The sequence below is a fragment of the Selenomonas sp. oral taxon 149 str. 67H29BP genome, from assembly GCF_000146365.1.
GTDB classification, from domain to species: Bacteria; Bacillota; Negativicutes; order Selenomonadales; family Selenomonadaceae; genus Centipeda; species Centipeda felix.
Window position 1 is genome coordinate 567210 of the sequence record NZ_GL397087.1, and the last position, 55980, is coordinate 623189.

Annotated in this window: 60 protein-coding genes, 2 other RNA genes, 1 pseudogene and 1 riboswitch (1 of these 64 cut by a window edge); of the genes and pseudogenes, 15 read left to right on the forward strand and 48 right to left on the reverse strand. The window is 55.8% G+C overall.

Going from position 1 to position 55980, the window contains the following annotated elements; translation table 11 throughout:
• The 3 genes from HMPREF9166_RS12675 to HMPREF9166_RS02810 all read right to left on the reverse strand — a co-directional run.
• Nucleotides 1-234: hypothetical protein (locus HMPREF9166_RS12675; RefSeq protein WP_009442535.1), on the reverse strand; the 234-nt coding region annotated here is incomplete at its 3' end.
• Nucleotides 224-550, reverse strand: a complete 327-nt coding sequence (locus HMPREF9166_RS02805; protein WP_009442536.1) for a LysM peptidoglycan-binding domain-containing protein — start codon at nucleotides 548-550, stop codon at nucleotides 224-226. The genes HMPREF9166_RS12675 and HMPREF9166_RS02805, both read right to left, overlap by 11 nt.
• Nucleotides 547-858 (reverse strand): helix-turn-helix domain-containing protein, encoded by a 312-nt coding sequence (locus HMPREF9166_RS02810; protein ID WP_009442537.1) that lies wholly within the window; start codon nucleotides 856-858, stop codon nucleotides 547-549. Before HMPREF9166_RS02810 ends, HMPREF9166_RS02805 begins: the two co-directional genes overlap by 4 nt.
• 133 nt (nucleotides 859-991) lie before the next feature.
• Between HMPREF9166_RS02810 and HMPREF9166_RS02815 the strand changes: the two genes are divergently transcribed.
• Nucleotides 992-1321, forward strand: coding sequence for a hypothetical protein (locus HMPREF9166_RS02815; protein WP_009442538.1), 330 nt, complete (start codon nucleotides 992-994; stop codon nucleotides 1319-1321).
• Here the strand turns inward: HMPREF9166_RS02815 and HMPREF9166_RS02820 are convergent.
• Genes HMPREF9166_RS02820 through HMPREF9166_RS02830 form a run of 3 tightly spaced genes read right to left on the reverse strand, consistent with a single transcriptional unit; the run spans nucleotide 1299 to nucleotide 2643 of the window.
• A complete protein-coding gene (locus HMPREF9166_RS02820; protein WP_039980883.1) occupies nucleotides 1299-1661 on the reverse strand; it encodes a hypothetical protein in 363 nt (120 codons plus the stop codon). The two genes, HMPREF9166_RS02815 and HMPREF9166_RS02820, sit on opposite strands and share 23 nt — an antisense overlap.
• Before the next feature lie 14 nt (nucleotides 1662-1675).
• Entirely contained in the window at nucleotides 1676-2428 is a 753-nt protein-coding gene (locus HMPREF9166_RS02825; protein WP_009442540.1) for a Bro-N domain-containing protein, read from the reverse strand.
• Entirely contained in the window at nucleotides 2425-2643 is a 219-nt protein-coding gene (locus tag HMPREF9166_RS02830; protein ID WP_009442541.1) for a hypothetical protein, read from the reverse strand. Before HMPREF9166_RS02830 ends, HMPREF9166_RS02825 begins: the two co-directional genes overlap by 4 nt.
• Nucleotides 2644-2745: 102 nt before the next feature.
• Here HMPREF9166_RS02830 and HMPREF9166_RS12450 point away from each other — a divergent pair, with 102 nt between their 5' ends.
• Nucleotides 2746-3618, forward strand: a complete 873-nt coding sequence (locus tag HMPREF9166_RS12450; protein ID WP_009442542.1) for a hypothetical protein — start codon at nucleotides 2746-2748, stop codon at nucleotides 3616-3618.
• A 163-nt stretch (nucleotides 3619-3781) separates the two neighbouring features.
• Here HMPREF9166_RS12450 and HMPREF9166_RS12680 read toward each other — a convergent pair whose 3' ends face one another.
• Together HMPREF9166_RS12680 and HMPREF9166_RS02840 are read right to left on the reverse strand one after the other, a co-directional pair.
• Nucleotides 3782-3925, reverse strand: a complete 144-nt coding sequence (locus tag HMPREF9166_RS12680) for a hypothetical protein (RefSeq protein WP_009442543.1) — start codon at nucleotides 3923-3925, stop codon at nucleotides 3782-3784.
• Between the two features lie 42 nt (nucleotides 3926-3967).
• A complete protein-coding gene (locus HMPREF9166_RS02840) occupies nucleotides 3968-4189 on the reverse strand; it encodes a helix-turn-helix transcriptional regulator (protein WP_039980886.1) in 222 nt (73 codons plus the stop codon).
• Nucleotides 4190-4293: 104 nt separating this feature from the next.
• Between HMPREF9166_RS02840 and HMPREF9166_RS02845 the strand changes: the two genes are divergently transcribed.
• The 3 genes from HMPREF9166_RS02845 to HMPREF9166_RS02855 are packed head-to-tail and all read left to right on the forward strand — an operon-like array spanning nucleotide 4294 to nucleotide 5750.
• Nucleotides 4294-4554: a helix-turn-helix domain-containing protein gene (locus HMPREF9166_RS02845; RefSeq protein WP_009442545.1), complete on the forward strand. Its 261-nt coding sequence runs from the start codon at nucleotides 4294-4296 to the stop codon at nucleotides 4552-4554.
• Entirely contained in the window at nucleotides 4538-5017 is a 480-nt protein-coding gene (locus HMPREF9166_RS11685) for a hypothetical protein (RefSeq protein ID WP_009442546.1), read from the forward strand. Before HMPREF9166_RS02845 ends, HMPREF9166_RS11685 begins: the two co-directional genes overlap by 17 nt.
• Entirely contained in the window at nucleotides 4998-5750 is a 753-nt protein-coding gene (locus HMPREF9166_RS02855) for a DUF1829 domain-containing protein (protein WP_009442547.1), read from the forward strand. Before HMPREF9166_RS11685 ends, HMPREF9166_RS02855 begins: the two co-directional genes overlap by 20 nt.
• A gap of 105 nt (nucleotides 5751-5855) precedes the next feature.
• On the opposite strand, the gene HMPREF9166_RS02860 is transcribed toward HMPREF9166_RS02855, so the two are convergent.
• The 3 genes from HMPREF9166_RS02860 to HMPREF9166_RS12685 all read right to left on the reverse strand — a co-directional run bounded on the left by HMPREF9166_RS02860 (nucleotide 5856) and on the right by HMPREF9166_RS12685 (nucleotide 6285).
• Nucleotides 5856-6050 carry a helix-turn-helix transcriptional regulator gene (locus tag HMPREF9166_RS02860; protein ID WP_009442548.1) on the reverse strand — a complete coding sequence of 65 codons (195 nt, stop codon included), beginning with the start codon at nucleotides 6048-6050 and terminating at the stop codon, nucleotides 5856-5858.
• Between the two features lie 13 nt (nucleotides 6051-6063).
• Nucleotides 6064-6127: hammerhead ribozyme type II (locus HMPREF9166_RS11855), an RNA gene on the reverse strand.
• A 2-nt stretch (nucleotides 6128-6129) separates the two neighbouring features.
• The gene (locus HMPREF9166_RS12685; protein ID WP_175279226.1) at nucleotides 6130-6285 is read right to left on the reverse strand and encodes a hypothetical protein; all 156 of its coding nucleotides are present in this window, start codon (nucleotides 6283-6285) and stop codon (nucleotides 6130-6132) included.
• Nucleotides 6286-6605: 320 nt separating this feature from the next.
• Between HMPREF9166_RS12685 and HMPREF9166_RS02865 the strand changes: the two genes are divergently transcribed.
• The 3 genes from HMPREF9166_RS02865 to HMPREF9166_RS02875 all read left to right on the forward strand — a co-directional run bounded on the left by HMPREF9166_RS02865 (nucleotide 6606) and on the right by HMPREF9166_RS02875 (nucleotide 8611).
• On the forward strand, nucleotides 6606-7058 hold the full coding sequence (locus tag HMPREF9166_RS02865) for a helix-turn-helix domain-containing protein (protein ID WP_039980888.1): 453 nt from the start codon (nucleotides 6606-6608) through the stop codon (nucleotides 7056-7058).
• 3 nt (nucleotides 7059-7061) lie between these two features.
• Nucleotides 7062-7514, forward strand: coding sequence for an ImmA/IrrE family metallo-endopeptidase (locus HMPREF9166_RS02870; protein ID WP_009442551.1), 453 nt, complete (start codon nucleotides 7062-7064; stop codon nucleotides 7512-7514).
• A gap of 425 nt (nucleotides 7515-7939) precedes the next feature.
• Nucleotides 7940-8611 (forward strand): Fic family protein, encoded by a 672-nt coding sequence (locus HMPREF9166_RS02875; protein ID WP_009442552.1) that lies wholly within the window; start codon nucleotides 7940-7942, stop codon nucleotides 8609-8611.
• Between the two features lie 56 nt (nucleotides 8612-8667).
• On the opposite strand, the gene HMPREF9166_RS12690 is transcribed toward HMPREF9166_RS02875, so the two are convergent.
• Nucleotides 8668-8814: a hypothetical protein gene (locus HMPREF9166_RS12690; protein WP_009442553.1), complete on the reverse strand. Its 147-nt coding sequence runs from the start codon at nucleotides 8812-8814 to the stop codon at nucleotides 8668-8670.
• A 190-nt stretch (nucleotides 8815-9004) separates the two neighbouring features.
• Between HMPREF9166_RS12690 and HMPREF9166_RS02880 the strand changes: the two genes are divergently transcribed.
• Entirely contained in the window at nucleotides 9005-10276 is a 1272-nt protein-coding gene (locus tag HMPREF9166_RS02880) for a site-specific integrase (RefSeq protein WP_009442554.1), read from the forward strand.
• Nucleotides 10277-10531: 255 nt separating this feature from the next.
• On the opposite strand, the gene HMPREF9166_RS02885 is transcribed toward HMPREF9166_RS02880, so the two are convergent.
• From HMPREF9166_RS02885 to HMPREF9166_RS12695, 22 genes are all read right to left on the reverse strand, one after another.
• Nucleotides 10532-11023: a hypothetical protein gene (locus HMPREF9166_RS02885; RefSeq protein ID WP_009442555.1), complete on the reverse strand. Its 492-nt coding sequence runs from the start codon at nucleotides 11021-11023 to the stop codon at nucleotides 10532-10534.
• Between the two features lie 237 nt (nucleotides 11024-11260).
• Entirely contained in the window at nucleotides 11261-13705 is a 2445-nt protein-coding gene (locus tag HMPREF9166_RS02890; protein WP_009442556.1) for a DNA internalization-related competence protein ComEC/Rec2, read from the reverse strand.
• Nucleotides 13702-14268 (reverse strand): helix-hairpin-helix domain-containing protein, encoded by a 567-nt coding sequence (locus tag HMPREF9166_RS02895; protein ID WP_009442557.1) that lies wholly within the window; start codon nucleotides 14266-14268, stop codon nucleotides 13702-13704. Before HMPREF9166_RS02895 ends, HMPREF9166_RS02890 begins: the two co-directional genes overlap by 4 nt.
• A gap of 26 nt (nucleotides 14269-14294) precedes the next feature.
• On the reverse strand, nucleotides 14295-15116 hold the full coding sequence (gene speD / locus HMPREF9166_RS02900; protein WP_009442558.1) for an adenosylmethionine decarboxylase: 822 nt from the start codon (nucleotides 15114-15116) through the stop codon (nucleotides 14295-14297).
• Nucleotides 15117-15118: 2 nt separating this feature from the next.
• Nucleotides 15119-16456, reverse strand: a complete 1338-nt coding sequence (locus tag HMPREF9166_RS02905; protein WP_039980892.1) for a replication-associated recombination protein A — start codon at nucleotides 16454-16456, stop codon at nucleotides 15119-15121.
• A gap of 170 nt (nucleotides 16457-16626) precedes the next feature.
• Nucleotides 16627-18024, reverse strand: a complete 1398-nt coding sequence (gene hslU / locus HMPREF9166_RS02910) for an ATP-dependent protease ATPase subunit HslU (protein ID WP_009442560.1) — start codon at nucleotides 18022-18024, stop codon at nucleotides 16627-16629.
• Nucleotides 18021-18560 carry an ATP-dependent protease subunit HslV gene (hslV, locus tag HMPREF9166_RS02915; RefSeq protein ID WP_009442561.1) on the reverse strand — a complete coding sequence of 180 codons (540 nt, stop codon included), beginning with the start codon at nucleotides 18558-18560 and terminating at the stop codon, nucleotides 18021-18023. The genes hslU and hslV overlap by 4 nt, the downstream gene beginning before the upstream one ends.
• Entirely contained in the window at nucleotides 18557-19879 is a 1323-nt protein-coding gene (gene trmFO, locus HMPREF9166_RS02920) for a methylenetetrahydrofolate--tRNA-(uracil(54)-C(5))-methyltransferase (FADH(2)-oxidizing) TrmFO (protein ID WP_009442562.1), read from the reverse strand. Before trmFO ends, hslV begins: the two co-directional genes overlap by 4 nt.
• Nucleotides 19876-22206 (reverse strand): type I DNA topoisomerase, encoded by a 2331-nt coding sequence (gene topA / locus HMPREF9166_RS02925; RefSeq protein WP_009442563.1) that lies wholly within the window; start codon nucleotides 22204-22206, stop codon nucleotides 19876-19878. The genes trmFO and topA overlap by 4 nt, the downstream gene beginning before the upstream one ends.
• Entirely contained in the window at nucleotides 22169-23260 is a 1092-nt protein-coding gene (gene dprA / locus HMPREF9166_RS02930) for a DNA-processing protein DprA (protein WP_009442564.1), read from the reverse strand. Before dprA ends, topA begins: the two co-directional genes overlap by 38 nt.
• A 192-nt stretch (nucleotides 23261-23452) precedes the next feature.
• The gene (locus HMPREF9166_RS02935) at nucleotides 23453-24115 is read right to left on the reverse strand and encodes a C40 family peptidase (protein ID WP_009442565.1); all 663 of its coding nucleotides are present in this window, start codon (nucleotides 24113-24115) and stop codon (nucleotides 23453-23455) included.
• Between the two features lie 36 nt (nucleotides 24116-24151).
• Nucleotides 24152-24510, reverse strand: an RNA gene (gene rnpB, locus HMPREF9166_RS11755) — RNase P RNA component class A.
• A gap of 147 nt (nucleotides 24511-24657) precedes the next feature.
• Nucleotides 24658-25590 carry a dihydroorotate dehydrogenase gene (locus HMPREF9166_RS02940; RefSeq protein WP_009442566.1) on the reverse strand — a complete coding sequence of 311 codons (933 nt, stop codon included), beginning with the start codon at nucleotides 25588-25590 and terminating at the stop codon, nucleotides 24658-24660.
• Nucleotides 25580-26365, reverse strand: coding sequence for a dihydroorotate dehydrogenase electron transfer subunit (locus HMPREF9166_RS02945; protein ID WP_009442567.1), 786 nt, complete (start codon nucleotides 26363-26365; stop codon nucleotides 25580-25582). The genes HMPREF9166_RS02940 and HMPREF9166_RS02945 overlap by 11 nt, the downstream gene beginning before the upstream one ends.
• Entirely contained in the window at nucleotides 26337-29564 is a 3228-nt protein-coding gene (gene carB / locus HMPREF9166_RS02950; protein ID WP_009442568.1) for a carbamoyl-phosphate synthase large subunit, read from the reverse strand. Before carB ends, HMPREF9166_RS02945 begins: the two co-directional genes overlap by 29 nt.
• 4 nt (nucleotides 29565-29568) lie before the next feature.
• A complete protein-coding gene (carA, locus tag HMPREF9166_RS02955) occupies nucleotides 29569-30642 on the reverse strand; it encodes a glutamine-hydrolyzing carbamoyl-phosphate synthase small subunit (protein WP_009442569.1) in 1074 nt (357 codons plus the stop codon).
• Entirely contained in the window at nucleotides 30639-31931 is a 1293-nt protein-coding gene (locus tag HMPREF9166_RS02960; protein WP_009442570.1) for a dihydroorotase, read from the reverse strand. Before HMPREF9166_RS02960 ends, carA begins: the two co-directional genes overlap by 4 nt.
• Complete coding sequence (locus HMPREF9166_RS02965; protein ID WP_009442571.1) at nucleotides 31932-32879, reverse strand: aspartate carbamoyltransferase catalytic subunit; 948 nt, start codon at nucleotides 32877-32879, stop codon at nucleotides 31932-31934.
• Between the two features lie 283 nt (nucleotides 32880-33162).
• Nucleotides 33163-34563, reverse strand: coding sequence for an MATE family efflux transporter (locus tag HMPREF9166_RS02970; RefSeq protein ID WP_009442572.1), 1401 nt, complete (start codon nucleotides 34561-34563; stop codon nucleotides 33163-33165).
• A 27-nt stretch (nucleotides 34564-34590) separates the two neighbouring features.
• Entirely contained in the window at nucleotides 34591-35883 is a 1293-nt protein-coding gene (locus HMPREF9166_RS02975) for a nitrogenase component 1 (RefSeq protein ID WP_009442573.1), read from the reverse strand.
• Nucleotides 35876-37183, reverse strand: coding sequence for a nitrogenase component 1 (locus tag HMPREF9166_RS02980; RefSeq protein WP_009442574.1), 1308 nt, complete (start codon nucleotides 37181-37183; stop codon nucleotides 35876-35878). Before HMPREF9166_RS02980 ends, HMPREF9166_RS02975 begins: the two co-directional genes overlap by 8 nt.
• Nucleotides 37173-37328, reverse strand: coding sequence for a hypothetical protein (locus HMPREF9166_RS12695; RefSeq protein WP_157040604.1), 156 nt, complete (start codon nucleotides 37326-37328; stop codon nucleotides 37173-37175). Before HMPREF9166_RS12695 ends, HMPREF9166_RS02980 begins: the two co-directional genes overlap by 11 nt.
• 187 nt (nucleotides 37329-37515) lie before the next feature.
• Between HMPREF9166_RS12695 and HMPREF9166_RS02985 the strand changes: the two genes are divergently transcribed.
• Nucleotides 37516-38451, forward strand: a complete 936-nt coding sequence (locus HMPREF9166_RS02985) for an aldo/keto reductase (protein WP_254655001.1) — start codon at nucleotides 37516-37518, stop codon at nucleotides 38449-38451.
• A gap of 111 nt (nucleotides 38452-38562) precedes the next feature.
• Nucleotides 38563-38713, reverse strand: a riboswitch (molybdenum cofactor riboswitch).
• A 146-nt stretch (nucleotides 38714-38859) separates the two neighbouring features.
• Here HMPREF9166_RS02985 and HMPREF9166_RS02990 read toward each other — a convergent pair.
• From HMPREF9166_RS02990 to trmD, 3 genes are read right to left on the reverse strand one after another with little or no spacing between them, the layout of a single operon-like run.
• Nucleotides 38860-39732: a shikimate dehydrogenase gene (locus HMPREF9166_RS02990; protein ID WP_009442577.1), complete on the reverse strand. Its 873-nt coding sequence runs from the start codon at nucleotides 39730-39732 to the stop codon at nucleotides 38860-38862.
• A 17-nt stretch (nucleotides 39733-39749) separates the two neighbouring features.
• Entirely contained in the window at nucleotides 39750-41207 is a 1458-nt protein-coding gene (locus HMPREF9166_RS02995; protein ID WP_009442578.1) for a nicotinate phosphoribosyltransferase, read from the reverse strand.
• 37 nt (nucleotides 41208-41244) lie between these two features.
• The gene (trmD, locus tag HMPREF9166_RS03000) at nucleotides 41245-42039 is read right to left on the reverse strand and encodes a tRNA (guanosine(37)-N1)-methyltransferase TrmD (protein WP_009442579.1); all 795 of its coding nucleotides are present in this window, start codon (nucleotides 42037-42039) and stop codon (nucleotides 41245-41247) included.
• 160 nt (nucleotides 42040-42199) lie between these two features.
• Here trmD and HMPREF9166_RS03005 point away from each other — a divergent pair, with 160 nt between their 5' ends.
• Nucleotides 42200-42973 carry a DUF4931 domain-containing protein gene (locus HMPREF9166_RS03005; protein WP_039981571.1) on the forward strand — a complete coding sequence of 258 codons (774 nt, stop codon included), beginning with the start codon at nucleotides 42200-42202 and terminating at the stop codon, nucleotides 42971-42973.
• Nucleotides 42961-43860 carry a transglycosylase domain-containing protein gene (locus tag HMPREF9166_RS03010; protein ID WP_009442581.1) on the forward strand — a complete coding sequence of 300 codons (900 nt, stop codon included), beginning with the start codon at nucleotides 42961-42963 and terminating at the stop codon, nucleotides 43858-43860. Before HMPREF9166_RS03005 ends, HMPREF9166_RS03010 begins: the two co-directional genes overlap by 13 nt.
• Nucleotides 43861-43905: 45 nt before the next feature.
• Here the strand turns inward: HMPREF9166_RS03010 and HMPREF9166_RS03015 are convergent, their stop codons facing one another.
• The 10 genes from HMPREF9166_RS03015 to HMPREF9166_RS03055 all read right to left on the reverse strand — a co-directional run bounded on the left by HMPREF9166_RS03015 (nucleotide 43906) and on the right by HMPREF9166_RS03055 (nucleotide 53930).
• On the reverse strand, nucleotides 43906-46515 hold the full coding sequence (locus HMPREF9166_RS03015; RefSeq protein ID WP_009442582.1) for a TIGR03960 family B12-binding radical SAM protein: 2610 nt from the start codon (nucleotides 46513-46515) through the stop codon (nucleotides 43906-43908).
• Between the two features lie 93 nt (nucleotides 46516-46608).
• Nucleotides 46609-46734, reverse strand: coding sequence for a secretion protein HlyD (locus tag HMPREF9166_RS12850; protein ID WP_071586092.1), 126 nt, complete (start codon nucleotides 46732-46734; stop codon nucleotides 46609-46611).
• A gap of 39 nt (nucleotides 46735-46773) precedes the next feature.
• Complete coding sequence (gene rodA / locus HMPREF9166_RS03020; RefSeq protein WP_009442583.1) at nucleotides 46774-47880, reverse strand: rod shape-determining protein RodA; 1107 nt, start codon at nucleotides 47878-47880, stop codon at nucleotides 46774-46776.
• Nucleotides 47877-48158, reverse strand: a complete 282-nt coding sequence (gene minE, locus HMPREF9166_RS03025; protein ID WP_009442584.1) for a cell division topological specificity factor MinE — start codon at nucleotides 48156-48158, stop codon at nucleotides 47877-47879. Before minE ends, rodA begins: the two co-directional genes overlap by 4 nt.
• 12 nt (nucleotides 48159-48170) lie before the next feature.
• Nucleotides 48171-48965: a septum site-determining protein MinD gene (gene minD, locus HMPREF9166_RS03030; protein WP_009442585.1), complete on the reverse strand. Its 795-nt coding sequence runs from the start codon at nucleotides 48963-48965 to the stop codon at nucleotides 48171-48173.
• A gap of 10 nt (nucleotides 48966-48975) precedes the next feature.
• Nucleotides 48976-49623, reverse strand: a complete 648-nt coding sequence (minC, locus tag HMPREF9166_RS03035; protein WP_039981575.1) for a septum site-determining protein MinC — start codon at nucleotides 49621-49623, stop codon at nucleotides 48976-48978.
• Nucleotides 49624-49632: 9 nt separating this feature from the next.
• Nucleotides 49633-51420, reverse strand: a complete 1788-nt coding sequence (gene mrdA, locus HMPREF9166_RS03040; protein ID WP_009442587.1) for a penicillin-binding protein 2 — start codon at nucleotides 51418-51420, stop codon at nucleotides 49633-49635.
• Nucleotides 51421-51466: 46 nt separating this feature from the next.
• The gene (gene mreD, locus HMPREF9166_RS03045; protein ID WP_009442588.1) at nucleotides 51467-51961 is read right to left on the reverse strand and encodes a rod shape-determining protein MreD; all 495 of its coding nucleotides are present in this window, start codon (nucleotides 51959-51961) and stop codon (nucleotides 51467-51469) included.
• Complete coding sequence (gene mreC / locus HMPREF9166_RS03050) at nucleotides 51958-52899, reverse strand: rod shape-determining protein MreC (RefSeq protein ID WP_009442589.1); 942 nt, start codon at nucleotides 52897-52899, stop codon at nucleotides 51958-51960. The genes mreD and mreC overlap by 4 nt, the downstream gene beginning before the upstream one ends.
• Nucleotides 52896-53930: a rod shape-determining protein gene (locus HMPREF9166_RS03055; RefSeq protein WP_039980900.1), complete on the reverse strand. Its 1035-nt coding sequence runs from the start codon at nucleotides 53928-53930 to the stop codon at nucleotides 52896-52898. The genes mreC and HMPREF9166_RS03055 overlap by 4 nt, the downstream gene beginning before the upstream one ends.
• A gap of 306 nt (nucleotides 53931-54236) precedes the next feature.
• On the opposite strand from HMPREF9166_RS03055, the gene HMPREF9166_RS03060 reads away from it, so the two are divergent.
• Complete coding sequence (locus tag HMPREF9166_RS03060) at nucleotides 54237-54695, forward strand: S-adenosylmethionine decarboxylase family protein (protein ID WP_009442591.1); 459 nt, start codon at nucleotides 54237-54239, stop codon at nucleotides 54693-54695.
• 257 nt (nucleotides 54696-54952) lie between these two features.
• Here HMPREF9166_RS03060 and HMPREF9166_RS03065 read toward each other — a convergent pair whose 3' ends face one another.
• Nucleotides 54953-55402: a Fur family transcriptional regulator gene (locus HMPREF9166_RS03065; protein ID WP_009442592.1), complete on the reverse strand. Its 450-nt coding sequence runs from the start codon at nucleotides 55400-55402 to the stop codon at nucleotides 54953-54955.
• A 192-nt stretch (nucleotides 55403-55594) separates the two neighbouring features.
• Between HMPREF9166_RS03065 and HMPREF9166_RS12855 the strand changes: the two are divergent.
• Nucleotides 55595-55717, forward strand: a pseudogene (locus HMPREF9166_RS12855) (secretion protein HlyD); the annotation flags it as partial.
• Between the two features lie 19 nt (nucleotides 55718-55736).
• A protein-coding gene (locus HMPREF9166_RS03070) for a Tex family protein (RefSeq protein WP_009442593.1) crosses the window boundary here: on the forward strand, nucleotides 55737-55980 show its start. It continues 1946 nt past the right edge of the window; only the first 244 of its 2190 coding nucleotides appear in the window; it begins with the start codon at nucleotides 55737-55739; its stop codon lies off the right edge, out of view.

Below are 55980 nucleotides of genomic sequence, written 5' to 3' on the forward strand. Positions count from 1 at the left end.
CACGGCGTTCTCTTTCTTGAGTTGATCTGCTTCTCTCCGCTTTTCGATGCGCTCCATATCAGCCTTGTCGATTCTATGCTGTGCAGTCGCATTTTCCTCAATCAGTTTCCGATATTCGTTCAGCGTGATCTGCACAGTGAGTTCTCCCGGACATACAAAATTGTTGTACTCGGGGTTGTACCCGCCAATTTCCCCCGAAAGAACCTGATTCTCTGTTGACTTCTCATTTTCCATGCTCTTCCTCCTTATCTCCCTTGACCCAATAGGTCAATGTCAACTTATCGCCGGGATAGATCATCCCGTGCCGTTCGAGCAACCAAGGATTCAGCTCCTCCATCCCCGACTTGTATTCGAGGATGTACCGGCGCGTGCCGGTATTTTTGCGGACATACGTCTCTGCGATATCCCAGAGCGTATCGCCCGACTTGACGATGTATACCTCCTCCACGAGGACGGCATTCCGTCCATCGGGCTGTTGACTGCAGGCTCCCGCGAGCAGGATTGCCGCCCCTGCGATGCAGCATCCCGCAATCAGTTTCTTACCGCTCATGCGACCGCCTCCTTTCTCTCGATCGGGACGGGATTCCGAGGATCCTCCAAGTCCATCCCGTCCATGGCAGCCATCCAGCGTTCCAATTCACGCCGGCGCACCTTCATCCCATTCAGCTTGATGCCCCGGATAATGCCGGACTGCACCAGCATATTCGCATAGTTCTTGCCGACGCCGAGCACTGCGGCAACTTCGACCACCGTCAGGAGTTCGTCTGGTGTTTGACACTCCCGCACGACTGCGACCGACCTGCTTGCGCGCTCAATCGCACTGGCGATGATGGACGCCATCGCTGCACTGTCCATCATTGCACCTCCGTTCTATTTGTTTAGCCTCACATCATTCTTGACCGTCCGGCGAATTACTTCTGCGGCATTCCTCCTCTCGGTTGTTGTCCTCCTCCTCGCCGTGGTATAATCACCATGGAAAGGAGGTGTTAATATGTCCGAGCCTAGAAAAGTACCCGGAGAGCCGACCAACGACCCGAACGACTTCTCAGAGCTCCCTCTGGAAATGCAGCAGCACGTGCTTCAGTGGATCGATCAGACCTTCGCCAAGACCAAGACGATCCGACGGCGTCTCACATCACTCTCAATTCGTAATATGTACAATCACGCTTTTGCTGACCGTGACACATATCTGACGAACGACGAGATGAAAGGTGCGCTGATTGCTGCTGGATTTCGTTTCTCCAAGAAGGAATTGGATCGCCCAAACAAAACCGATTACTACTACTTCAACCTGCAGCTTAGGAAAGAACCCAAGCAATAACCTCATCCTTCGTAAATGGCTTCTCGAAATACGCGCTGATTTCGGAACGCCCTTTTTCTGTGTAGTCCATACATACCTCGAGCAGGACGACGCCTTTGCGCGCATCCACGTCGGGTATGGCGTACGGGCCTGTCCACATCTCTGTCCCCTCGATTGTCCCCGCCTCCGTAACTTTCGCGTATCCGGCACGATGAAAGAGCGTACACAGCGTTGACTTGCCGTGCCCCTGCGGGCCGTAGAAATGAATACCCTTCCCTGTCGCAAGGGCTTCCTTCAAAAGCCCAATCTGAGCCTCTGTCAGGTAGCAGGACAGGAAGACTTTAAAACGTGACTTTTCCATGTGCTTGGCTCCTTTCACCGCAGTACCTCGACCACCGACTCATTCCAGCGAATCTGATACCCGCTGTGACCGTTGCGCTCATACGGCATTTCCTCGCCGTAATTCTTGCCCTTGTTCGTGATGCGCCACTCCTTGCCGATCTTCATCTGGAGACCCGCATTCTTGAGGAGCAAGTTGGTATCCTTTGCGCTGATGCCGAGCTTTGCACCGATCGCAGTAGGATTAAGAAAGCCCGTGTCATGCTCTGCCGGAGGAATGAGTTCCTTGACCTCGGGCATCTCTACACCGTACGCCCGCTCGATCATGCTCGTCGCCTTCGCGAGCGCGATGCCATCCTTGACGCCGAAGAGTTTCTGCAGTTCTGCCGCCGTGCTGCGGACATCCCGTACTGCTGTCCCGATCATGCGGGTGCGGTACTTCGGGTTCTTTTCGAGTTTCGGCACGGTGTAGCTGCCTGTCTTGCGGATTGCGGGGAGGACCTCGGACGTGACCCAGCGTTTGAATTTCTTCGCAGCAGGGAGCTTTGAGGCGACAATCAGCGCGTAAAGCCCTGACTCGTTGATAAGAAGCCCCTTTGTCCCGTTGACGGTGAACGATTCGTTCACCGTCCTGTCCTCGTCGTCCACATGGTCACGAATCGCTTTTTGCGGGTTCGTATATCCAAGAATCTCTGCAACATCCTTGCCAACGAAGTACGGCTCTTTGTCAATGAGTACCGTTCGGACAGTCCCGAAGGCGGTGCTCTCGAAAATTTGAAGTTTGTTCATTCATTTACTCCTTTCACAGGTACACGGATAATCGGCTTGATTGCTGACATCTCAAGTCCGTAGGCCTCCTCTTCGAGGCAGACCGCTTTGTTGATTGCGACATGACGCTCGATGCCAAAGATTTCACGGAGCGTGGCTGCGGTGATGCGGATGTCCTGTACGATCTCAGCGACGGTGCGGGCATGGCAGCGTGGGTATTTCTGGTTGTTGCTCATTGGTTTTCCTCCTTTCGAGATCTCTGTTTCCTATGCAGGAAAATTTATTTTCATGTAGAAATAAGCTCTAACAAAAAAGCAAGTTATCTAGGAGGTATTCTGATGAACGGCTCCGATCGTCTGATCATATCTTTAACAGGAGAGGAACTAACAAAAAGTGTAAATCTCCACATGCTAGGAACAACGCTTATCAACATACAGGCCTTATTTGATCGTTCATATTGTTACTACACAGGACGTTCAAGAATCAGCCCGATAGATCGGAGTAACTTCAACATTGTTGCCTATGATATAAAGCGTGGATCTATTATCTTTGACGCAGGATTGGATATTGTTGCAATTCAACAATCCCTTATCATCGGACAAGCACTTGATCCAAAACTTATCATTGAAGGAACGTTGTCGGGGTTCAAGTTACTCAAGACTTTTCTCTCCCAAATACTTGGGAAGAACAATACTCCAAAAGTTGAAATTAAAGATTCTCCAAACGCAATATGTATATTTCAAGAAGGAACCAATACGTTACAAGTCTCCGAAGATGCTTTAGCAATTGCGCAAAGAATGAGACCTCCCCTATACCGCTTATCCAAATCATTTCACTATGGAACAGACGGTGCAATTGAAATAACTGCTCCGAACCACTTAGATGAACCAATTCATCTTGATTACCCAACCTCACGTTTGTTTAAAAGTGACCGAGTCACCTCTGATATTCCGTTGCAAATCTCTGGAATCGTTTGCTCATATTCTGCGGATACCTATATCGGTCAATTTGAGGTAATGGATGGACTCCCCATCCCTCGTGGTCGTTATCCGTTCAAAATTGACAAGGATCATCAAACAGAAGCAAGCTATTTTATAGAGTCGCTCAACAGAATACCAATCAGCGTCACCGCTTTCGTCGAATACGAAGTTTCTCCAAATATGGATAGTAGGATAACCAGATTGTTTTTAGCACCTCGCCAAGCATCATGACAAAACACAGGAACAATGCACGAACATCCCGATAAAAGCTCACCTGCTCAGGGAATTGAATATTGACTGCCAGATAGATTGGTTGGCGATCACCCATAGCCCCCTGCTCGTGCAGGGGCTTTTCTTTTGCCATCCCCTCACCTCCTCTCGGTCGCTATACGGCTCACACCGTCTTGTCCTTCTGCTCGCGATACTCACTCAATAGAGCCACGATAAGCCCTGTGAGTGTCAGTCCGCGCCGCTTTGCTTCCTGCTCCAACCATCGCTTTAGTTCCGGTGGAACTCGTAAGAAAATTGATTCTCTCATGTAGCCCTCCTGCTAGCTTTATGCTATAATTTTGCTAGCAGGTTATGCTCTCACGGGGTTGCCGCCCCAGAGTGACCGAACATCCTTCACGCCGAGCGCATCTGCGATGCGGATTGCCGTCCGTATGCGGGGCTCGTTCTCGTCGTATTCGTAGTTTTGATAAACCCTCTCGTTTATCTGTGCCTCCTGTGCTACTTGCCGCTGCGTCTTGCCGGATGCAACTCTTGCCACAAGCAGATTCGTTTTCTTTTTCGTCTCTCTCACTTCACCCTCTCCCCTTTCTATATTTAACACGTTGTTTTCTTCGTGTTATGTTGTTATAGCAACACGTAGATTTCTTCGTGTCAATCTTTTTTGGAGGGATTGACATGGTTATTTTCAAAGATCATTTACGCGCCATCCGCAAAGAACGAAAACATACACAGAAGGAAGCAGCAGCGGCGGCAGGAGTTACAGAACGAAACTATCAAGATTGGGAATACGGAAAAACGAAACCAACATTCGACACCCTCATCGCCCTTGCGGACTACTTCGACGTATCGCTTGACTACCTCGTCGGCAGAAGCGATAATCCAACCATAAGCCGCCAATCCAATGAAAGGATAGAGAGAAATGAATCTCACCAATGATGAAGCAGAATTTCTCAGTAACCTTCAAAAGATGATGCGCGAGCAAACATTACGAGTGCCGTCACGAGGAGAAAAGGAGCGTTACCCCGCATCCGATCTTGAAAATCTGCGGGAATTTATCTTTGCGATGCAGGTTGCCCGCAGCAAGAATGAGGATCGACGGAACGCATCCTATCTTCTCCTCTACGAGAATACTCCGCTCCTGCGACTGGACACCGACGGTCAGAGGCTTCACACAAATGCTGACGGTACGACCATTCCTCCACATACGCCGCACATTCACATATATGATGAACATGAAAGAGATCACAACGCCTATTTGCTCCCAGATGCCTTCATCGACCCCCTCGATTTTTTCCAGACATTGCGTGACTTTTTGACCTATGCTAAAGTAATAGACGTAGATAAGTTACGCATTCCAAGGCAAGGAGGGTTGGATTTCAATGAGGACATTCACCGATAGCTATTTGAACTGGGTAAAGACAAACACTGTTGAAACCCACCTTTCAAATGGCTGGACAGAAATTGCAACGCCGTTCATGGATCGCCACAATGACGGATTGGTTATCTTCGCAAAGGAAGATCGGGGAGAAGTCACGTTGTCTGATGATGGATATATCATCAGAGACATGGAACTGTATGACATGTCCGTTGGCAGAAGGATGAAGGTAATTCAAAACTTCTTTCGCGGATATGGCGTCACGGTTACGGACGATAAAGAGCTTCAGATCAAGACAACGATGCAGTCATATCCTGTAAAACAACACTTACTGCTGCAAGCGATGATGTCCGCAAGCGATATGTTCGTCCCATCGACCCAAAAGAAGGGCATGATCTTTCTGGATGAGGTCGTTCACTTTTTTGAGAAGAACGATATTTTTTATACGCCCGACGCACAGTTCCAAGGAAAAAGCGGCTACATTCACAAGGTAGACTTCATCATCCCAAAAGGGAAAAAGAACCCTGAGCGCTTCGTCTACGCCATCAACGCCCCTAGAAAAAGCAATGTCACCGCTGTACTCTTTATGTGGGAGGATATTCAAAAAAATCGTGCCGTCAAAAACAAGATGTTTGCCATGCTCAATGATGAAAAGAACATTGCGGAGGATGCCATCGAAGCTTTCGCCAATTACGAGGCGACCCCCGTGCACTGGTCGAAACGGAATGACTACATCCCTGATCTAATGATCGCTTAGTCCCCTGCTCGTGCAGGGGCTTTTCTTTTGCCATCCCCTCACCTCCTCTCTGCTCCTCCTGCCCGTCATGCTGGACTTCCTCGCAACCGATGTTAAACTTAAAGTTTAGCTTGCGGGCAAAAAAATACAGTCTTTGTCAATCTTGTAGAGCTGGCACAATGCTGTGAAGTTGCCCACATCAATGACCGTTTTCCCGTTCTCCCAGTTGACAATAGTCTGTTTGTTTTTACGCAAGAGTTTTGCGACTTCTTCCTGTGTCAGATTGGCGTTTACACGGGCGGCTTTCAAGCTAATTTTCACTGGATCACATCCTTTCTGCCTGCCTCATCAGTACCGGGCGGCTATCCCCGGCAGACGCCCCGCAGGGCGTTTCGGCTGGTTACTGCTTCTTCTGCCAATGCTCTACATACAGCGCTACAAGGATTGCGATCGACTGTGCAATCTTTGTAATGCTGAATGCTGTGTCACTCTCAAAGAACACCTCCGAAAGCATCGTCACAGCCAGCAGAACGAGCAACACGGTTGAAGTTTTCATTGTATCTTCTTCGCGGATGATGTATAGTATTTCTAACGGGGGCGCTCTCACCACCCCCGTCAGACTAACGGCTTACCAGTTTAATGAGTTCGATCACCGCATTGATGACTGCAGCTGACGCAATCAAGAATTTGGTGACTTCCTTCAAAACGGTAAGTCGTTTCTTTTTCCTCATCCGCGTTCCCCCTTTCATTTGGTATGCCCTTATTATAAATCAACTGAAAGTTTATGTCAACACTTTTAGTTTATTTATTTTTATTCTCGTATTGTGCTATTTTACTTTTGGTTATATAATAATTCATATAAAAGAGGTGAAAGATATGCCAAATGAAAACACCATGAAAAAAACATTTACTGACAACCTGAACCGCTTGTTACAAGAACGTGGAATCACGCAGGCAGAATTAGCAGCTTATATGGAAGTCAGCAATACTACCATAAGCAATTGGGTAAAGGGATACAAAGTCCCTCGCATGGATAAAGTGGATAAGCTATGCTCTTTTTTCAAGATAAAACGTAGCGAGCTATTAGAGCAGCCCCCCGCCTCGGGCGATCTGCCCGATCTCACGCCAAAAGACGAGCGTGAGATTATGCACTTGATGGATGACATGAAGGAAAAGCTCATGCAGGAGGAGGGGCTGATGTTTGACGGACAGCCCGCAAGCCCCGAGAGCATCCAGTCCATCCTTGATGCGATGCAGATCGGGATGGAGATGGCGAAGAAACGCAACAAGGCAAAGTATACGCCGAAAAAGTACCGTCACGAGGACTGACCGATGAATGCAAGGGAATGTGCAATCAAACTCATGAGGCGGTGTAACTCAAACAATCCCTTTACGATTGCCCGGGCACTCAATATCATATTGATCTACTGCCACCTCGTCGATCTCAACGGGTTCTACCAGTATCATAAGCGCAATCATATCATCTATCTCTCCGAGGACTTGGATGAGGACGCCGCACGTTTTGTCCTCGCACACGAACTCGGGCACATGCAGATGCACCGAGACTTAAACACGGTTTTCATGGACACAAAGACATTCAACCCGCACAGCCGATTTGAACGTCAGGCGAACACCTTCGCTGTCGAGCTTCTTCTCCCTGACGATCTACTGCGAGAGTATCCTGATTGTACTATGTACCAACTCGCACGATCCGTCGGCGTGCCGGAGAATTTTGCGGAATTGAAGAGTGCGCAAAAAGCGTCCATAGACGATAGGAAGGGATGATATTTGGGAGATACAGAGATTGATAGCATCGACACTGTTTTGAGGACATTTTTGTTTACTAGCAACTAGGCCTTTCCGCTTGACGGATTCTCCCTGTTCGTGTATTATAATAATACACATGCCCTTCGCGGGTTCGGTCGTATGACCGCTAGGACACAGGGGAACCCAGTCAAGTTTGACTGGGTTCTTTCTTTTTCTACAAGCATCACCGCAAATTGACAAATTTGACAATTAACCGTTGTAGGGGTTATACTATGGACACGAAGCGGCATCAAGTCGCTAACCAGTTCATTTTCGTGGTCTTGAGCCACAGAGCCCCTGCATGAATCGTGCAGGGGTTTTTTATTTTCTCAATAAAAAACCGCCCACCGTGTTGGAGCACGATGAGCGGTGAAGCAAGTATTCTCTAAGAAAGGAGGTTCACAGTGACATATGACCCTGACTATCTCAGTGACCTCATGGTGCGGATGGCGCATCACTCCACTGCGATCGAAGGCAATACTCTGACGCAGGGCGAGACAAAGAGCGTTCTCGTTGACGGCTATATCCCGCGCGCGATGGATATGCGCGAGCTGAATGAGGTGCTGAACTACAAGGCATTCATGACATTTCTTGTCGAGCAGTCGGCCGCCGGCACACCGCTCTCCCTTTCTCTGATCCGCGAGGTGCACGCGATCCTCTGCAAGTATGCAATCGAAAGTGTCCCCGGTCAATTCAAGCAGCGCCCGAATATGATCATCGGTGCAGGCTTCACACCGACACCGCCCTACCTCGTTCCGTCGGCACTGACGGACTGGATCGACAACCTCGCTGCGCAGATGGATGCAGCTGCATCCGATTCGGATAAGGTGCTTGCCATCTGCCGCCAGCACATCGCATTCGAGCATATTCATCCGTTCCCGGACGGCAACGGACGGGTCGGTCGTGCGCTGATGGTATACAGTTGTTTCCTCTCCGGCATGACACCGATTGTGATTCCCGTGGAGCAGCGCAAGGAGTACATCAACTATCTCAATACGGAGGATTTGCAGGGATTCGCAACATTCGCCGAGGAACTGCAGGCGGAGGAACTCAGACGTATTGAAGCATTTTCGTAAAATAAAAGACCGCTCAGCGTTGCTTCTGAGCAGTCGAAGATAGCTTATTTGATATGCTAGTCCGTGTCCCACGCCGTATCATTCATCCAAGGGTCATCTTTCGGGAAGATACAATGCCCTTCCTCATCGTGCTGGCAGTTGTCATACGCTACTGCATACATCTCACGGCGATTCTTTTCAATAAATTTCTGAAAATCTCGCATTGTGTCCACCTCCTCTGATTGTCCTTATTATATCAGATTTACACGGATAATGATAGATAATTATAGATTAAGATAAAAACCGCCCGGAGCACCACCTCCGGACGGTCAAGTATAAATGTGAGGCTAATCACATCTACGCCAACACCTATTATATGGGATTAGCCTCCAATTTTCAAGGGAGGCTTTTATTATGTCGAAAAAATCGAATAACCCACTCGATCACGTCCGCGTAAAACAGCGCGGGTCGTCATGGGCGTACTACTTTGAGAAGGCAAAAGTTGACGGCAAACGCCGTCGCGGCGAAGGCGGCGGGTATGCCACGGAGCAGGATGCACGCATGGCCGGAGTTGAGGCATACAACGCCTACATCGGCGGCGGTGCAAAGAAGAACGATGCCAGCATCAGTTTTGCCGACTATCTCGATATTTGGTACGAACGCACGCGATTGTATGCACGAAATAACACATTGGAACTACGAGAGAAGAACATTCGCCTGCATATAAAACCCGCGCTTGGCGAATATCGTTTATCCTCCCTCTCCCCCGCCATCATTGATCGGTTCGTCCAGCAGAAGCGCAAGGACGGCTATGCCTATGAGACCGTCGCACGGATCCTCAGCAACATCTCCACGGCACTGGACTATGCGATCTATCCGATGGAACTGCTGCGGGAGAATCCTGCACGCCTTATCAAGGTGCCGGGCAAAGAGTTTGCCCCGCTCAGTCATCGGCAGCCGCGTCGGCGTATCGAGGATAATGAGCTGGCAATGATCTTTCAGAGGCATCCGTTCGGCTCGACGTTCCACATGCCGCTTGTCATGGGTCTCTATTTCGGCACGCGCATCGGTGAGGCGCTCTGTCTCTCATGGGATAACTGCGATATGCAGCGCATGACGCTTTCCATCACGCAGCAGATACAGCGGCTTGCCATGCGTGGAAAGGTCGGTCTGCATTATGTCTGCGATCTAAAGACCGAGAGCAGCCGTCGGACGCTTCCCTTCGATGCGCAGGTCATTCTCCCCCTCCTCCAACGTTGGAAACGTCAACAGGCGAAGAACGAACTCTATTATGGAGAGGATTATTTCTACAACTACATTGTCCCGGCGAAGGATTATCAGGGACGTGATATCCGAAAGATTGTCTCCCTTGAAAAGGGTTATCCTGCTCCAGGCCCGCGCATCGATATTATCTGTACGCAGCCGAATGGGAAATACATCAAGCCAACCACATTGGGCTACCAGTGCAAGCGCATCCGCGAGCTCGGTGTGCATGACTTCGATTTCCACTGCATGCGTCACACGAATCTCACCATGCTCGGCGAATCACAGGCAGCGCCCAATGACATCATGGCGCGTGCCGGCCACTCCGACTATGATACGACACTCCGCTACATCGAGAACCGTCCCGAGATGCAAGAGGTGCCCGTACAGATCATCTCCGACAAGGTGAAGAACGTGCTGTAAAACATATGTCTCCCATTTGTCTCCCTCGAAATTCGGGAGACAAACGGGAGACATTTTACTTGAATGGGAGACAGGAAAAATCGTAATCCATTGGAATATAAGGGATTGCTTCCCTATTTTTAGATTCGCCCCGGGTACCACTGGAGACTGGGAATGTCGATTACGTTACTGTTTTCCATCATTTTTTTCATCCTGTCCGCTTTGAACCATGCCACGCGAATGATATCATTCACTAAAAAACGAATTTATTTCTCTCTACTCCAATTCTTCTGCCTTCGTACGGATGGCGTAAAACTCCTGAAACACAACTGGTTCTTCCGTGATGGATTCTTTCATTGCAAGCAGTCTCCTTTTCCCAACGCGCCGATCCAGCACAGCGAATATGCGTACGAGCAAGTTTTCGCTCTTGAGGCTCGCTTCGATGCTTTGCCGCTCAAATGCCCTAAAGGCGCGATAGAATGAGCGTTGATCGAACACGCCCAACCGTAAGGCAGTGTCATCCATAAACGCAAATTCTTCTTTCATGCGTTTTTCGTAAGTTTCATCTTGTGGAAAACAATCTGCTTTCAGCCAATTATTGTAGTAACAGCCCTTGATGATTTCTTTTCCATTGTATCGTATAGCGGCACGTCCCTCGTGATCCGGGCTCCTGCTATACGATGTCGCATAATACTGAATATGCCCTCTGAGGCTCAGCGCCAGATAGTCCTTTTCGAGTTTTTTTCGGATTCCGCTCCAGCTTGCCATGTTTTCTTCTCCCAAGAAGCTGACACATCCATCCCGCTCATTTGGCTGGCAGGATGCCCTGTGACAGTGCGGATATTGTCTCTACGTGAATTCTGTCCTCAACTATAGTTTATTCTATCAGCCATTCTGTGAATGCGTCAAGTCTCACTCGGATGTCCTGCGGAAGTACGTTTCCAGTGCTGTGGTAATCCAAAGCAAAATCCCATGAGTGGGAGACAAAAGAGAAACCATAGGATGCTACTTTTCGTTCATTTCACGTATCAGTCGCCCCTCGGCAAAGGTTTCCACCGAGAGATGATGCCCGTCGGTATGAAAGACAATCGCGCCGTCCTCATCCGTTCGGAGCGTTTTTATGCCCATCCGATCATAGCGCTCCACCACGTCGGCATGCGGATGTCCGAAGCTGTTCCCTGCACCGACACAGTAGACGGCATACATGGGATGAACGGCACGGATAAATTCCTCTGAACTGGATGTATGCGAGCCATGATGTGGGATTTTTAGAACGGTTGCAGAGGCATCCGTGCCCGCACTGAGCATCTTCAGCTCATGTTCCCGAACGAGATCGCCCGTAAATAGGAAGGACGCATCACCGTAGCGGATACGGTAGACGTTCGACACCTCGTTGCCCGTCGCATTGTCCGATGGGTCACGTGCCGGTGCATAGATCACCTCCACGGTAACTCCGTCCAGAACAAAGGTCTCCCCCGCCTCCGCCCGGCTGAGTTTCGACAGCAGAGGATTTGCATCACCGAGGCGCATGCTCATGGCGTAGGCATGGCGTCCCTCATCCGCCGTATAGACGTGTTTTACCGGCAGACGGGAGAGAATCGCCCCCGCGCCTGCCGCATGGTCTTCGTGGGCATGCGAGAGAAAGATGTAGTCCACCTCGCGCACACCGTAGTGGAGAAGATAGGGAACATCGACGCGTGCGCCAACATCAAACGCACCGTCTCGCGTTCCGCCCGTATCAAAGAGCATCGCATGTCCGTGCGGCGTCACAACGAGGGCACAGTCCCCCTGCCCCACATCGATGAAGTGTACGGCCATCTCGCGCGGCATGATCATCCGCCACGCACACACACCGACAAGGAGGGCGAGACACAACACAGCGACAATATGGCGATATGCCAAGAGACGCGATAGGATCTTCCTGCGCATCTCGGATGGTGCACAGAGGATCAGGATCACCACATAATAGCAGACCGATGGGAAAAGCCCCATCGACGGCAGCCATACCTTGGACAGGGGAAGAGCTGCTAGGGCGCGTGTCAGCTCAAACGATATGCCGAGCAAGACGCTGTCAGCGGCAAAGAGAATGCCGCCGAGGAGCGGCAGGAGATAGGTGACAATACCGGCAAAGAGTCCCATGATGATGATGAGTTCAACGATGGGCACAACGATAAGATTGGCGAGGAGCGCGGAGATCGACACCTGATTGAAATACCATGCCAGTACGGGAAGCACCATGAGTTGCGCGGCAATCGTAATGGAAAAAGCCATAGAAACGAGGCGCGGCAGACGATGCACCTTTCCTGCGAGGACAGGGGCGAGGAAGAGAAGCCCTGCCGTCGCCAAAAAAGACAGCTGAAAACTGATGTGAAAGAGGAGCAGTGGCGACACCATAAGCATGAGCAGCCCTGTCAAAAGGAGCAGATACTTTGCGTCGCGCTCGCGCCCGAGCACCAGTCCGATAAAGGCGGCCCCGCCCATGATGCCGGAGCGTACGGCAGGCGGTACCATACCCGCCAACAGAACATAGAAAAAAATCGCAGAAAGTACAGCAGCGGCACTGAGCCCTCGCGGCAGACGCAGGATCACAGCAATCCACGCAATCACGGCGGCAATCAGACTAATATGAGAACCGGACACGGACAGAATGTGAACGATCCCCGTTGTTGTATACGCCTCTAGCAGGGCGGGGTCGATTCCCTCATAGCCGCCGAACAGCATCGCAAAGATTGCCGCCGCATCTGTATGCGGCATGACCGCACGCATGTGCTCAAGATAGTGCGTACGAATCTCTGCCGCGCGGCGCATCCACTGCTCCCATAGAGAGATATCATCACGGGACTCGATGGATACACTCCCCCGATGTGCCGACAGAGAGGCCGTGATCCCCTGCGTGCGGAGGAGGAGCGCCGTGTCTATCTGCCCAGGATTTTGATATCCATGGGGGCGGCGAATCTTCCCCTCTGCCGTGATCCTGTCTCCAATGCGCCCCACATGCGGTGACGTATCCTCCTCCCGTTCATAGAGGAGCAGCTGTCCGTTCGCCGTACGCTCTGCATTGCCTTGCCCCAGAGCGTATACCGCTGCAGTATAGCGAATCTGCCGCGACCCGTCCGTGCGCTCCGTGACGCGCGGCATCTCCGTGATGATCCCAGAGACAACAGTCTCCTCTCCTGCCGCACGAGATATATCCTGCGCCGGCAGCTCATACGCCCCCGCAAATCGAAACATCCCCGCAACGAAAAAAAGCCCCACAAACGCGATCCATGTTCGTTCATGCTGTTTCAGAACGAGGATAACGGAGGCTGAAAAAAAGATCAGGATGGCGGCGATAAGATAGATACGATGCACGGAAAGAGAGATACCGTAGCAGGCACCACAGACAATGCCGAGACAAAACACCGCCAGCAGCCCCATGAGGAAGCGCAGCGGGTGCTGTCCCGTTTTCATAGCGTCACACGATCTTTCAGTTTTTCAAATTTAGCCGCACCAATGCCGCGCACCTTCTTGATATCGTCGATGGACTGAAATGCGCCATTGCTCTCACGATACTCCACGATACGCGCAGACATGGCGGGACCGATGCCGGGCAGCTCCTGCAGCTCCTTCTCGGTCGCCGTGTTGAGATTGATCTTTCCGTCTGCCTGCCTGCCGGGAGATGCCGCCGCTCCCTTTTCTCCTGCATCGCGCAGGTGCATGGGCACACGTATCTGCATTCCGTCCTCAAGATGTGCCGCCATATTGATATGGTCAACGTCTGCGGTCTCGATCACACCGCCGGCAGCATTCACCGCATCGGCGACGCGTTTGTCCTCATCCAGCGTGACCAGCCCGGGCTTCTTTACCTCACCCGAGACATAGACGGTAACCTTGCGCAGGGGCTCGACGTGCTCGGTCGTCGCCGCGTCGAGCGCGATGGCATCCTGCTCTCGATAGTAGCCGTAGGTCGCACCGATCAGGACAGCACCAAGCAGCGCCAGGAGAATCAAAAGCGATTTTTTATAGAGCGGCATCCGATCATCTCCCAGCACACAAATACCTAGTACACGTTTCTCCCGCTGAAGATCTCGATCATCTCACGACGCAGACTCGTACTGATGAGGAGCCGTGTCTTGGGCGGGATCTCATCGACATCCGTATTGAAGAGGTAGTTTTGGAGCTGCGGCTCCTTGATCAGCATCCGCGTATGGAAAAGGCTTGCCTGATAGAGGTTGATGTCCACGGCATCATACTCATCCAGCGTCTCCTGTTTGATAAACTCCTGGATGGAGGTCATCTTGCTGTCCATAAACAGCTTGCGTCCCTGCAGATCGCGCGTAAAGCCGCGTACACGATAGTCCATCGTGATGATGTCCGAGTCGAACTGACTGATGAGATAGTCCAGCGTCTGCAGCGGTGTAATCTCTCCGCAGGTCGCGACGTCGATATCCACGCGAAAGGTTGCAATGCTCGTATCGGGATGAAACTCAGGATAGGTATGTACGGTGACGTGGCTCTTGTCTAGATGGGCAAGTATCGTCTCCCCCGTCAGTGCTGTTCCGTTGACGGGCTTCTTGCTTCCCGAGATGACCGCTGCCTCCTCGGCGATGAGCATCGTCACGCTCGCTCCCTGCGGCTCGTAGTCCTGCTTTGCAATATTCAGGATCCGCGCACCGATCATATCGGTCACCTGCGAAAGAATCTTCGTGAGACGGTCGGAGTTGTACTGCTCATCAATGTACTTGATGTAATCCCGCTGCTCACGCGCCGACTTCGCATAGCAAATATCATAAATATTGAAACTCAGCGCCTTCGTCAGGTTGTTAAACCCGTACAGTTTCAGCTTCCCATCCAACGCAGGAGCTCCTTCCTCGTCATACATATTTATCCATTATTTTTCTTGGGGGCATGCTCTGCCTTCCACGCCTTGATCCACTCCAGCCGCTCCCGAAAACGGCTCTCCATCCCCTGATCCGTCGGTTGATAGTACGCGCGTCCCGCCAACGCGTCCGGAAGGCACTGCATATTGGTGATATGCTCCTCTGCATCATGTGCATACTGATAGCCCTTGCCATAATCCAGATCCTTCATCAGCCGCGTCGGTGCATTCCGTATCACCAGCGGCACAGGCTCGGCGAGCATCGTGCGGGCATCGGCCGCCGCCGCGAGATATGCAGTCTCCATGGCGTTCGATTTTGGTGCGAGCGAAAGATAGACGACAGCCTGCGTCAGATGGACGTTGCACTCGGGATACCCGATGTAGTGACAGGCCTGATAGGCGGCGACGGCAAGCTCCAGCGCACGCGGGTCGGCAAGTCCGACATCCTCTGCGGCAAAACGCGTCACACGCCGTGCCACATAGAGCGGGTCCTCCCCCGCCTCCAGCATCCGCGCGAGCCAATAAACTGCCGCATCCGGGTCTGAGTTTCGCATGGACTTGTGAAGCGCCGAGATGAGATTATAGTGCTCCTCGCCGTTCTTATCATAGAGCAGGGATTTTCGCGTAATGCACTGTGCGAGATTCTCCTCCGTGATGTATAGCTCGCCATCCCGCTCATCCGCATTGAGGACGAGCATCTCGAGCGTCGAGAGCGCACTGCGTGCATCACCGTTGGCAAAGGCGGCGACGGCAGTGATCCCATCATCGGACAGATGGATGTGCATCTGCGACAGCTCTCTGTCCGTTGCAATCGCATGGCGGAGGAGGTGTTCGATGTCGGCCTCCGTCAGCCCCTGCAGGACAAAGACACGGCAGCGCGAGAGCAGAGCGTTGTTGATCTCAAAGGAGGGATTTTCCGTGGTCGCTCCGATGAGGACAATGCTTCCCTTCTCCACAAACGGCAGAAACGCATCCTGCTGTGCCTTGTTAAAGCGGTGAATCTCATCGACAAAGACAACGATGCGCTCCCCGTACATACGACGCCGATCCGCCTCCTGCATCACCGTACGGATCTCCTTGATCCCGCTCGTCACGGCAGAGAACGTGATGAACTCCGCCTTCGTACGCGCGGCGATGATCTGCGCCAACGTCGTCTTGCCGACGCCGGGCGGTCCCCAGAAAATCATCGAGGTGATGCGGTCACTCTCAATGAGGCGGCGCAGTATCTTCCCCTGCCCCAGGAGATGCTCCTGCCCGACAAAGTCGTCAAGCGTGCGTGGACGAACGCGCTCCGCGAGCGGCTGATACGCCGCCCGTGCAAAGAGCCCCCCCTGTTCGTCCATAGCCATACCTCCTGCACAAATTCTTTCACTCTGAATTATCTCATAAAATGCACACTTAGGCAATAGAAAAAACGGCCTGGACTCATCCAAACCGTTCTTATCGGAAGCACGGATAAAGTGAAGTCCGTCAATCGTGATGGCGTGGCTGAGTTTATCCGTGCTTCCTGTTGTCAGAGAATAAATCGCGATACGTCGTGGTCGCCGGCGATGTCCGCGAGACAACGGTCAACATACGCCGCGTCGATGACGACCTCCTTCTCCGTGAGATCGGGCGCGTCAAAGGAAAGCTCCTCCAAGAGTTTTTCAAGCAGCGTGTAGAGGCGTCGTGCGCCGATGTCCTCCGTCTGCTCATTGACGGTCTCCGCCAGCTGCGCAAGGCGGCTGACGGCATCATCTGCAAAGCGCAGAGAGACGCCCTCCACGCCGAGCAGCGCACTGTACTGCTTGATGAGTGCGTTGCGCGGCTCGGTGAGGATGCGCTCGAAGTCCTCCTTGACGAGCGACTTCAGCTCGACGCGAATTGGAAAACGCCCCTGCAGCTCGGGAATGAGGTCCGACGGCTTCGCCGTATGAAATGCCCCCGCCGCAATGAAGAGCACATGATCGGTCTTAACAGGGCCATACTTCGTAACGACCGTAGAGCCCTCCACAATCGGCAGGATGTCACGCTGAACGCCCTCACGCGAGATGTCGGCACCCGCACTGCGTCCATTACTCACGGCGACCTTATCAATCTCATCGAGGAAGACGATGCCGCTGTATTCGGCAGCGCGCACCGCCTCCTCGGCGACGACATCCATATCGACGAGTTTGTCCGCCTCCTCGGCCGCGAAGATCTTGCGTGCCTGTGCGACTGTCACCTTGCGCTTGTGACGGTTTTTCGGCACGAGTTTCCCGATCATGGACTGGAGGTTGTCGCTCATCCCCTCCAAGGAGGAGCCGGCAAACATATTGCCCATCGGGCGCGCGGATTCCTCCACCTCGACTTCGATGACATCATTTTCGAGCTCACCGGAGCGCAGCCGCTTGCGCATCCACTCACGTCCCGCCTGATACTTCGGCGGCTCTTCCTTTTTCTCCTCCGGCTCATCCTCCTGCGAGGAGAACAGGCTGCCGAGCGGATTTGTCGACTTCTTTGGCGGCGGAACAAAGACATCAATGAGACGCTCCTCTGCATTCTCCTTTGCCTTGTCCTCCACTTCCTCAATCTTCTGCTGACGCACCATCCGCACGGAGGTCTCAACGAGATCACGCACGATGGACTCCACGTCGCGTCCGACGTAGCCGACCTCGGTGAACTTGGTCGCCTCCACCTTCAGAAATGGCGCACGCACGAGGCGCGCCAGACGGCGGGCAATCTCCGTCTTGCCGACACCGGTCGAGCCGATCATGAGGATGTTTTTCGGAATGATGTCCTCGCGCATATCCGCATCGAGCTGACGGCTCCGCCAGCGGTTGCGCAGAGCGATCGCGACCGAGCGCTTCGCCTCATGCTGACCGACAATATACTTGTCGAGCTCGGCGACGATCTCGCGCGGTGTCTGTTCGTTGACTCCGATCTGACTCATGATTCCAGTACCTCCACTGTGATGTGATGATTCGTATAGACGCAGATATCCGCAGCGATCGAGAGAGACTCCTTTGCTATTGCGGGTGCATCCAGCGTCGAATGCGCCACGAGAGCACGTGCCGCCGCAAGGGCAAAGAACCCGCCTGAACCAATCGCCGTGCAGTCACCATCCGGCTCAATGACCTCGCCGTTGCCGGAGATCATGAGGATGCTGTCCTGATCCGCAACGAGGAGAAGTGCCTCCAGTTTGCGCAGTACCTTGTCCGTACGCCAGTCCTTCGCCAGCTCCACGGCAGCGCGTTGGAGATTGCCGCTGTACGACTCCAGCTTGACCTCGAACTTTTCAAAAAGAGTAAACGCGTCTGCGACCGAGCCCGCGAATCCCGCGAGGATTTTTCCATGATAGAGACGCCGCACCTTGCGCGCGTTCGCCTTCATGATCGCACGCTCGCCGAAGGTCACCTGACCGTCGCCCGCGATGGCAACCTTGCCATCCTTTTTGACCGCCACAATGGTTGTTGCATGAAATGTCACAGTGTCTCTCCTTCCAGAAAGTGCTCCAAGTCCTCCAATGCACGCTCTGCCAGCATCCTTTTTTTCTCCGGTTTACGCGTGCGGCGCGGCAAGTCCGCGAGCGGTGGGAGCAGCCCGAAGTTGATGTTCATGGGCTGAAAGTGTTCTGGATCACAGGTCGTGATATAGTGTGCGAGTGCGCCGTGGCAGGTACTGACGGGAAATACGACAGGTGATTCCCCCTGTACCAGCCGCGCGGCATTTTTCCCCGCGACAAGCCCCGATGCGGCGGACTCGACATAGCCCTCCACACCGGTCATCTGCCCCGCAAACAGCAGGCGGTCATCTCCCGTGTACTGGAACGTCGGACGCAGATGCCGTGGTGCACTGATAAAGCTGTTGCGGTGCATCACACCGTAGCGGAGGAACTCCGCCGCTGCCAGCCCCGGAATCATCTGAAAAACACGCCGTTGCTCCGGCCACTTGAGATGGGTCTGGAATCCGACGATGTTGTAGATCGATCCCGCTGCGTTGTCCTGTCGCAGCTGCACCACAGCGTATGGACGCTCCCCCGTCACGGGATGCTCAAGGCCGACGGGCTTCAGCGGACCGTAGAGGAGTGTATCGCGCCCGCGCGCTGCCATGACCTCGACCGGCATGCAGCCCTCGAAGAAAATTGCTTTTTCAAAATTATGTGTCTCTGCCGCCTCCGCCGTCGTCAGTGCCTGCCAGAAGGCATCGTATTCCGCTTCATTCATGGGGCAGTTGATGTAGGCGGGCTCGCCCTTCCCATAGCGCGAGGCGCGGTACGCCACATTCATATCAATGCTGGAGAAGCTGACGAGCGGTGCCGCTGCATCATAGAAGTACAGCCCATCATCGCCAAGCAGGCGACGTATCGCCTCCGCAAGCTGCCCATCGGTCAGTGGTCCGGAGGCGACGATGAGGACGCTGTCATCCGTGGAGGGCAGCTCCGTGATCTCCTCGTGATGCACATGGATCAGTGGATGCTGCACAATGCGCTCCGTCACATAGGCGCTGAACGCCTCGCGATCCACCGCCAGTGCGCCGCCGGCAGGAACAGCCGTATGATCTGCCGCCTGCATGATGATGGAGTTCATGCGGCGCATCTCCTCTTTGAGCACGCCGACGGCATTCATCAGCCCCGCCGCCCGCAGGGAGTTGCTGCAGACGAGTTCCGCAAAGGCATCCGTCTTATGTGCCGGCGAACGGCGCAGCGGACGCATCTCAAAAAGCTCCACGGCAATTCCTGCTTCAGCCGCCTGCCATGCTGCCTCGGCACCAGCAAGTCCGGCCCCGATGATGCGTACGCCGCTCACGAGCGTGTCCCCTTACGCGCACTTGTCTTTCGTTTCGTTGCCGACTCCTTTGCCGCAGCATCAGTCTCCTTCGTCTTTTCAAGGGCTTCCTGTGCACGCTTTTTCTGGCGCGCCAGTTCCTTTTCGATGGGGCTGCCGATACGCGAAGGGCATGCCCCGTTGCTGCAGTAGAGAATGGCGCGCCCCGTACGGTAGCGATGCTTCTGCATAAAGGCACCGCAGGTCTTGCAGGTCTCCTTCTGGGGCTCATCCCACGTTGTATAGTCACATTCGGGATAGCGGTCGCATCCGAAGAACGCGCGCCCGCGTCGACTCTTTCGCTCGACGATCCGCCCGCCGCACTTGGGACACGCGACACCCGTGTCGCGCAGGAGCGGCTTTGCGTTGCGGCACTCAGGGAAGCCGGGACACGCAAGGAACTTGCCAAAACGCCCCTGTTTGACGACCATCATGCGGCCACACTTATCGCAGGGGATATCGGTGACCTCCTCGGGGAGTTCCACCGTACCGATGGCATCCTCCGCCTTTTTCAGCGTCTGTTCAAACGGTTTGTAAAAGCTGCCGAGCAGCTCATTCTTGTCGAGCGTCCCATCAGCGACACCGTCGAGTTCTCCCTCCAGATTCGCCGTGAACTTGACATCGACAATGTTCTTGAAATACTCCTCGAGCATATCCGTGACGATAAAGCCCAGCTCCGTCGGACGGAACTGCTTTTCCCGCCGCTCCACGTAGCCGCGCTTCTGGATGGTCTCGATGATGGGCGCGTACGTGCTCGGACGCCCAATCCCCAGTTCCTCGAGGGTCTTGACGATCGACGCGTCGTTGTAGCGCGGCGGCGGCTCGGTAAAGTGCTGCTCGGGATTCAACGCCCCCAGCGTCAGAGGATCACCATCCACAAGGTCGGGCAGGAGCGTGTCCTTCTCCTTCTTTGCTGTTTCCGCCCCGACATAGACAGCGGTATAGCCCTTGAACTTCAGCTTTGATCCATGCGCGCGGAGGCGATAGTCCCCTGCTGCAATCTGTGCCGCGATGGTGTCGTAAACGGCGGCAGACATCTGACTGGCGGCGAACCGCTGCCAGATGAGCGTATAGAGACGGAGCTGATCGCGGTTCAGGTAGTTCTCCACCTCTGCGGGCGTACGCAGGATACTCGTCGGACGGATTGCCTCATGTGCGTCCTGCGCCTTCTTCCCCATCGCGTAGACATTGGGACGAGATGGAACATACTCCTTTCCGTACTCCTCACTGAGAAAACTGCGGGCCTCATCCACGGCGAGATTTGAAATGCGCGTCGAGTCGGTACGCATATAGGTGATAAGACCGGTCGCACCGTGACGCCCCAGAACGACGCCCTCATAGAGCTGCTGGGCGATCATCATCGTGCGTCCCGACGTAAATCCAAGCTTGCGCGCCGCATCCTGCTGCAGGGAACTGGTCGTAAAGGGCGGCGCAGCTTTCTTCCTGCGCTCACTGCGCTTGACCTCCTGCACGGAAAATTTCTGCTGTGCCAGATCATCCGTCAGTGCCTTCGTCTCTGCCTCGCTGTGCAGGGCGAGTTTCTTGCCGTGCGCATGGGTCACCTCGGCGATAAAGGCGTGCTTATCCTTTTTCAGCTTCGCCTCGACCGTCCAGTACTCCTCGGACTGAAAGGCCTCGATCTCGCGCTCACGATCGCAGACCAGGCGTACCGTGACCGACTGGACGCGTCCGGCAGAAAGCCCCTTGCGCACCTTGCGCCAGAGGAGCGGTGAGAGCTGATAGCCGACAATGCGGTCCAGCATGCGTCGTGCCTGCTGGGCATCGACCTGCGCCATGTGAATGGGACGCGGATGATGCACAGCCTCCTCAATCGCGGGCTTCGTAATCTCGTGAAAGACGATGCGGCAGTCCGTCGCAGGGTCAACGCCGAGAATGTGTGCCAAATGCCAAGCGATTGCTTCCCCCTCGCGGTCAGGATCGCTTGCCAGATAGATTTTATCGGCATCCTTTGCCTCTTTTTTGAGCGCACGGATCAGGTCCCCCTTGCCGCGCACATTGATGTATTTCGGCTCAAAGTTATGTTCCACATCAATGCCGAACTGACTTTTCGGCAGATCGCGCAGATGTCCCATCGACGCACGAACGGTATACTGTTTGCCAAGGTGCCGCTCGATGGTCTTTGCCTTTGCAGGAGACTCCACAATCACCAGAATTTTTTTCTGTGGTTTTTTCCCTGCCGTTTTCGCTGTCTTCGTTTTCTTCGCTGTGCCGGCTTTCGCCTTGCGGGCAGATGCTTGCGTCGCCAATCCGTCAGTTCCTTTCGGCACGCCGATAGGCGTGCATTTCATTCTCTATGATAACGCCCTTCAGCTGCATTTGCAGGAGAAGAAGCGGGAGGCTCGTTGTCGTGCTCACGGGCAGACTGTCGATGATTTCATCCATGGTCAGCGCATGATCGAAGGAGAGCACCTGATAGACGTGTGCCTCATCCGGCGTCAGCTGTGCACGCGCAGAGCGGCGCGGCTGTGCCACGAGGTGCATCTCCTCGAGAATTTCACGTGGAGATTCCACAAGACGCGCCCCTGCACGGATGAGGTTATGGCAGCCGCCGCTCTGCGGCGAATAGATGCTGCCGGGAATCGCATAGACTTCACGACCCTCGCTGAGTGCCATCTCAGCAGTGATCAGAGAGCCGCTGCGCCGTGCCGCCTCAACGACAAGCACCCCCTCCGCAAGTCCGCTGATGATACGGTTGCGTGCAGGGAAGAACATGGGCAGTGGCTGTGTCCCGGGGGCATACTCGGAAAGGACTGCTCCGTCCGCCGCGACGATCTCCGTCAACAGACGGCGGTTCTCGGGCGGATAGGCAATATCTACGCCACAGCCAAGAACCGCAACCGTTCGTCCGCCGCGCAGTGCACCGCGATGCGCGCGCGTGTCGATCCCACGCGCCGCACCGCTGACAACGGTGACTCCCGCCGCCGCGAGATGCTCCGCAAACTCGAGCGCGGCAGCCTCCCCATAGCCTGAGAATTTACGCGCACCGACGATGCCAATGCGCCGTGCATCGGGCAGAAGTGTGCCGCGATAGTAGAGCACGAGCGGTGGGTCAAAGATCTCGCGCAGAACGAGCGGATAACATTCATCCTCCATCGTCACCATCGACACATCAGCGCGTCGGCAGTCCTCCGCAATGCGTTCCGGCAGATTAGGATCCCCCTGTATGTGCCGCGCAAGTGCGTCGGCAGCGGCATCCGTGAGCACTCCTGTCGCACGCAGTTCCGCGGCAGTCATCGACCATATGTCCTTTGCCGCAGGACATACGCTTTGCAGCCGCTGCATACGAACGCTGCCCACCTGCGGACAGCGCAGAAGCGCCGCCAGATACCACCGATCTTCCACCTTCTACACGCTCCTCATCTTACCTAAATTTAGGAAAGAATGCAACTATCTTCTATATTATTATCGTGGAAACAGCTCATCGCCAAAGACATAGTAGACCATCAGAAAGATAAGCAGAAGTAAGAAAATATCCGCCATCCGAACCGCTCCTATCAAAAAAGAGGGGCTGAGCCCCTCTCAGATTCTGCATCATCACATCACGCGACGTGCACCGATATAGCATGCGCCCCAATAGCCGCCGTACAGGTTATCAATTGCGACTCCACGGCTCGACGAGGCATTGATGAAGTTGCCATCACCGAGGTAGATGCCGACGTGCGACGGACCATAGTCATACGTGGAGAAAAAGACGAGATCGCCGGGAACCATCTCTGCTGACGAGACTGGATAGCCGACCTCATACTGCGCATCTGCCGTACGCGGGAGATAGATCCCTGCATTGGCAAAGACGTAGCGGACAAAGCCGGAGCAGTCGAACCCTGCCGGTGTCGTTCCGCCGAACGAATACGGCACACCGAGGTACTGCATGGAGTCCGAAACAATGCGGCGCACGAAATAGTTCGAGCCGCGGCTAACCTGCGGCATCGCCTTTCCGAGAAGAGCCTCATAGGTTGACGGTCCCACAAGACCATCCACAGCAAGGCCGTGTGCTGCTTGGAACTCCTTGACTGCCTCCGCCGTTGCCGGGCCGAAATCACCATCAGCGGCAACATCATAACCATAATTAGAAAGCTGACCTTGAATCTCGGCAACATCCGTTCCCTGATCACCGATCTGGAATGACTCTGCGCTCGCGATTGATGCGGAGCAGAGAAGCATAGCGGATAACGCAAGAATCTTGATTTTCTTTCGCAAGCAAACACTTCCTTCCACAAGTGCACAATTACATTGGCTACGAGAAACCAATAAGCCGAGTTCTGTTCCGCCCCCAAAAAGGCGGTGACAATCATTTATCTGGGACACCTGTTGCCAGGCATCTCAAGCGACACTACCCGGAAGGCCGACGGGCCGCCGGAAATCCTTCCCTATTTGGTCTTGCTCCATGTGGGGTTTACCGAAGCCGGCCGGTCACCCGACCGCTGGTGCGCTCTTACCGCACCTTTCCACCCTTACCGACAATGTCGGCGGTTTAAATTTCTATGGCACTGTCCCTGAGGTCACCCTCGCTGGACGTTATCCAGCACACTGCCCTATGGAGCTCGGACTTTCCTCATCTGCTGAAACGCAGACGCGATTGTCTTGGTCTCTCATACCAACGGGGAGATTATACCACATCTGGGGGAGAGGTGTCAAAAACGCCCCAACGCCTTGTAGGACGCGGAAAGAAACGATTCCATAGGAACAAAGCGACGATTTTGGATCAAATTTCTCTAAAAATTATTGGAAAAATACATCGATTACCATGCTTTTCCGACAATTTCCTGTATATTCGATAGCTGTTTATCGTGCAGATACTGTCCAAGACCGTCACAGATTTTCATCGTAATCTCGGGATCAGCAAAGTTCGCCGTGCCGACAGCGACGGCAGACGCTCCCGCGAGAAAGAACTCCACCGCATCCTGCCACGAGGCAATCCCGCCCATACCGATCACGGGAACACGGACGGCATGAGCCACCTCCCACACCATACGGACGGCAACCGGCTTCACGGCAGGGCCTGAAAGCCCTCCCGTCCGATTGCCGAGAACAGGCTGCCAGCGGTGTATATCAATCTGCATCCCGATGAGCGTATTGATGAGCGATATGGCATCCGCCCCCGCATCTTCTACAGCGAGAGCCATCTCCGTGATGCTGGTCACGTTCGGAGACAGCTTGGCGATGACGGGATGCGTGCTCTCCGCGCAGACCGCACGCACGACCTCTGCCGCCGCACGCGGATCCGTGCCAAAGACAATCCCGCCCTCCCTGACGTTCGGACAGGAGATGTTGACTTCGAGCGCCGCGACACCCGTGACATTTAGCCGTGCGGCGAGTGCCGCATAGTCCTCCACGGAGCTGCCTGAGATATTGACAATGACGTTCATGCCATAGTCTGCGATGCGCGGCAGTGTTTCATGGAGGAATACGTCTGCCCCGGGGTTCTCGAGGCCGATGCAGTTGAGCATCCCCTGCGGCGTCTCCGCAATCCGTACCCCGTCATTTCCACGTCGCGGGAGGAGCGTCGTCCCCTTGACCATTACGCCACCGAGACGCGCGAGATCGACAAAGTCCGCGAACTCTTCGCCGAAGCCGAATGTCCCGGACGCCGCAAGCACAGGCGTCCGCATCGCAATGCCTGCGACATTGGTGCAGAGCAGCACGTCATACCGCGTCGCAGCGCTATGAGACATTTCCGTACACCTCCTCGGCAGAGAACACGGGGCCGTCCTTACAGACCTTGCGGCGTCCGCTGCGCGTATCCACGGCACAGGAAAGACACGCCCCGAGGCCGCACGCCATGCGGCGCTCCAACGACACCTCACAGGGCAGCCCAAAGGACGCCGCCATCTGAGCGACGCGCTCCATCATGATCGGCGGGCCGCAGACGGCGACAGCATCATAGTCCCCCTCCTGCAAAAGCTCCGGCAGAAGCGTTGTCACAAAGCCCTCCGTCCCGTATGAACCGTCATCCGTCGTCGCGTGAACGGCGCGAACATAGGGGCGGAAGAGCTCCTCCCAGAAGAGCTCTGCCTTCGTCCGCCCGCCCATCAACACAGAGGAGCTGCCATGCGCCGCCGCAAAAAAGAGAAGGGGCGCCAGCCCCATCCCTCCGCCGACAAGCAGTGGATGTCGATACGTAACATTAAAGCCATGCCCCAGAGGGCCGAGCACGGAGATCATCTCCCCCGCACCCGCCGCAGCGAGGAGCTCTGTCCCATGCCCGATAACGCGATAGATGAGGCGAATCTCTCCTTCCTCCGCAGAGGTCTCCGCGATGCCGAGCGGACGCCGCAGGAGTGCTCCGCCATGCGGAACAGCGACCTCAACGAACTGTCCCGGCCGTGCACTGCGGGCAATCGTCGGAGCAGAAAGCGTCAGATCATAGACCCCCGCCATCGGACTCCGCTGATGCAGAACGCGGGCATCCTCACATATCTTAGGCAAGATCATCCCCTCCGCCGACATAGTCCTGCAGTGCGAGTGCGTAGACGAGGCGCCGCTTCTGCATAAATTCGAGAACGCGGAGCACCTCCCAGGCCGTATCGAGTGAAGTGAGACACGCAATCCCATGCTCAACCGTGGCGCGGCGAATCTTGAAGCCGTCACGTGCCGAGTGCTTCCCCTGCGTCAGCGTGTTGATGACCATGCTGATGCGCCCGCTCTTGATCATCTCGATGATATCCGTGCTGCGCTCATGCACCTTGCCGACAACCTCGACGTCGATGCCGAGCGACGCAATAACCTTTGCTGTTCCCTCTGTCGCCGCGATCTCGAAGTCGAACTCAGAGAATGCCTTTGCGAGCTGCTTGAGCTCATCCTTATCCTTATCCGCCACCGTAAAGAGCAGGCAGCCCTTGGTCGGTACATTGAGCCCTGACCCGACAATCGCCTTGTAGAGCGCACGGGCATAGTGATAGTCGATGCCCATGACCTCACCCGTGGACTTCATCTCAGGGCCAAGCGAGATATCGACATCCGTCATCTTGGCAAAGGAGAACACAGGGGCTTTGACAGCGACGTAGGGACGCGGCGGAACAAGCCCCGAGTGGAAGCCAAGTTCCTTCAGCGTATGCCCCATCGCTACCTGTGTCGCAACGTGGACCATATTGACGTTCGTGATCTTCGAAAGGAATGGAACGGTACGACTCGAACGCGGATTCACCTCGATGATGAACACCTCGTCATGCGCCACGACGAATTGGATGTTGAGCAGCCCCTTGACGTGCAGAGCAACGGCGAGACGCTTCGTATAGTCGATGATCGTGTAGATCACGCGCGCAGACAGCGTCTGCGGCGGATAGACTGCGATACTGTCCCCCGAGTGAACGCCGGCGCGCTCGATGTGCTCCATGATGCCCGGAATCACGACATCCACACCGTCGGAGATGGCATCAACCTCGACCTCGGTGCCCTGCATATAGCGATCCACGAGCACGGGATGATCCGGCGTCACCTTGACGGCACGGCTCATATAGTCGCGCAGCTCATCCTCATTGTAGACGATCTCCATCGCACGGCCGCCGAGGACATAGGAGGGGCGAACCATGACGGGATAGCCGATGCGCGCAGCACCTGTGACAGCATCGTCGAGATTTGTCACGCTGATGCCTTCAGGACGTGAAATCTCCGTCTCTGTCAGCACCTCTTCAAATCGCTCACGATCCTCGGAGCGGTCAATATCGTCAACGGACGTGCCATAGACATGCAGGCCGGCGCGTTCAAGTTCAGCCGCGAGGTTGATGGCCGTCTGTCCGCCGAACTGGACAATGATGCCGTCCGGTTTCTCCTTGTCGGCAATGTTCAGCACATCCTCCACCGTCAGCGGCTCAAAATAGAGACGGTCGGAGATGTCAAAGTCCGTGCTAACCGTCTCCGGATTGTTGTTGATGATGATGGCTTCGATGCCCATTTCGCGCAGCGCCCATACAGAATGCACCGAGCAATAATCAAACTCCACGCCCTGACCGATGCGTATCGGCCCCGAGCCGAGCACAATCACCTTTTTCTTGTTCGATACGGCGACCTCGTCCTCCGTCCCGCGGAAAGTGGAGTAGTAGTACGGCGTCATCGCCTCGAACTCAGCGGCACAGGTATCCACCATCTTATAACACGGCAGAATATTGTTGCTGCGGCGCATCGTGCGGATCTCATCGCGCGTCTTATGGGTGATCTCGGCAATGGAAACATCGGCAAGACCGACCCACTTTGCAGCAGCGAGAAGTTCCGGTGTGAGCGGCTCCTCCGCGAGCTGACGCTCAACATCGGCGATATGCTTCAGCTTATGGATGAACCACTTGTCCACCTTTGTGATGCGCGAGATGTCGTCCACGGACAGCTTGCCGCGGCGCAGCACCTCCGCCATGACAAAGATGCGCTCATCGTTGATGAGGTCAAGCTGTTTTTCCAGACGTTCATCATCCCAGTCGGCAAAACGTTCCAGATAGAGACGGTTCACGCCGATCTCGAGGGAACGAGCCGCCTTGAGAATGGCGCCCTCAAAACTGCGGTCAATGGACATGACCTCGCCCGTCGCCTTCATCTGCGTGCCGAGCGTATGGTCCGCATAGACGAATTTGTCGAACGGCCAGCGCGGGAACTTCACCACGCAGTAGTCAATGGCAGGCTCAAAACACGCCTTCGTCTTCTTCGTTACCGAGTTGACGATCTCATCCAGCGTATAGCCGATGGCGATCTTCGACGACACCTTGGCAATCGGGTAGCCCGTTGCCTTCGACGCGAGTGCCGAGGAACGGCTGACGCGCGGGTTCACCTCGATGACGTAGTACTGATCGCTCTTCGTATCGAGCGCGTACTGTGCGTTGCAGCCGCCCTCAATGCCGAGCTCGCGGATGATCCGCAGACTGGCACTGCGCAGCATCTGATACTCGTGGTCGGTCAGGGTCTGCGCGGGTGCAACAACGATACTGTCTCCCGTATGGACACCGACAGGGTCAAAATTCTCCATACTGCAGACGGTAATGCAGTTGTCGTTCCCGTCACGGATGACTTCGAACTCGATCTCCTTCCATCCCGCGACACTGCGCTCGATGAGCACCTGCCCGATCATGGAGTAGTTCAGCCCCTTGATGACGATGGCGATGAGTTCTTCCTCATTCTCAGCAATGCCGCCGCCCGTACCTCCCATGGTATAGGCAGGGCGAACGATGACAGGGTAGCCGATCGTGTTGGCAAAATCCACAGCTGCGTGGACATCCTCGACAATCAGGCTCTCGGGGATCGGCTCCCCGAGTTTCTCCATCGTCTCCTTAAAGCGCTCGCGATCCTCCGCCTTCTCGATGGCATCAAGAGACGTACCGAGGAGCTCCACACCGTACTCCGCCAGGATCCCCTTCTCTGCAAGCTGAACGGCAAGGTTCAGCCCCGCCTGTCCGCCGAGCGTGGCGAGAAGACCATCCGGCTTCTCCTTGGCAATAATCTCCGTCAGGAACTCCACCGTCAGCGGCTCGATGTAAACACGGCCGGCGATATTGGTGTCCGTCATGATGGTGGCGGGATTGCTGTTGACGAGGACGACCTCCAGCCCGTCTTCCTTCAATGCACGGCAGGCCTGTGAGCCGGCATAGTCAAACTCTGCGGCTTGCCCGATAATGATGGGGCCGGAGCCGATCACCATGACTTTATTGAGATTTTCCTTACGCGGCATCCTCTCACTCCCCCTTCATCAGTGCCCAGAACTCATCAAAGAGATACATATTGTCGTCGGGTCCCGGCGCGGCCTCGGGATGATACTGCACCGAGAAGATTGGCAGCGACGTGTGCCGCAGTCCCTCGACGGTATCATCGTTGACATTCGTATGCGTAATGAAGAGCGGCGTCCCCTCAAGCGAGGCGGGGTCAACCGCATAGCCGTGATTCTGCGCCGAGATATGCACGCGGTTCATCCGCAGATTCTTGACGGGCTGATTGCCGCCGCGATGACCAAACTTCATCTTATAGGTCTTTGCGCCAAAGGCGAGCGCTAGCAGCTGATGCCCGAGGCAGATGCCGAAGATTGGCTTCTTTCCCGCCATCTTCTGAATCTCCGCGACGATCTCAGGCACATCCTGCGGGTCTCCCGGTCCGTTGGACAGAAAGATGCCGTCGGGATTCAACGCAAGCACCTCCTCGGCACTCGTATACGCAGGCAGTACCGTGATCTTCGCACCAAGGCGGTTGATATTTTCCAAGATGCTGCGCTTGACACCGAAGTCCAGCGCGGCAATATGCGGCGCGTCCTCCTGATCCGTCTCCATGACATAGACTTCGGGCGTTGTGACCATCGCCACGAGATCGCGCGGCAGCTCCTCCGCCTGCAGTGCAGCGATCTCATCCGGCTCCGTGCCGTCGGGGACGATCACTCCCTTCATCGAGCCCGCAGCGCGGATATGGCGCGTCACTGCTCGCGTGTCTACGTTATAAAGGCACGGAACCTTGCTCTGCGTAAGAAAGTCAATCAAGCTCTTCTCAGACTGCCAATTATTCGGTGCATCGCAGAGCTCACCGATGACAAAGCCGCGCACAAAGGGGCGGCGGGACTGCATAAATTTCTCTGCCGTACCATAGTTCCCAATCAGCGGGTAGGTCATCGTGAGAATCTGTCCGCAGAACGACGGGTCGGTCAGACTTTCCTGATACCCCGTCATGGTCGTCGTAAAGACAACCTCCCCCACCGTCTTTGCGCTGCCGTCCAGCAGCTCTCCCGCATAGGACGAACCGTCCTCCAAAATCAGTTTTCCTCTCATATTGTTATGACTCCGTCCTTCATCACAATATTCCCGTCCACGACCGTCAGCACAGCCTTTCCTCGAAGTTCCCGTCCGACAAACGGCGAGTGGCTTCCCCGCGTGTAGAACTTTTTCTCGTCCACCGTCCATACACAGTTCGGATCAATGACTGTCACATCCGCCGGTGCCCCCTCGCGCAGCGTCCCTGCATCGAGATGAAAGATGCGCGCAGGCGCATAGGTCATGCGCTCGATCAGCGTCTCGAGCGGGAGCCTCCCCGTGTGGACCAGCTCCGTCATGAGCACGCCGAGTGCCGTCTCAAGCCCAGGGAAGCCGCTCGGCGCATAGATGTACTCGCGATCCTTCTCCTCACGTGCGTGCGGGGAGTGATCCGTTACGACCATATCAATCGTCCCATCGAGCAGTCCTGCCAGCATGGCCGCGGTGTCTTTTTCCGTCCGCAGCGGCGGATTGACCTTCGTTGAGCTGTCCGTTGGATCGACGCAGTCCTCCGTCATCGTGAGATGATGCGGGGTGACCTCTGTCGTCACGTGCACACCGCGCGCCTTCGCCTCGCGTACCAGCTGAACGGCACGCGCCGAGCTGATGTGGGCGACGTGAACATGCGCACCCGCATACTCGGCGAGCATGATGTCGCGCGCGACGGCAATATCCTCGGCGACAATCGGACGCCCCTTGATGCCGAGCATCGCACTGCGATGCCCCTCATTCATGGCGCCCTCCTCTACGAGAGAGGTATCTTCCTCATGATTGATGATTGCCTTATCAAACGGCGCAAGATAGTCGTATGCACTGAGGAGAACCTTTGCCGACGGATCGAAGTGACCATCGTCTGAGAAGGCGACCGCTCCCGCCTCAACCATATCGCCGAGCTCCGCCAGCTCCTTGCCCTCCTGGTTCTTCGTCACGGCACCGATGATGCGGATGTGCATGACCGCCGTCTCTTCGGCGCGCTTCTGCAGACTCGTCACCAGTGCCGCCGTATCGACGACAGGGCGCGTGTTCGGCATCGTCGCAATCGTCGTATATCCCCCTGCCGCTGCGGCGCGCGAGCCGGAAGCAAAATCCTCCTTTGCCTCCTGACCGGGCTCGCGGAAATGCGTGTGCATATCGATCAGACCGGGCACAACGACCTTTCCCACAGCATCGTAAATCTCCGCGCCGTCGGCGGAAAGATTTGCGCCAACGGCGCGGATCACACCGTCCTCGACGAGGACATCGGCAACTTCATTTCGTTTGGAGGCGGGATCAATCACCCGTCCCCCTTTCAGCAGCAACGCACGCATTCAGGCCTTCCCTCCCATCAGTACCAGTGTAAAGAGCGCCATCCGTACGGCGACCCCGTTTTTAACCTCCTCCTGGATCCGCGACTGTACGCCGTAGGCGACGGACTCGGAGATCTCCCATCCCTTATTCATCGGGCCGGGATGCAGCACGAGAGCATCCTCCTTCGCCAGTGCGAGCCGCTCCTCACTGAGCCCGTAGATGCGCGCGTACTCACGCGTCGACGGGAACAGCCCGCCCTTCATGCGCTCGAGCTGTATGCGCAGCACCTCGACTACGTCAGCCCCCTCAAGAGCATCCTCCACGCGGTCATGGATCGTGACGCCCTCCTCCTCACACAGAAAGCGCGGCAGGAGGGTGCGCGGTCCCGCGATATGGACATCCATCCCCATCTTTCGCATGCCCTGAATGTCAGATCGCGCCACACGGCTGTGCAGAACATCACCGAGAATGGCAACCTTCAGCCCTGCGAGTTTCCCCTTGTTTTCCTCAATCGTATAGAGATTAAGCAGGCCCTGTGAGGGATGCTCATGCGCGCCGTCCCCCGCATTGATGATGACGGGAGAGACCGCCTTGGCGGCGTAGGCAGCTGCGCCCTCAGCTTTATGCCGCATGACAATGGCATCCACGCCCATCGCCTCGATCGTATAAAGCGTGTCGCGCAGGCTCTCCCCCTTCACGATGCTCGATGCGCTCGCCGTGATGTTCACCACATCGGCGCCCAGATACTTTCCCGCCAGTTCAAATGACGTCCGCGTCCGCGTGCTCGGCTCGTAAAAAAGCGTCACAATCGCCTTCCCGCGCAGTGCGGGCACCTTCTTGATGTCACGCCCGACGATATTCTTCATCTCGCGTGCCGTACTGAGAACCAGACGGATCTCCTCGGCGGAAAAATCCTCCAGACCGAGCACATCCCGTCCTTTGAGCGACAACTCCTGTCCCATGTGCATCCCCTTTCAACAAAAAAGCCTTCTCACGCCGAAAGAAAGGCATAAGAAAGCTTTGCATCCAAAATAAACTCGAATGACCGCGTCGAATATTTCATTGAAAACTCCCTTAAGGCCTCACAGGACCTCTTAAAAGGCAATATAGAGAAGAGTGCATCAGCACTCACTTTCTTTTTTATCATTATACGAGGTCATGACAAAAAAAGCAATGGAAAAATCGCAGGGGGCATTGTGTTCTTAGATTGTAAACGCAATCCCCAAAACACAGTAATCGCATACGATACTTTTATCTCTGTTCCAGCACTTCCCCCCGCTCCATGCGTGTCAGCTGCTGCCAATGCCGGTACATCGTTGACATAGCGAGGACGAAGGCGAGGATCTCGGCGATGGGGCCCGCGTACAGCGCGCCGTCCAGCCCAAAGATGCGCGGCAGGAGGATGAGCAGCGGCAGGAGGAAGAGACCCTGCCGCGAGAGGGAGAGTGTGAGCCCCGTTCGCACGCTGCCGATCGCCGTGAAATAGTTGACGGTGAGCGGCTGGGCGCCGCTGATGCAGACCATCATCAGATAGATGCGCAGATATTTTTCGGCAAAGTCAAAATAGAGCTCCGACCCGCCGCCGAAGATGGCGGTGATTTGGCGTGGAAAGAGCTGAAAGACCAAAAAAATCGCTATACTTAAAAGCAACGCAAAAACAAGCCCCTTGCGATAGGTCTCTTTGATGCGCCCGTAGTTCTCCGCCCCCATATTAAAGCTGAAGATCGGCTGACACCCCTGCGCCAGACCGACGGTAAAGGCGATCAGCACACTGTTGAGTTTCGTGACAATCCCCGCCACAGCGAGCGGAATATCCGCACCGTAGACGCTCGCCGCACCGTAGTGCGTGAGGATATTGTTGAGCGTAATGCCGACGGTCATCATGATGATCTGATTCAAAAAGTTCGACAGCCCCAGTTTGGCGATACGGAGCATCTCATGCCTCCGCATCCGCAGCATGGAGCGCACGATCAGAAACGCCTGAAAGCGGGAAAAATAACGAATACATACGAGGAATGAGACGATCTGCGCCATGACGGTAGCGAGCGCCGCCCCCTCCATTCCCCAGCCGAATCCGAGCATGAAGAGTGCATCCAGCAAAATGTTCAGAACGGCTCCGCTGACCATACACCGCATCGCATAGGACGGCGCGCCATCCGCGCGGATGAGCATACTGTTCGCCGTGAAAAAGAGGAGAAACGGCAGTCCGCATGCCGTAATTCCGAGGTAACGCTGTGCATACGGCAGAACGTTCTCCGTCGCTCCGCAGAGCAGGAGCACAGGTGTCTGGAAGATGAAAATAAGACCGCCGAGCAGGATACCGAGCACGGCGGACATGACGAGCCCCGTGCCGACGTAGCTGCGTGCAGCGTCCTGCGCCTTTTCCCCCATAAAGAGGTTGAAATTTGCCGCCGTCCCGATGCCCACGAGCTGCGCCAGTCCCGTGGAGAGAATCACGATGGGAAAGGCGGTATTCGTCGCGGCATTTCCCAAGATGCCGACCGTATGCCCGATGAAGATCTGATCCGTGATGTTGTAAATCGTATTGACGAGCATACTGACGATGGCGGGCAGGGCAAACTTTCGAATCAATCCGCCCACGGGCGCAATGGCAAGCGGATTCTCCTTTGGTGTCACAATGGATTCCGTCATAATGCTCTCCTGACTAGCGCGGTATCGTCATTGGTTCTTCCATGCGCGGACAGACAGTTCACGCCGCAGGACGCTCCCGTTCCAAAGCGCGTCCTCCATACAGCGTGCGCCGCGCAGCCCCATAAAGGGAAGATCGGAGAGCAGCAGACGATCCACAACAGGATAGGCGACGGGCAGATAGAGCATTCGGCGAGGGTCGGCGTACACGGACTCGCTGCTGCTGCCCATGAGCAGCCCGTGCTCCATCGCCGCAAGGAGTTCCTGCGCCCGCGCCGTATCCGTCTCCGCCAGCCGCTCATCAGCGATTGCTGCACCAGCCTCATCTGCTCGTAATACTGCTGCAACAGCAAGGTGGCGTACATCCGCCCACTCTGTACGCAGTGCCTGCGCCATCCCCCACGCCGTCGTACGCGGCGCACGAATGAGCACTGTATCAAAGCACAGCTCTCCCCACGTATTCTTGAGATCGTTAATCCGCAGGAAATCCCTGCGCTCCGCCGCATGGATCTCCGCCATCGCCGCCGCCATCTGCGGAGGCGGCAGTACGGCACAGATCTCCTCCAGCCATCGCCGCGTTCCTGCTCGTCCGTAGGGAGGCAGCGGAGCAATATAGGGCATACCGCAGCGTTCCTCGAGGTACTCTGCCGCCGCCAATCCGAGCTCGTCATGCACGACGATGTTCAGCTCCGCCTGAGCGAGAGAATCGACATCCTCGGGGCGCATGCCGCAGCCGAATACATGGCGGACTTCATAGCCGGCCCTCGTCAAGAGGCACACGAGTTCCCGTGCATCGTTCTCCCCGTTGTAGTAGGAGGAGGTCATGCCGATGAGGTTGACGCCCCGGCGCACGGATGGCTCCGTCGCCCGAAGCAGCACCTCAAGCGCCGCACAGGAAGCGCGCCGCCATCCGTCCGCAAAGCTCCCGATCAGTCCGCCGCTGTCAAGGGAAACAATGGGACAGGTCACCCCTGCGGCACGTACAATCGCGCCGACATCGTCACCGATTAGGCTCGCCGAACTGCCGCTGATGACAGCAAGCAGCGCAGGCGGATGCGCAATATACGGCTGAAGCGCCTCGCGCAGATACGCCTCTGCACCGAACACAATCGCATCGTTATCGAGCTGTGTGCATTGCATTCGATGCGAGATATCGCTCTGCGTCTGTTCGATATGCCGCTGTGTAAAGAGATAGCACCAGAGCGGCCCATTGACGATGACCGCACAGCCCTTCATACCGGCAAAGAACGCCGCCGCCCCCGTCAGCGCGCAGCTCTCCATCCACATGGACATATCGTCAAAACTGAGATTGCCCTCATCCATAGATCAGCCCTCCCCTCTCAATATGCCGATAGAGTACGTGCTCCATATCCTCAATCAGCTGGCGCTCCATCGCCCAGCCGACCGTGGGCAGCTTGCCGAGCAGAATCTGACGTAGCTGCACATCCACGAGTTCATGTGTCGTAAAGGCAAAATCCACTGCGTGCAGCAGCTCCTCGCTTGTGGGATCGTCTGCGTCGAGAATCGGCGCGTCGGTACATTGGTGCAGTCCGTCCTCTACCCCCGTCCGCTGTTCGGCAGTAAAAAGATCGAGGAGGATGATGCCCGCGAGACGCACTCCTGCCTTTTCGATCAGCCGCAGGAGGATCTCTGGCTGCAGCCAGTGCAGTTCCCGCCCGACGACGAGCACGGTGCGCCGCCCGTTGAGCATCTCCCGCGCACGGACGAGCACGCGATCAAATGCCTTTTTCTCGCGCTCTATGACCTTCTCTGCCGCTGCCGTACGCCCACAGCATGCCGCGATGGCGCGCAGCCAATGCGCAGTCTCCTCCGCACTACCCGCAAACGCATCGGCAAAGTACGGCGTGCCAAAACGCGCATGGATCTCCTGTGCAAAGGAAATCAGCATTTCCTGTTTCTCATCCGACATCGCACTCCCGAGCACAACGAGCAGCTCTGCCTCCGGCACCGCCTGCATCTCATCGAGCGGCATGTAGGTTGGGAACTGCCCCGCAAGATGCAGCCCGATCCCTTCGAGCAGCCGCTTCAGCTCCTGCACGTAGGCACTGTAGAGCCCGCCGTAGTCACCGAGGAACACGACCGTCCCCCTGCGCGTCTCCTTGGGCGGCTGCATAAAGCGTTCCACCAGCACACGGCCAACGGACAGGTAGCCATCGAAGGACACATCATCCAAAAAGCCGCCCGTCGGAATGGCGATGATGGGCAGACCGAGCTCCGCCTCCATCCCCTCCGCCGCTGCACGCGTATCATCTCCGATGATGCCGCTCACGCACGATCCGCCGATAAAGACCGCACGCGGATGATATTTCTCTGCAGCATAACGCACGCACGCGCGCAGGCGCTCCACCGCACCGAACACCGCATCGTTCTCGCCGATTCCGCTCGTGAGAAGCGGCACGGGCGACGGCGGCGCATACGTCTCCGCCCCGACCATGCGATGAAACGTCCCGACATCCTTTTCGCGCACGACATGAGCACAGGAACGCGGACTGTGAAAGATCACCAACGCGCCGCGCGCGTACGACAGCGCCCACCAGACGGCAGGCATACTGCAGCTGCACTGGGCACGCCGCACACCGGCGCGCTTTACCTCAATCCCCATACTGCTCCACCCTGTCCTCCAGCTCCTCGACGACGCTGAATGGTTCGTTCCGATCAATGTCCTCCGCCAGCTTTCGATCACCCTGCGCCTGTATGGAATCAGGAGCATAGGCGATAAGCATCTGCCGGAACGCAATTTGTTTCAAACTCATCTCTCCTTACTGTCTTTTCATATAGAATACCACAACGGCACGAAAAATTCTGTGCGTTTTGCGCCATCCGCCCATGGATATAATGCTCCATCGTTTTGCCGAACACCGACAACTTATGGTATACTATCGATAGAACAACACAGAGAAAGAATGCAGCACAATGGGAATGGGAGGACTCACAATGACAAAACTGCCAAAGATCGCACTCGGCACATGGGCATGGGGCAACGACGGCACGTTCGGCACGGCATACACGGAGGATCAGCTGCGCCCCGTCTTTGATTCCGCTATGCAGCATGGGCTGACCCTCTGGGACACGGCTTATGCATACGGGATCGGCACAGCGGAGAAGACACTCGGCGCATTTCTCAAAGGGCATGCACGCGACTCCTTCCTCCTCTCGGATAAGCTCACACCGCAGTGCATGGATGAGTCATTCGCCAATCCTGTCGCGGATATGTGGGCCGTGCAGAAAAAGCTGCTCGGTACAGACAGCATCGACATCTACTGGGTGCACAACGCAGCCGAGGCACCACAGTGGATCGAGCGCCTTGCCGCATTCTTCGAGAACGTGGAACATGCGCCCATCATCGGCGTATCGAACCACAACATAGGACAGATCGAGGAGGCCGATACAGTCCTTCAACATCATGGACTGAAACTCGGCGCGGTACAGAACCACTTCAGCCTGATCAATCGCTCCTCCGAGGAGTCCGGCATCCTTGACTACTGCCACAAAAAGGACATCCCCTTTTTCTCCTACATGGTGCTCGAACAGGGCGCGCTCACAGGGCACTACAGCACGCTGTATCCGATGCCGGCGGACGCGGCGCGCGCAGCAGTCTACAACCCGATCATGGACAAGATCGACACACTGAACCTCTCGCTCAAACTGCTCGCAGACAAGTACAAGGCGAACATCGCCCAGATCTCCATCGCATGGGCGATCGGCAAGGGTACGGTTCCCATCATCGGCGTGACCAAGGAACATCACGTTACCGATGCACTGCGCGCGACGGAGATCACACTCACCGCCGAGGAGATCACCCTCCTCGAGAGCACGGCGGACAAGCTCGACTTTGACATCATCCGCGACTGGGAAAAAGGGATGGTATAGATCAGTACAAATGCAAAAAGACTGCGGTACGAGGTATATCCCCGTACCGCAGCTTTTCTTTTATACAACAAAAAATCCCCGGAAATCCGAGAATTTGCACACAAAAAGAGCAGCCATTCTGCCGTTTTTCCTTTGCAGTGCAGAGTATCTCTGCGGGCAGGGAGCGGCGTTTCCGCCTGCTCCCCCGTAACTGCATGCCACAGTCAGACCGCCGTACCATAGCGTATGCCACAGGTACGGCGGTTTGAAAAACATAGCGCGTAAATTGCTTACTTAGTATAGTATGAGAATTGCATTAAATCAAGAGAATGTTGAAATACCGCTGACATCCGACCGCATGCCGACTCGTACCGTCAGCGGCAGTGACCGAAAAAGCTGCAAACAGTCCTCTGCAACGACAGAAGAGCTTCATGCACCTTCCCTCCGTGCAAGTTCCTCGCGCAGAACGCGCTGCATGAGGTCGGTGTTCGGTCGGACGCCCGTCCAGAGATAGAATGCCTCCGCGCCCTGCATGACGAGCATGGTCTCACCGTTGATCGTCGTGCAGCCATGCGCCGCCGCCGCACGGAGAAATGCAGTCTCGGCGGGGGTATAGATGAGATCGTAGACGGCGGCAGACGGGCTGATTGCCGCAGGATCCACAGGCGGCATTGCATCCGTCTGCGGGCTCATGCCGATCGGCGTGGTCTGCACGACAATGTCTGCCGTACAAAGCACATCCCGAAAGTGCGGATCGTCAAAGCAGTACACGGCAAGTGTGCCGTCTGCCGCAAAGTCGGTGCAGAGCGCCTTGCCTTTTGCGAGATTCCGCACACCGATGCACACAGAGGATACGCCGCTGCGCAGGAGTCCCCAGAGGGCGGCACGTGCTGCACCGCCCGCGCCGATGAGGACAGTGCGTTTTCCCGCAAGCCCAATCCCACACGCGGCAAAGCCTGCCATAAAGCCTGTTACATCCGTATTGTGCCCTGTCATTGTCCCGTCTGATGCAATCACGACGGTATTGACCGCCCGAATCCGCTGTGCATCCTCGCTCAGCACATCGAGGAGCGGCATAATCTCTGTCTTGAACGGAATCGTAACGTTGAACCCTGCCACACCCGCGTCGCGCAGTCCGCATACCGCCGAGGCAAGTGCCACGCGGTGCACGGGAAACGCCGTATAAACATAGTCCAGGCCTGCCTCATGCAGTGCCGCATTCTGTATGATCGGCGACAGACTGTGTGCAATCGGCGCACCGATCACACCCAGTATTTTTGTTTTCCCCGTAATCACGTGCATCCCTCTTATCTTTCCCGTCAGCTGTGCTTCCCGCGCACCTCTTCGAGCAGTCCCATCTTCAGTTCGTAATAGTCCGGCGTCATATCGAGATAGTGGCGGTGCGGATTCTCAAACCGCTGCTCCTCCGGCCAGATCTCCTCGGCGAGCTGACGGCGCACGTATTCGCGAATCTCCTCCAAGGTCGGCAGCTCCTCGACCCGCTCCCCATCCCTGACATAGAGACGGCGCAGGTTCACCGCCGAACCGCCCTCGAAGAAGCGGTTTTTCCATGGCTTACGCGGATCAACATAGCGGAACGGCTGCGTGAGGTCGACCTGTTCGCCCTGCACCGCAATCATGTCCGCAACCGCCTTGCCGTGACGGTCATAGATGCGGTAGAGATCCTTCAGTCCCGGATTCGTCAGTTTCTCGACATTCTCCGACATCTTGATGCGCGGCTGAAAGATGCCGTTCTCCTCCACAGCGACGAGCTTATACACGGCGCCGAAGACAGGATCGGACTTGGCCGTGATGAGCCGTTCGCCGACACCAAAACTGTCCACGCGTGCGCCCTGCAGAAGGAGGGATGAGATGGTGAACTCATCGAGGCTGTTCGAGAGGATGATCTTGCAGTCCTCAAGCCCCGCCTTATCGAGCATTTGTCGAATGCGCTTCGAGAGATAGGCGAGGTCGCCCGAGTCCACACGCACGCCTGCGAGACGATGTCCCTGCGGCGCGAGAACCTCACGGGCGATACGGATGGCGTTTGGGATACCCGAGTGAAGCACATCGTAGGTGTCGACGAGGAGGACGGTGGCCTGTGGGTAGATCTCTGCATATTGTTTGAACGCCGTGTACTCATCTTCGAAGAACATGACCCAGCTGTGCGCCATAGTGCCCGAGATGGGAATATTAAACTGCTGCCCTGCCGAGACCGTCGCCGTCATGTCGATGCCGCCGATGTACGCCGCGCGTGCCCCATAGGTTGCCGCGTCCATATTATGCGCGCGCCGCGCACCGAAGTCCGCAACTTTGCGCCCCTCGGCGGCACGCACGATGCGCGACGCCTTTGTCGCGACGAGGGACTGATGGTTGATCTGCGCGAGGATCGCCGTCTCCACAAGCTGTGCGTCGATGATCGGTGCAACAATCGTCAGGAGCGGCTCATTCGGATAGATGATCGTTCCCTCAGGCATGGCGTAGATGTCGCCGCGAAAACGGAAACCGCGCAAGAAGTCCAGGAATTCCTCGGAGAAGAGGTTCTGTTTGCGGAAATAGGCAATGTCCGCATCGGAGAAGGAGAGATTCTCCACGAACTCGATGACGTGCTGAAGCCCCGCAAAGATGGCGTAGCCCCCCTTGTCGGGGACGGAGCGGAAAAAGAGATCGAACGCCACGCGAACATCGCGGTTCGGCTGATGAAAATATCCATAGGACATGGTCATTTCGTAGAAATCCATCATCATGGATAGATTTCGTTTATCAAACTGTGTCACAATGCGTTCCCCCTATCGGGCATAGAAACAAGACAGATCAAATTGAATCCATTATAGCATTTTCTGGAGATTCACGCAAAAATTCTTTATTTTCTTTTGTTTTCTTCTGCTGCTCTAAAAAATCACGATCTGCCTGTGACAGCGTGACGCGTGCGAGGAGCTCAGGGCGATGCCGCAGTGTCGTGAGAAGTGCCTGTTCGCGCCGCCAGCGGGCGATCTCTGCATGATTGCCCGAGAGAAGGACGTCGGGTACAGCCTTGCCCTCGAAGTCACGTGGGCGTGTGTACTGCGGATAGCCGAGCAGCCCATCAAAGAAGGAGTCTGTTGCGGCGGATGCGGCATCACCGAGCACGCCCGGCAGCATCCGCGCTGTGGCGTCTACGGTCAGCATGGCGGGAATCTCCCCGCCCGTCAGGACAAAATCGCCAACGGAGATCAGACGATCTGCGAGGTCATAGATCCGCGCATCAAAGCCCTCGTAGTGCCCGCAGATGAGCACCAGCTGCTCATAGGATGCGAGTTCCTTTGTCGTCCGCTGGGTGAACACCTCGCCTGCAGGGTCAAAGATGATCGTGCAGCGGTGCTCCGCATAGGCAGCGGTCTTCCCATATAGGTCGCGCACGGCGGCGTACAGGGGCTCGGGCTTCAGCACCATGCCTGCCCCGCCGCCGCACGGTGTATCGTCCACATGATGATGCTTATCCGTCGCGTAGTCGCGAAAATTTGTATAGTGGATGTCGATGAGCCCACGCTGTACTGCGCGGCCGATGATGCTGCTGCCGAACACGCCCGCAAACATCGCGGGAAAGAGCGTCACAAGGTCAATTCTCATAGCTGCTTCATCCTACTTTCTGCATATCCTCCCCATTATAGCATGAAGACGTAGGCAAATTGTGCCGTCTCTGCAAAATATTTGATAAATATATTCAGAAAACCTCCACTTTGATATATAATATAGGGGTAAGACAATGGCAGTGATTCGGAGCAATACCATGGAAATCAATCTTGCACATTTCAATGTCAGCATCGGACGGCAAAAGCCCGAGAATATTCTCCACAGTGATGTCCCCTGCCCGTTCTGCGACACGTCAAAGTTGACGGGGATCATCGAGAGAGACGGCGACATCATCCTGCTCAAAAATAAATACAACGTCATCGAGGAAGCCGACCAATTTGTCCTCATCGAGGGGGCAGACTGCCACGCCGATATTCCCGATTATTCCAAGGAACATATCCGTCGCCTCATCGATTTCGGCATGCGGCATTGGCAGCGTATGCGCATAAGCGGCACATACGATATGGTACTCTTTTTTAAGAACTACGGGCCATATTCGGGCGGTACCATCCGCCATCCGCACATGCAGCTCGTCGGTTTTCCTCATTTTCGCCCGGAGCTCGCCTTCTCCCGCGAGGAGTTTGAGGGACTGACGATTGACGAAACGGACGGCGTGACATTCACGCTATCCACGCATCCACGCGTCGGCTTTCGCGAGCTCAATATTATCCCGCGGGATGCGCGCGCGACCAATGTGATCGCCGACTACATCCAGATTGCCGTGGATTTTATCCGACGACGCAACAACAGCTATAATATCTTCTTTTATCACGACGGTGCGGATGTCTTTATCAAGATTCTGCCACGCTTTGCCACCTCCCCCGTCTTTATCGGCTACAACATCCGTCTGCTCCCGTCGAATCTAAAGGAGATGCGGGATGAGATCCGAACAATATATTTTGAAAGTGACGATACCGAATGCAGGACATGAACGACACGATTGAGGAAATGCCGCGCCGCAGGAAAACGCGGCGCAGAAGCAGCGCGCGAAAGAAGCCATCGCGCAGAAAAAAACCGCCCCTTTCCATCGGGCGTTTTTTCATGATACTGATTCCTATACTGCTTCTCGTCTGCGCGGGGACGTTCTTCTTCGCTCCACATACATGGCAGGAGCTCGGTGCGCTGCTGCCCGAGGCGGAACATCAAAAGCCTGCGAATCAGCTGCATGAGATCCGCGAGCCGGATGCGGCTGATCGGATTCTGCGCGTGCTCTTTGTACGACGCGCCATCGATGCGCGTCTTGACCGTGCGGACTACGTCCCCATCGGACACATTGCCCCCGATCTGCAGCACGCCATCGTCGCCGTAGAGGATCGCCGTTTCTATGAGCATCATGGATTCGATATGACGGGGGTGGCACGCGCGACCCTCGTCAACATCCAACACGGGCGCATCGAAGAGGGGGCGAGCACGATCACACAGCAGCTGGTGAAGAACCTTTTCTTCGGCAGCGAGCAGACCTTTGCGCGTAAAGCCGAGGAGCTTCTGCTTGCCCTCGACATCGAGATCGCCTGCTCAAAGGAGGAGATCCTCGAGATGTATCTAAATGTCGTCTACTACGGCGGCGGATTTTACGGCGTACAGGCGGCATCTGACGGGTACTTTGGAAAATCTCCCGCGGCACTCGATCTGCCCGAGGCATCCATGCTCGCAGGCGTTCCGAATGCACCGTCCGAGGTCTCGCCGTTCGTGAACTTCATCGCAGCGAAGAAGCGACAGGCCATCGTGCTGGACACAATGCAGGCACAGGGAATGATTGACGTGCGGACGGCGGAGGATGCGAAGATGCAGGCTCTTATCCTGCGCCCGCGCCATTAGGAGGTATAGGGAAGTGGAAGTACGGATAAACTCAGCACTGACGTCTTAGCGGTCGATGAGCGCTGCTCCCTCCGCAAAGAGTCCCGTGCGCGTCACGTATGCCTTGGCAGGATCGATGGGCAGAGCAAAGTCCCGCGCCATCACGCTGAGCACCTCGATGGGCTTTACACTTCCCGCAGGAGTGACAAGAAGATTCATCCAGAGAATGAGGCATCCATTTTCGTACTGAAACGAAATGGGTGCCTTTATGTATTCCTTCGTCTCAATGCTGCGGCGCTTCTTCGGGGTCACACGCTCCCATACGGCGTGCGCGGCACTGTTGTAGCGGCGTACGCTCTCACGTACGGGTGCGATCTCTCCTTCGTAGGGGATCTTGAGCCGATAGCGGGCCTCATCCACGTCCGCCATCAGGGCGCGGTGTTTCCCCTCCTGAAGGCGCAGGCGGATGATCTCCGCCCCGCGCGGGAGCTGAGCACGCAGCCGCTGCATGACCTCATGGGGCGGCAGTTCCTCGGTCATCTCAAAGTCCACATACTCCGCATCGCTCGCTGCGCCCAACGAGAGCGCCGAGGCAAAGGCGACCTTCATGTGTGGGTTAAAGCCCTCTGAGTATGCCATGGGAAGCCCTGCGCGCTTGCACGCGCGGACAAAGAGGTTTGCATAGTCGAGATGGGAGACGTAGCGCAGCTCCTCCCCCTTCGTGATGAGTCCGCGATAGCGTACGGTCGTGCGTTCCTGCGGCGTACTCTCCTGCAGTGCAGGATCGGCAGTCACACCCGTTTCCCCATGCTTTTCCTGCCGTTCTTCCTCGCCGGCATAGTCGATCACATCGACGCCGAGCGTCGGACAAATCCCGCAGCCCGTACAGTGCGTGCGGCGGCAATCCTCCGTAAGAGACGCTGTGAGTGCCTTCTGCCACTCCGTTTTCAGATAGCGTTCGAGCACGCCGGGCGAGGTGTGCGCCCACGGCAGCGGTTCACCGATCGTGCGCGTGCGGCGGCTGTAATACGTCCAGTCGATGCCGCAGTCCGCAAATGCGGCGAAATAGTGTGCATCGTCGAAAAGATCCGACCAGCCGTCAAACTTTGCCCCACGTTTCCATGCAGCGTACAGCGCTGGCGCAAGGCGTCGGTCGCCGCGCGCAAAAATCCCCTCGATCACGGAGAGCCGTGCGTCGTGATAGTGGAACGTAATGGCACGATCCGCGATATGCTCCTTCAGGAGTTGCTGACGGCGCTGAAACTCCTCCATCGAGAGCTGCCCGAACCACTGAAATGGTGTGTACGGTTTCGGCACGAAACAGGAGACGGAGACGGTGACCTTGCACCCACGCCGTCCGCGAATCTCCGTATAGAGATCGACGACCTTCTTCGCGAGGCGGGCGATTCCGATGATGTCCTCATCCGTCTCCGTCGGCAGTCCCATCATAAAGTAGAGCTTCACCTGCTTCCACCCGTGGCGGAATGCCGCCCCACACGCCGTGAGCAGATCCTCCTCCGTCACCCCTTTATTGATGACATCGCGCAGACGCTGCGTCCCCGCCTCAGGCGCGAAGGTCAGTCCGGACTTGCGCACGCGCTGTACCTTCTGGGCAAGCTCCACGGAAAAGCTGTCAATGCGCAGGGACGGAAGGGAGACGCTGACCTTCTCGTCCCGATAGTCACCGATGAGATCATCCACCAGACAGCCAAGCCCCGAATAGTCCGCCGAGGAGAGTGAGGTTAGGCTCATCTCATCATAGCCACTGGAGGAAATCATCCCATGCGCCATCTTGCGCAGACGCTTCTCCGTGCGCTCACGCGCGGGGCGATAGGCGATGCCTGCCTGACAGAAGCGACAGCCGCGTGAACACCCACGAAAGAGCTCAAGCATGGCACGGTTGTGCACGATGTCCATGTAGGGGACGATGGGATGTTCTGCCGAGACCGCATCGTTCATATCCTTCACGACGCGCTTGTAGATTACGGGGCGCGCATCGGGGTGAAGCGCATCCATGCGCACGAAATCCCCTCGTGCATCGTAGACGGGTGCATAGAACGACGGCACATAGATGCCGTCCACACGGAGCAGCTGGGTCAAGAACCCACGCCGTCCGCTCGGTCTGCCCGCTGCATGCCACCGGATAAAGGTTTCGCAGATCTCGGGCAGTACCTCTTCCCCCTCGCCAATGACGAAGAAGTCGAAGAAGTCGGCAATCGGCTCGACGTTGTAAACGCATGGACCGCCGCCGACGATGAACGGCATGTCCTCACCGCGCTCCTCTGCATACAGTGGAATACCCGCCAGATCGAGCATATTCAGCACATTCGAGTAGATCATCTCGTATTGGAGAGAGAAGCCGATGAAGTCAAAGGCACGAACCGCATGGCGAGATTCCAGTGAAAAGAGAGGCATCCCGCGTGCACGCATCTCCTCCTCCATATCGATCCACGGAGCGTAGACACGTTCTGCCGCAAGATCCGCACGGCGATTTAGAATCTCGTAGAGGATGGCGAGTCCGAGATTGCTCATGCCGACCTCGTAGACGTCGGGCAGAGCCAAGGCAAATTTGCAGCGAACGCTGTCCCAGTCCTTGTGGACGGCGTTCCATTCGCCCCCCGTATAGCGCGCAGGCTTCAGCACCGACTGGAGCATGCTGTGATCGAGATGTACCATTTCCTATCCCCCACATTGTGTCGTTCACAAGAAAAGGGGGCTGCGCTGCACGAAGGCAGACAGCCCCGAAGTGTCTACAGAGTCAATAACTCCTTAAGGAAGCACTGATAAATTCGGCACTACCATCTTAACGCATCTTTTTCGCCCGCTTTTCGTTAGCAAATCCTCCACATAGCCTTTGCTATGCGTCCGGTTTGCTGCCTCAATCGGACAAAAAATCTACGTCAATCTGGCAGACCTCATTTTATCAGCGATTCCTTAAAAGAGTAGCTTTTGTCGCCGCAGCTGGATGTTCAGCAGGATGGCAATCGCCATGATGTTGGTCGTCAATGAGCTGACACCGTAGCTCATGAGCGGCAGCGGTATGCCCGTGACGGGCATAATGCCCATCGTCATGCCCACGTTGACGAGGACATGGAAGGCGATCATCGATGTGATGCCGACCGCGAGCAGCCGTCCGAAGGTATCGCTCGCATTCTGCGCGATCCGTATCCCGCGCCAGAGGACGATGAGATAGAGGAGGAGCAGAACCGTGCAGCCAACGAAGCCGAGTTCCTCGCCCACAACGGAGAAGATAAAGTCCGTATGGTTCTCGGGCAGGAAATTCAGCTGACTCTGTGTGCCGCCGAAAAGCCCCTTTCCAAAGAGCATGCCCGAGCCAATCGCAATCTTCGATTGGATGATGTGATAGCCCGCGCCGAGCGGATCGACGTTCGGATCCATGAACACCATGATGCGCATTTTCTGGTAGTCCTTGAGAAAATGCCAGAGCACGGGCATCGCCGCAAGTCCCGCGGCAAAGATGCCAAAGAAAAGGCGCAGTCGTATCCCCGCCGCAAAGACCATGCCGAAAAAGATCGCCAGAAAGACGAGCGACGTACCGAGATCCGGCTGCTTCAGAACGAGAAGGAACGGAACGCCGACATACGCTGCCACGGGGACGAGGTCCACGATGGAGTCAATCTTATCGCGTTTTTCGATCATGGCGGCAAGCGCGATGATCATGATGAGTTTGGAGAACTCCGACGGCTGTATGCTGATCGGACCGAGCGCAATCCATCGCTGCGCACCGAGTGCCGTCTGTCCGACGAGCATGACGAGGATGAGCAGCACGAGATTGAACACGTAGAAGTGATTCCCATAGCGCTGCAAGATCTTATAGTCAAAGTTCATCAAGAACGCTGCGAGGGCAATATCGACGATGATCGAGATACCCTGCCGCTGAACGAACCAGTAGCGTTCCTCACTCAGCGTATTGACATGGGTCGCACTGCCGATGATGACGAGACTCATGACGACAATCGCCGCAGCCGCGAGAATCAGCGTGACATCCGTACGGCGCAGAAGCCGTTTTGAGAGGATCATCTCCGATGCCTATGCGTGCCGCCATGCTGTACGCTGACAACGGGGATGTTGACAACGAGTGCCATGGCATCATTCTCGTTCTCAAGCGCGAACTCCATCTCGCGCGTGTCGATATACATATACTTTGAAATGACCTGCACGATCTCTGCCCTCATGCTGTCCATGATCTCAGGCGAGACATTTGCGCGGTCATTGATGATCACCAGCTGCAGACGACGGCGTGCCACATCGCCTGAGCTCTCTTTCTTTCCAAGAAGTTTTCTCAGTGCTTCAATCACGCCAACGCCTCCTTACTTCTTCCCAAAGAGTTTTCCCTTGATTGTTTCCCAAAGACTCTCTTTCGCCAACTCACGGAAGGGAACATCCTCGCCGCAGAGCCGTGCAACGACATCGAGGTACGCCTGCCCCGCCGGAGAGTCCTTCATCGTAACACATGGCTCGCCACGGTTCGTGCTCGTCACGACCATCTCATCATCGGGAATCTGCCCGATGCACGTGACCGAGAGGATCTCGTCGATGTCGTCCATATCGAGCATATCGCCCTTTTCGATCATCTTCGGACGGATGCGATTGACGACGAGGCGGATATCCTCCTTGTCCGCGCGTCCGAGCTCGCCGATGATCTTGTCCGCATCACGCACCGCCGAGATCTCCGGCATGGTAACGACGATCGCCGTATCGGCGGCGGCAATCGCCGTCTTGAATCCCTGCTCGATCCCTGCGGGGCAGTCGATGATGATGACATCGTAGGAACGACGCAAATCCTCACAGAGCGCCGCGAGCTCCTCGGGATTCACGGCACTCTTGTCCTTGACCTGCGAGGTCGGCAGCAGGTAGAGTGAATCGTATTTTTTGTGGCGGACAAGTGCCTTTTTGTACGGCACATGCCCCGATGTCACATCGACGAGATCGTACATGATACGATTCTCGAGTCCGAGCAGGAGATCCAGATTGCGCAGCCCCGTGTCGGTATCAATGAGCACGACACTCTTGCCGCGCATGGCAAATCCGACGCCGATGTTCGCTGTCGTCGTCGTTTTTCCGACGCCTCCCTTACCCGATGTCACCACATAGATTTCACTCATACCTTAGAACCTACCTCTCTATTGGTTCAATGACGATTTGACCGTCTTTTACATAGGCGCGCTCTGCCTTGCCGCTGTCTTCGGGCTCATCCGGGGAGCGCGCCACATAGTTTGCGATGCGAATCTGGGTCGGCATCAGCCGATCCGCGATGATGAATGCCGTCGAGTCCCCTGCTGCTCCGGCATGGATCACGCCGCGGCATGTGCCGCGCACATCAATGCTCCCCCCCGCCGTGATCTGCGCCCCGGGGTTGACGTTGCCAAAAACGATGACTGAGCCCTCGGTCTCAATCGCCTGACCGCCGCGCAGCGTCTTATCGACAACGACCATCTGCTGCAGCTCTGGCTCGCCCTTCCCTTTGGCGGACGGCTGCGGGGCAGATGTCTGCGGTGATGCGACAGGCGCGGACTCTGCCGCAGGCTTTGCCAGCCGGCAGATCAGCCCGTGCGTCCGAAAGAGCTCCTGCACATTGGCGAGTTCTCCCTGCGAGAAGCGATCACGCGGAACACGAACGAGCGTGCCGCGCAGAAAGAACCCAGCCCCCGAGTCCAGTTTCTTCCCCAGTTCCTCCATGATCTCCGAAAAGGGCATGGCGGCGGGAAAGGCAAGCGACAGGCCGCCGTTCTCCCCTTTGATCTTGATCTTTTCCTCACTCATTTCCATCCCTCACTTGCTCCCTGCGGGCTGCTCACGATCCAGACCAAAGGCGGCTTCCATAATCCTGCGCCCGATCGGCACAGCTGACATAGAGCCAAAACCACCCTGCTCCACAATCACGGCAACCACAATATTCGGATTCGCAAACGGCCCGTACGCCACGAACCAGCCGTGGTCGCGCCCCTGCGAGTTCTCCGCTGTCCCTGTTTTACCGGCAATATCAATCGAAAATCCGGCGAACACGCCGGCTGCCGTACCGAACTTCGTCACCTCGTGCAGTCCCTCCTGCACCTGACGAATAACCCCTGGATTGACATCCAATTCGGAGAGCAGGACGGGCTGAAAGTCACGCACCGTATTGCCGTTGACATCGACAATACGCTGAACGAGATGCGGCTGATAGCGTCTGCCGTTCGCCGCAATCTCCCCCATGACCATCGCTGCTTGAAGCGGGGTTACAAGGTTAAACCCCTGTCCGATCGCCGCATCGAAGGTCTCAGAGAGATACCAGTCACCGTCCTCGTAGTTGTCCTTTTTATACTGACGGTTCGGCACTAGTCCCTCCGCCTCAAAGGGGAGATCAATGCCCGTGCGCTGTCCGAGACCGAACATCCGCGCATAGCGTTCGAGTGTATCGACACCGAGACGGTTGCCCATCTCATAGAAGTAGACGTTGTCCGAGTGCGCCATCGCCTGCTGGAAGTTGATCCAGCCAAGTGCCTCGCCGCCCGCGTTCGTCTTGGGGATAATCCAGTGGCGGCCGGAGTCGAAGATCTTTTCCTGCGGCGTCACCTTGTGCTCTGCGAGCGCCGCCGTGCCCGTGACAATCTTAAAGGTCGAGCCCGGCGGGTACTCTCCCGTAATCGCCTTGTTGTCCATAGGGTGAAACGGGTTGTTGTTCAGGACATTCCAGTTCTGCGTGGAGATGCCGCCCGCAAAGAGATTCGGGTTGAACGCGGGGCGGCTGACCATGGCGAGCACCTCGCCCGTCTGCGGGTTCATGACGACGGCGGCTGCCGCATTCGCATGGACGATGGCTAGCTGCTCATCGACGGCGCGCTCCGCTGCCTCCTGGATGTGCTTGTCGATGGTGAGAACAAGGTCATTGCCCGGCACAGGGGACTGACGTCCGAGGATCTGCACGGGGCGTCCCGATACATCGACCTCCACCTGATCTCCGCCCTTGACGCCGCGGATCTCCTTGTCGTAGACACGCTCCAGCCCGAACTTTCCGATGATGTCACCGGATTTATACCCCTCATCCTTTCGCTTTTCAAGCTCCATCTCATTGATCTCGCTCACATAGCCAAAGACGTGTGCCGCATACTCGCCGTATATGTAGTCACGCACGGGGAGAACCTCGATGACGACACCGGGATAGGCGTCCTTCTGCTCCTCGATAATGGTAACGATATCGGGCAGAACATCATTCTTGATGCGAATGGGGTCAAAGCCGACGTGAGCATCGATCTTTTTTTGAATCTCGGCAACGGGAACATTGATGAGCTTTGAGACGCGCGCGATCACCTCGGGGGAAATCGGCTCGGTCAGCGGCAGGAGTGATACCGTAAAGCCGGGGCGGTTCGTGACCAGCAGCTCTCCGTTTCGGTCGAAGAATGTTCCGCGCGCCGCCTCCGCCGGAATGATGCGGATGCGGTTGCCCTCCGCCAGCCGTGCATAGAGTTCCCCATCGTAAATCTGGAGATACGCCGCGCGCCCGATGAGAACGGCGATGATGAGAACGATCACACCGCCGAGGACTTGCAGACGTCCGCTGAAATCTTCATGTTCGTTCAAAATTACACTCCGAGAAAACTGTCTGAGGGATCAATGATACACTCCCTTATTGTGGTTCATGTATGCGCCGGCTGATGTAAAAGGTTGCCCAGTGAATCGGATAGGCAAAGACCACCTGGAATACGAGTAGGACAAAGAGCACGCGCTCCATGTGCAGGAAGAGATTGAAGCGATAGCCGAGCAAATAGACAATCAGTGCCGAGCACAGATACTTTGCCAGTGTTGCTGCAACCGACGCCGCGAGCGGCAAGAAGAACTGTTCCTGCAGTACGCGATCCGAAAAGCGACCAAAGAAGAGTCCGATCAGTGTCAGCAAAAATGCGTTCAGTCCAAAGAATGCGCCCGCACTGAGATCCTGCATGAGACCGAGCGAAAAGCCGATCAGAGCCCCCCATGCGCTGCCGCGCAAAAAGGAGAAGGAGACGGTTGCCAAAACGAGGAGATCAGGAACCACACCGTAGATGGAAATCAGCGGGAGAAAGGAAAACTGCAGGACAAAGAGGACGAGGAAAAACAGGACAAAAAGCCGATATTTCTTCACTGTGCTGCCGCCTTTGTCTGTGCTGCTGAGATCTGTGCCGCTGCCTCAGCCCCCGGGCTGAGGGGCGTCGGCTGGATTGGCGTCGGAGGCGCTTCGCGCGACGCTGTAATGATCGCGACGTCCTCAAGCCGCTGGAAGTCCACTGCCGTTTCAATGACAGCGACCTTCAAAAGGCCGCTGTCGTCGCTGTGCTGTGCAGCGACATGCCCAACGGAAATCCCCTTGGGATAGATGCCGCCGAACCCCGATGTGACGACTGCATCGCCATCCTCTACGTCTGCATTTCGCGGGATATCGACCATCTGCGGCATATAGGGATTATCCATCGTTCCCGTGAGGATGCCCGTCACACGCGACTCAGGCCGCTGAATGATCGTACCGACCGAGGAGCGCGCATCGAGGATGAGCTGCACCTTGGAGGAGACCGGGCCGACCTCGGTCACGTGACCGACGAGCCCCTTGCCCGTGACCACAGGCATATTCTCCCGCACACCGTCCTTCGAGCCACGGTCGACGACAATCGTACTCGTCCACAGCTCCGCATCTCTGCCGATCACGCGTGCAGCGAGGAGATCGAACTGATGCGCTCCCTGCTTGTAGTCCAAGAGCTCGCGCAGGCGTTCATTCTCAGCGGCGTACTCCGCCGCTGTCGTATTCTCCTGCCGCAGCTGCTCGACTTCGTTTTTGAGCATCTTGTTCTGCTCATGTACCGTCGCAATTTCCCATACGTTCGCCGTAACGGTCTGGATCTGCTGTCCAATGAAGGACGCCGCCATCTCAAAGGGCGCGAGCACCGTGCCCACCGTCCCCGTCGATGCTGTAACCTGAAATCGGCCGCGTGCCGCAAAGAAAATAATGCAGAAGAGGGCAAGCAGAACAAAGAGCAGCGCCCAGATCTTGCGTCCGGACTGCCGTGCCCGTTCGAGTCGGTCAATCATTGTTTCAATTTCTTCGAGGACATGACGACATTCTTGAGCAGCCCGATGTTCTCAAGTGTGCGCCCCGTCCCCTCACCAACACAGGAGAGCGCATCCTCCGAGACAAGCACGGGCATCCCCGTCTCATGCGAGAGCAGCTTGTCGAGGTTCATGAGGAGTGCGCCGCCGCCCGTCATCATAATGCCGTGATCCATGACGTCCGCCGCGAGTTCCGGCGGTGTCTTCTCAAGCGTGTTCTTCACTGCATCGATGATCTTGTAGATTGGCTCGTTGAGTGCTTCGCGGATCTCCTTGGCATGGATCGTCAGCGTCTTCGGCAGACCGCTCACGAGGTCGCGTCCGCGGATGTCCATCGTACGATCCGTATCGGGCGTCACAATTGCCGTACCGACAGAGATCTTGATCTCCTCTGCCGTACGCTCGCCGATCATGAGGTTATACATGCGCTTAATATACTGGACGATGGAGGAGTCCATCTCATCGCCGCCGATGCGGATGGAGCGGCTCGTAACGATGCCGCCGAGCGAGATCACGGCGATCTCCGTCGTACCGCCGCCGATATCGACGACCATGCTCCCCGTCGCTTCTTCGACGGGAAGTCCCGCACCGATTGCTGCTGCCATCGGCTCCTCGATGAGATACGCCTCGCGCGCGCCCGCCTGCTGTGCAGCATCAATGACGGCACGCTTCTCCACCTCGGTGACCCCCGAGGGCACACCGACCACCACGCGCGGACGAACGAACGACTTGGAACGCATCGCCTTGCGGATGAAGTACTTCAGCATCGCCTGCGTCACGTCGAAGTCCGCAATGACACCGTCCTTCATCGGGCGAATGGCCACAATGTTGCCCGGTGTGCGGCCGATCATCTGCTTTGCTTCCTCGCCCACCGCGAGAACGTCCCCTGTATCACTTTTTATCGCAACCACGGACGGCTCACGCAGCACAATTCCACGTCCTTTGACGTGAACGAGCGTGTTTGCCGTACCGAGATCAATCCCCATATCGTGTCCACCAAAAAGACCAAACATTGTTAATGGAGTCTCCTTCCGCAATATGTGTAGCATGATATGCATTCGCGCATTGGCAGAATTTCTAAATTAAGAAGATATACTCCCTGCCATCTGTCAATGGACGTGCAGAATCAGTATAACATAAGAAGTGATTTTTTTCCATGTGACACGAGATTTTATCAAGATTTTATTTTATAGAAACAACATCGCGTCCATTCTCTTGCTATCCATACATATTCGAGCCTTCTGCGATATGCCTTGACGGGAGCACCATTCTTCCTCTATAATGAGTATAGATTATATGTAAGAAGGAGACTGAAGCAGATGGAGATTCAATCAAGGCTGCTGACCGTGGATTTTTATGATTGTAAAGGCGATCGGTGCAGCACGGAAGAAGCCCTGCGCGATCAAGTCTCTGATGCACTGCGCACGGTAGGGCTGTCACCCATCGAGATCATCAGCAGCGGACAGGAGAGCGGCGTGCTCTCGCTGCTGGCACTCGTGCCGGGTGGACATGTTGCCCTCCATGTGCACCCGGCCATGCGCCACGTCTCCCTCGACGTCTACCTCTGTCGGGAAAACGTGCCACTCGACCCCATCGCCCACGTCCTGCGCAAATTTTTCCAACCGGACAAGATTAAGAGCACGCATCTGCGGCGCGGTGATTTCCGTACACCGACGGAGATTCGCCCCAAGACGACGACGCGCGTCGCCCCCATCCGCAAGATCAAGAGCACGGGCGCAAAGGTCATTCGCATTCTCGCACGCAGAAATCGCCGCTGACCGGTATAATTCAAAGGGACTGCTGCACGAAGTTTACAGCTTCGTACAACAGTCCCTTTTGCTTTAGTACGGATCATTTCAGAAGATCAGCAATCCCGCCTCTATTTTACGCGTCGAATTATCAAGTCAAGTGCAACTTAAGGAAGCACTGATAAATTCGGCACACAAAAAACACCCATACGATACCGTATTTCAGTTCGTATGAGTGTTGCCAATAACGCTCATGCGCGGCGCACAGTATTTCCCTATTTACAAGCTCATGCTCCTGCTTTCTTTTTTTGGCATTCGGGGCAGTACCCGAAGAAATACATCTGTTGAGAGACGATGCGGTACCCCGTCACCGAGGCAACATTCTTGTCCAGTGCCGGAAGCGCTGTAATCGGGACGTCTGCCACCCTGTCACAGGACATACAGCGGATGTGAGGATGTGGCGAAATATCCGCATCGTAACGAAATGCCTCCTCGCCCACATTCAGCTCGCGGACAATGCCGATCTCACAGAACGCGTCGAGGGACTTATAGACCGTCGCCAGACTCATGGTCGGATAGTCGGCGCGCAGCTCCTTATAGAGCGTCTCCGCCGTCGGATGCTCTGTCGTATCGGCGAGAGCCGCATAGACGGCAAGCCGCTGTGGTGTCACTTTTTTCTTGTTCCGGCGAAGGATGTCTGTCACTTCGCTCGGCGTTAATAATGTACGTTCGCGCATAGTAATCCCTAATTCCTATAAATCTAAAATCATTATTATTTATGTATTATAATACTCTATCCACGGGTTTCTGTCAATAGTCCTAATACCGATTGATCGGCTGTCTCTTTTGCACCAAAAAAATTCATGTTATAATGATGAAAGAATCACAAGGGAATCGCTGATAAAATGAGGTATGCCAGATTGGCATAGATTTTTTGTCCGATTGAGGCAGCAAACCGGACGCATAGCAGAGGCTATGTGGAGGATTTGCTAACGAAAAGCGGGCGAAAAAGATGCGTCAAGATGGTCGTACCGAATTTATCAGTGCTTCCCAAGAGAAAGGTTGGATGTCATGCGTATTTCCGATATTCCTGCGTCAATTGCCAAGGAGCTCTCCATTCGGCCGAAACAAGTAGAGTCCGTCATTTCCCTCCTCGACGAGGGCAATACGATTCCGTTTATTGCACGCTATCGCAAGGAGGCGACGGGCTCACTCGAGGATGAAGTGCTGCGCCGCGTGGAGGAGCGACTGACCTATCTGCGCAGTCTCGTCAAGCGGCAGGAGGAGATTCTCACGCGCATTGAGGAGCAGGGCA

What these genes read in the sequence shown, in the direction of transcription:
- HMPREF9166_RS02805 (WP_009442536.1), bottom strand. Translation starts at nt 550, where the DNA reads ATGAGCGGTAAGAAACTGATTGCGGGATGCTGCATCGCAGGGGCGGCA.
- HMPREF9166_RS02810 (WP_009442537.1), bottom strand. Translation starts at nt 858, where the DNA reads ATGATGGACAGTGCAGCGATGGCGTCCATCATCGCCAGTGCGATTGAG.
- HMPREF9166_RS02815 (WP_009442538.1), top strand. Translation starts at nt 992, where the DNA reads ATGTCCGAGCCTAGAAAAGTACCCGGAGAGCCGACCAACGACCCGAAC.
- HMPREF9166_RS02820 (WP_039980883.1), bottom strand. Translation starts at nt 1,661, where the DNA reads ATGGAAAAGTCACGTTTTAAAGTCTTCCTGTCCTGCTACCTGACAGAG.
- HMPREF9166_RS02825 (WP_009442540.1), bottom strand. Translation starts at nt 2,428, where the DNA reads ATGAACAAACTTCAAATTTTCGAGAGCACCGCCTTCGGGACTGTCCGA.
- HMPREF9166_RS02830 (WP_009442541.1), bottom strand. Translation starts at nt 2,643, where the DNA reads ATGAGCAACAACCAGAAATACCCACGCTGCCATGCCCGCACCGTCGCT.
- HMPREF9166_RS12450 (WP_009442542.1), top strand. Translation starts at nt 2,746, where the DNA reads ATGAACGGCTCCGATCGTCTGATCATATCTTTAACAGGAGAGGAACTA.
- HMPREF9166_RS12680 (WP_009442543.1), bottom strand. Translation starts at nt 3,925, where the DNA reads ATGAGAGAATCAATTTTCTTACGAGTTCCACCGGAACTAAAGCGATGG.
- HMPREF9166_RS02845 (WP_009442545.1), top strand. Translation starts at nt 4,294, where the DNA reads ATGGTTATTTTCAAAGATCATTTACGCGCCATCCGCAAAGAACGAAAA.
- HMPREF9166_RS11685 (WP_009442546.1), top strand. Translation starts at nt 4,538, where the DNA reads ATGAATCTCACCAATGATGAAGCAGAATTTCTCAGTAACCTTCAAAAG.
- HMPREF9166_RS02855 (WP_009442547.1), top strand. Translation starts at nt 4,998, where the DNA reads ATGAGGACATTCACCGATAGCTATTTGAACTGGGTAAAGACAAACACT.
- HMPREF9166_RS12685 (WP_175279226.1), bottom strand. Translation starts at nt 6,285, where the DNA reads ATGAAAACTTCAACCGTGTTGCTCGTTCTGCTGGCTGTGACGATGCTT.
- HMPREF9166_RS02865 (WP_039980888.1), top strand. Translation starts at nt 6,606, where the DNA reads ATGCCAAATGAAAACACCATGAAAAAAACATTTACTGACAACCTGAAC.
- HMPREF9166_RS02870 (WP_009442551.1), top strand. Translation starts at nt 7,062, where the DNA reads ATGAATGCAAGGGAATGTGCAATCAAACTCATGAGGCGGTGTAACTCA.
- HMPREF9166_RS12690 (WP_009442553.1), bottom strand. Translation starts at nt 8,814, where the DNA reads ATGCGAGATTTTCAGAAATTTATTGAAAAGAATCGCCGTGAGATGTAT.
- HMPREF9166_RS02880 (WP_009442554.1), top strand. Translation starts at nt 9,005, where the DNA reads ATGTCGAAAAAATCGAATAACCCACTCGATCACGTCCGCGTAAAACAG.
- HMPREF9166_RS02885 (WP_009442555.1), bottom strand. Translation starts at nt 11,023, where the DNA reads ATGGCAAGCTGGAGCGGAATCCGAAAAAAACTCGAAAAGGACTATCTG.
- HMPREF9166_RS02890 (WP_009442556.1), bottom strand. Translation starts at nt 13,705, where the DNA reads ATGAAAACGGGACAGCACCCGCTGCGCTTCCTCATGGGGCTGCTGGCG.
- HMPREF9166_RS02895 (WP_009442557.1), bottom strand. Translation starts at nt 14,268, where the DNA reads ATGCCGCTCTATAAAAAATCGCTTTTGATTCTCCTGGCGCTGCTTGGT.
- speD (WP_009442558.1), bottom strand. Translation starts at nt 15,116, where the DNA reads ATGTATGACGAGGAAGGAGCTCCTGCGTTGGATGGGAAGCTGAAACTG.
- HMPREF9166_RS02905 (WP_039980892.1), bottom strand. Translation starts at nt 16,456, where the DNA reads ATGGACGAACAGGGGGGGCTCTTTGCACGGGCGGCGTATCAGCCGCTC.
- hslU (WP_009442560.1), bottom strand. Translation starts at nt 18,024, where the DNA reads ATGAGTCAGATCGGAGTCAACGAACAGACACCGCGCGAGATCGTCGCC.
- topA (WP_009442563.1), bottom strand. Translation starts at nt 22,206, where the DNA reads ATGAAATGCACGCCTATCGGCGTGCCGAAAGGAACTGACGGATTGGCG.
- HMPREF9166_RS02940 (WP_009442566.1), bottom strand. Translation starts at nt 25,590, where the DNA reads ATGTCTCATAGCGCTGCGACGCGGTATGACGTGCTGCTCTGCACCAAT.
- HMPREF9166_RS02945 (WP_009442567.1), bottom strand. Translation starts at nt 26,365, where the DNA reads ATGTCGGCGGAGGGGATGATCTTGCCTAAGATATGTGAGGATGCCCGC.
- carB (WP_009442568.1), bottom strand. Translation starts at nt 29,564, where the DNA reads ATGCCGCGTAAGGAAAATCTCAATAAAGTCATGGTGATCGGCTCCGGC.
- carA (WP_009442569.1), bottom strand. Translation starts at nt 30,642, where the DNA reads ATGAGAGGAAAACTGATTTTGGAGGACGGTTCGTCCTATGCGGGAGAG.
- HMPREF9166_RS02960 (WP_009442570.1), bottom strand. Translation starts at nt 31,931, where the DNA reads ATGCGTGCGTTGCTGCTGAAAGGGGGACGGGTGATTGATCCCGCCTCC.
- HMPREF9166_RS02965 (WP_009442571.1), bottom strand. Translation starts at nt 32,879, where the DNA reads ATGCACATGGGACAGGAGTTGTCGCTCAAAGGACGGGATGTGCTCGGT.
- HMPREF9166_RS02970 (WP_009442572.1), bottom strand. Translation starts at nt 34,563, where the DNA reads ATGACGGAATCCATTGTGACACCAAAGGAGAATCCGCTTGCCATTGCG.
- HMPREF9166_RS02975 (WP_009442573.1), bottom strand. Translation starts at nt 35,883, where the DNA reads ATGGATGAGGGCAATCTCAGTTTTGACGATATGTCCATGTGGATGGAG.
- HMPREF9166_RS02980 (WP_009442574.1), bottom strand. Translation starts at nt 37,183, where the DNA reads ATGGGGATTGAGGTAAAGCGCGCCGGTGTGCGGCGTGCCCAGTGCAGC.
- HMPREF9166_RS02985 (WP_254655001.1), top strand. Translation starts at nt 37,516, where the DNA reads ATGACAAAACTGCCAAAGATCGCACTCGGCACATGGGCATGGGGCAAC.
- HMPREF9166_RS02990 (WP_009442577.1), bottom strand. Translation starts at nt 39,732, where the DNA reads ATGCACGTGATTACGGGGAAAACAAAAATACTGGGTGTGATCGGTGCG.
- trmD (WP_009442579.1), bottom strand. Translation starts at nt 42,039, where the DNA reads ATGAGAATTGACCTTGTGACGCTCTTTCCCGCGATGTTTGCGGGCGTG.
- HMPREF9166_RS03005 (WP_039981571.1), top strand. Translation starts at nt 42,200, where the DNA reads ATGGAAATCAATCTTGCACATTTCAATGTCAGCATCGGACGGCAAAAG.
- HMPREF9166_RS03010 (WP_009442581.1), top strand. Translation starts at nt 42,961, where the DNA reads ATGCAGGACATGAACGACACGATTGAGGAAATGCCGCGCCGCAGGAAA.
- HMPREF9166_RS03015 (WP_009442582.1), bottom strand. Translation starts at nt 46,515, where the DNA reads ATGGTACATCTCGATCACAGCATGCTCCAGTCGGTGCTGAAGCCTGCG.
- rodA (WP_009442583.1), bottom strand. Translation starts at nt 47,880, where the DNA reads ATGATCCTCTCAAAACGGCTTCTGCGCCGTACGGATGTCACGCTGATT.
- minD (WP_009442585.1), bottom strand. Translation starts at nt 48,965, where the DNA reads ATGAGTGAAATCTATGTGGTGACATCGGGTAAGGGAGGCGTCGGAAAA.
- minC (WP_039981575.1), bottom strand. Translation starts at nt 49,623, where the DNA reads ATGAGTGAGGAAAAGATCAAGATCAAAGGGGAGAACGGCGGCCTGTCG.
- mreC (WP_009442589.1), bottom strand. Translation starts at nt 52,899, where the DNA reads ATGATTGACCGACTCGAACGGGCACGGCAGTCCGGACGCAAGATCTGG.
- HMPREF9166_RS03055 (WP_039980900.1), bottom strand. Translation starts at nt 53,930, where the DNA reads ATGTTTGGTCTTTTTGGTGGACACGATATGGGGATTGATCTCGGTACG.
- HMPREF9166_RS03060 (WP_009442591.1), top strand. Translation starts at nt 54,237, where the DNA reads ATGGAGATTCAATCAAGGCTGCTGACCGTGGATTTTTATGATTGTAAA.
- HMPREF9166_RS03065 (WP_009442592.1), bottom strand. Translation starts at nt 55,402, where the DNA reads ATGCGCGAACGTACATTATTAACGCCGAGCGAAGTGACAGACATCCTT.